At 69.7% G+C, this 57,671-nt stretch carries 42 protein-coding genes; 17 read left to right on the forward strand and 25 right to left on the reverse strand.

The annotated features are described in order from the left end of the window. The coding region (locus tag TSO352_RS33670; protein ID WP_199231735.1) for a hypothetical protein at positions 1-286 on the forward strand (286 nt) is incomplete at its 5' end. 41 nt (positions 287-327) lie between these two features. On the opposite strand, the gene TSO352_RS27505 is transcribed toward TSO352_RS33670, so the two are convergent. Beyond that, on the reverse strand, positions 328-1,347 hold the full coding sequence (locus TSO352_RS27505; protein ID WP_247872462.1) for a chemotaxis protein CheB: 1,020 nt from the start codon (positions 1,345-1,347) through the stop codon (positions 328-330). Between the two features lie 174 nt (positions 1,348-1,521). Between TSO352_RS27505 and TSO352_RS27510 the strand changes: the two genes are divergently transcribed. The 3 genes from TSO352_RS27510 (at position 1,522) to TSO352_RS27520 (ending at position 6,459) form a co-directional block, all read left to right on the forward strand. After that, positions 1,522-3,786: a CheR family methyltransferase gene (locus TSO352_RS27510; RefSeq protein ID WP_109110249.1), complete on the forward strand. Its 2,265-nt coding sequence runs from the start codon at positions 1,522-1,524 to the stop codon at positions 3,784-3,786. Positions 3,787-4,030: 244 nt separating this feature from the next. After that, positions 4,031-5,491 carry a HAMP domain-containing sensor histidine kinase gene (locus tag TSO352_RS27515; RefSeq protein ID WP_109110250.1) on the forward strand — a complete coding sequence of 487 codons (1,461 nt, stop codon included), beginning with the start codon at positions 4,031-4,033 and terminating at the stop codon, positions 5,489-5,491. Between the two features lie 203 nt (positions 5,492-5,694). Further along, entirely contained in the window at positions 5,695-6,459 is a 765-nt protein-coding gene (locus tag TSO352_RS27520) for a response regulator transcription factor (RefSeq protein WP_247872463.1), read from the forward strand. Positions 6,460-6,484: 25 nt separating this feature from the next. Here the strand turns inward: TSO352_RS27520 and TSO352_RS27525 are convergent, their stop codons facing one another. The 8 genes from TSO352_RS27525 to TSO352_RS27565 all read right to left on the reverse strand — a co-directional run bounded on the left by TSO352_RS27525 (position 6,485) and on the right by TSO352_RS27565 (position 17,929). Then, entirely contained in the window at positions 6,485-7,516 is a 1,032-nt protein-coding gene (locus TSO352_RS27525) for an agmatine deiminase family protein (protein WP_109110251.1), read from the reverse strand. A 534-nt stretch (positions 7,517-8,050) separates the two neighbouring features. Beyond that, on the reverse strand, positions 8,051-8,884 hold the full coding sequence (locus tag TSO352_RS27535; protein ID WP_109110253.1) for an ABC transporter permease subunit: 834 nt from the start codon (positions 8,882-8,884) through the stop codon (positions 8,051-8,053). Continuing rightward, on the reverse strand, positions 8,881-9,813 hold the full coding sequence (locus TSO352_RS27540; RefSeq protein WP_109110254.1) for an ABC transporter permease subunit: 933 nt from the start codon (positions 9,811-9,813) through the stop codon (positions 8,881-8,883). The genes TSO352_RS27535 and TSO352_RS27540 overlap by 4 nt, the downstream gene beginning before the upstream one ends. Continuing rightward, positions 9,810-10,961 carry a polyamine ABC transporter ATP-binding protein gene (gene potA, locus TSO352_RS27545; protein ID WP_109110255.1) on the reverse strand — a complete coding sequence of 384 codons (1,152 nt, stop codon included), beginning with the start codon at positions 10,959-10,961 and terminating at the stop codon, positions 9,810-9,812. Before potA ends, TSO352_RS27540 begins: the two co-directional genes overlap by 4 nt. Before the next feature lie 117 nt (positions 10,962-11,078). After that, positions 11,079-12,176, reverse strand: a complete 1,098-nt coding sequence (locus TSO352_RS27550; RefSeq protein ID WP_109110256.1) for an extracellular solute-binding protein — start codon at positions 12,174-12,176, stop codon at positions 11,079-11,081. Between the two features lie 545 nt (positions 12,177-12,721). Then, positions 12,722-13,096 carry an EamA family transporter gene (locus tag TSO352_RS27555; protein ID WP_109110257.1) on the reverse strand — a complete coding sequence of 125 codons (375 nt, stop codon included), beginning with the start codon at positions 13,094-13,096 and terminating at the stop codon, positions 12,722-12,724. A gap of 41 nt (positions 13,097-13,137) precedes the next feature. Then, positions 13,138-16,008 (reverse strand): UbiA family prenyltransferase, encoded by a 2,871-nt coding sequence (locus tag TSO352_RS27560; RefSeq protein WP_109110258.1) that lies wholly within the window; start codon positions 16,006-16,008, stop codon positions 13,138-13,140. Positions 16,009-16,585: 577 nt separating this feature from the next. Beyond that, a complete protein-coding gene (locus TSO352_RS27565) occupies positions 16,586-17,929 on the reverse strand; it encodes a glutamine synthetase family protein (RefSeq protein WP_109110259.1) in 1,344 nt (447 codons plus the stop codon). Positions 17,930-18,638: 709 nt separating this feature from the next. Here TSO352_RS27565 and TSO352_RS27570 point away from each other — a divergent pair. Next, positions 18,639-19,919: an FAD-binding oxidoreductase gene (locus TSO352_RS27570; RefSeq protein WP_109110260.1), complete on the forward strand. Its 1,281-nt coding sequence runs from the start codon at positions 18,639-18,641 to the stop codon at positions 19,917-19,919. Positions 19,920-19,972: 53 nt separating this feature from the next. Further along, a complete protein-coding gene (locus TSO352_RS27575; RefSeq protein ID WP_109110261.1) occupies positions 19,973-21,022 on the forward strand; it encodes a hypothetical protein in 1,050 nt (349 codons plus the stop codon). Between the two features lie 248 nt (positions 21,023-21,270). Here the strand turns inward: TSO352_RS27575 and smc are convergent, their stop codons facing one another. The 3 genes from smc to TSO352_RS27590 all read right to left on the reverse strand — a co-directional run bounded on the left by smc (position 21,271) and on the right by TSO352_RS27590 (position 26,179). Further along, the gene (gene smc / locus TSO352_RS27580) at positions 21,271-24,732 is read right to left on the reverse strand and encodes a chromosome segregation protein SMC (RefSeq protein WP_109110262.1); all 3,462 of its coding nucleotides are present in this window, start codon (positions 24,730-24,732) and stop codon (positions 21,271-21,273) included. A gap of 226 nt (positions 24,733-24,958) precedes the next feature. After that, positions 24,959-25,606, reverse strand: a complete 648-nt coding sequence (locus TSO352_RS27585) for a DsbA family protein (RefSeq protein WP_247872464.1) — start codon at positions 25,604-25,606, stop codon at positions 24,959-24,961. A gap of 90 nt (positions 25,607-25,696) precedes the next feature. Then, positions 25,697-26,179 carry a DciA family protein gene (locus tag TSO352_RS27590; protein WP_109110264.1) on the reverse strand — a complete coding sequence of 161 codons (483 nt, stop codon included), beginning with the start codon at positions 26,177-26,179 and terminating at the stop codon, positions 25,697-25,699. Positions 26,180-26,341: 162 nt separating this feature from the next. Here TSO352_RS27590 and mutY point away from each other — a divergent pair, with 162 nt between their 5' ends. From mutY to TSO352_RS27620, 6 genes are all read left to right on the forward strand, one after another. Next, positions 26,342-27,421, forward strand: a complete 1,080-nt coding sequence (mutY, locus tag TSO352_RS27595; protein ID WP_109110265.1) for an A/G-specific adenine glycosylase — start codon at positions 26,342-26,344, stop codon at positions 27,419-27,421. Positions 27,422-27,455: 34 nt separating this feature from the next. Next, positions 27,456-28,205: a DUF1194 domain-containing protein gene (locus TSO352_RS27600; RefSeq protein ID WP_109110266.1), complete on the forward strand. Its 750-nt coding sequence runs from the start codon at positions 27,456-27,458 to the stop codon at positions 28,203-28,205. A 29-nt stretch (positions 28,206-28,234) separates the two neighbouring features. Beyond that, a complete protein-coding gene (locus TSO352_RS27605) occupies positions 28,235-29,398 on the forward strand; it encodes an FAD-binding oxidoreductase (RefSeq protein ID WP_109110267.1) in 1,164 nt (387 codons plus the stop codon). Further along, on the forward strand, positions 29,395-29,916 hold the full coding sequence (locus TSO352_RS27610; protein WP_247872465.1) for a hypothetical protein: 522 nt from the start codon (positions 29,395-29,397) through the stop codon (positions 29,914-29,916). The genes TSO352_RS27605 and TSO352_RS27610 overlap by 4 nt, the downstream gene beginning before the upstream one ends. A gap of 156 nt (positions 29,917-30,072) precedes the next feature. Next, the gene (locus TSO352_RS27615; RefSeq protein WP_199231736.1) at positions 30,073-30,771 is read left to right on the forward strand and encodes an OmpW family outer membrane protein; all 699 of its coding nucleotides are present in this window, start codon (positions 30,073-30,075) and stop codon (positions 30,769-30,771) included. 175 nt (positions 30,772-30,946) lie between these two features. Beyond that, positions 30,947-31,381 (forward strand): CBS domain-containing protein, encoded by a 435-nt coding sequence (locus TSO352_RS27620; protein ID WP_109110268.1) that lies wholly within the window; start codon positions 30,947-30,949, stop codon positions 31,379-31,381. Positions 31,382-31,463: 82 nt separating this feature from the next. Here TSO352_RS27620 and TSO352_RS27625 read toward each other — a convergent pair whose 3' ends face one another. The 5 genes from TSO352_RS27625 to TSO352_RS27645 form a co-directional block, all read right to left on the reverse strand. After that, positions 31,464-32,117 carry a response regulator transcription factor gene (locus TSO352_RS27625; protein ID WP_109110269.1) on the reverse strand — a complete coding sequence of 218 codons (654 nt, stop codon included), beginning with the start codon at positions 32,115-32,117 and terminating at the stop codon, positions 31,464-31,466. A 427-nt stretch (positions 32,118-32,544) separates the two neighbouring features. Beyond that, positions 32,545-34,335 (reverse strand): acyl-CoA dehydrogenase C-terminal domain-containing protein, encoded by a 1,791-nt coding sequence (locus TSO352_RS27630; RefSeq protein WP_109110270.1) that lies wholly within the window; start codon positions 34,333-34,335, stop codon positions 32,545-32,547. 16 nt (positions 34,336-34,351) lie between these two features. Beyond that, positions 34,352-36,685, reverse strand: a complete 2,334-nt coding sequence (locus tag TSO352_RS27635; protein ID WP_109110271.1) for a 3-hydroxyacyl-CoA dehydrogenase/enoyl-CoA hydratase family protein — start codon at positions 36,683-36,685, stop codon at positions 34,352-34,354. Positions 36,686-36,711: 26 nt separating this feature from the next. Then, positions 36,712-37,848 carry a thiolase family protein gene (locus TSO352_RS27640; protein ID WP_109110272.1) on the reverse strand — a complete coding sequence of 379 codons (1,137 nt, stop codon included), beginning with the start codon at positions 37,846-37,848 and terminating at the stop codon, positions 36,712-36,714. Continuing rightward, on the reverse strand, positions 37,845-38,288 hold the full coding sequence (locus tag TSO352_RS27645) for a MerR family DNA-binding transcriptional regulator (protein ID WP_109110908.1): 444 nt from the start codon (positions 38,286-38,288) through the stop codon (positions 37,845-37,847). The genes TSO352_RS27640 and TSO352_RS27645 overlap by 4 nt, the downstream gene beginning before the upstream one ends. A 363-nt stretch (positions 38,289-38,651) precedes the next feature. On the opposite strand from TSO352_RS27645, the gene TSO352_RS27650 reads away from it, so the two are divergent. Then, the gene (locus TSO352_RS27650; protein WP_109110273.1) at positions 38,652-38,837 is read left to right on the forward strand and encodes a hypothetical protein; all 186 of its coding nucleotides are present in this window, start codon (positions 38,652-38,654) and stop codon (positions 38,835-38,837) included. Between the two features lie 6 nt (positions 38,838-38,843). On the opposite strand, the gene TSO352_RS27655 is transcribed toward TSO352_RS27650, so the two are convergent. From TSO352_RS27655 to TSO352_RS27685, 7 genes are all read right to left on the reverse strand, one after another. After that, on the reverse strand, positions 38,844-43,610 hold the full coding sequence (locus TSO352_RS27655; RefSeq protein ID WP_109110274.1) for an alpha-2-macroglobulin: 4,767 nt from the start codon (positions 43,608-43,610) through the stop codon (positions 38,844-38,846). 222 nt (positions 43,611-43,832) lie between these two features. After that, positions 43,833-45,461 carry an ATP-binding protein gene (locus tag TSO352_RS27660; RefSeq protein ID WP_109110275.1) on the reverse strand — a complete coding sequence of 543 codons (1,629 nt, stop codon included), beginning with the start codon at positions 45,459-45,461 and terminating at the stop codon, positions 43,833-43,835. A gap of 148 nt (positions 45,462-45,609) precedes the next feature. Then, entirely contained in the window at positions 45,610-46,788 is a 1,179-nt protein-coding gene (locus tag TSO352_RS27665; protein ID WP_109110276.1) for an aminotransferase, read from the reverse strand. A gap of 179 nt (positions 46,789-46,967) precedes the next feature. Further along, positions 46,968-47,276, reverse strand: a complete 309-nt coding sequence (locus TSO352_RS27670) for a hypothetical protein (RefSeq protein ID WP_247872466.1) — start codon at positions 47,274-47,276, stop codon at positions 46,968-46,970. 104 nt (positions 47,277-47,380) lie between these two features. After that, positions 47,381-47,848: a hypothetical protein gene (locus tag TSO352_RS27675; protein ID WP_109110277.1), complete on the reverse strand. Its 468-nt coding sequence runs from the start codon at positions 47,846-47,848 to the stop codon at positions 47,381-47,383. 151 nt (positions 47,849-47,999) lie between these two features. Next, entirely contained in the window at positions 48,000-49,775 is a 1,776-nt protein-coding gene (locus TSO352_RS27680; protein ID WP_109110278.1) for an SLC13 family permease, read from the reverse strand. Between the two features lie 85 nt (positions 49,776-49,860). Further along, a complete protein-coding gene (locus TSO352_RS27685; RefSeq protein WP_109110279.1) occupies positions 49,861-51,873 on the reverse strand; it encodes an AsmA family protein in 2,013 nt (670 codons plus the stop codon). A 314-nt stretch (positions 51,874-52,187) separates the two neighbouring features. Between TSO352_RS27685 and TSO352_RS27690 the strand changes: the two genes are divergently transcribed. The 3 genes from TSO352_RS27690 to TSO352_RS27700 are packed head-to-tail and all read left to right on the forward strand — an operon-like array spanning position 52,188 to position 55,037. Further along, positions 52,188-53,291: a hypothetical protein gene (locus TSO352_RS27690; protein ID WP_109110280.1), complete on the forward strand. Its 1,104-nt coding sequence runs from the start codon at positions 52,188-52,190 to the stop codon at positions 53,289-53,291. Between the two features lie 2 nt (positions 53,292-53,293). Further along, positions 53,294-54,625 carry a hypothetical protein gene (locus tag TSO352_RS27695; protein ID WP_109110281.1) on the forward strand — a complete coding sequence of 444 codons (1,332 nt, stop codon included), beginning with the start codon at positions 53,294-53,296 and terminating at the stop codon, positions 54,623-54,625. Between the two features lie 40 nt (positions 54,626-54,665). Continuing rightward, entirely contained in the window at positions 54,666-55,037 is a 372-nt protein-coding gene (locus tag TSO352_RS27700) for a hypothetical protein (protein ID WP_109110282.1), read from the forward strand. Here the strand turns inward: TSO352_RS27700 and TSO352_RS27705 are convergent. Next, a complete protein-coding gene (locus tag TSO352_RS27705) occupies positions 55,034-57,028 on the reverse strand; it encodes a SpoIIE family protein phosphatase (protein ID WP_109110283.1) in 1,995 nt (664 codons plus the stop codon). The two genes, TSO352_RS27700 and TSO352_RS27705, sit on opposite strands and share 4 nt — an antisense overlap. A gap of 249 nt (positions 57,029-57,277) precedes the next feature. On the opposite strand from TSO352_RS27705, the gene TSO352_RS27710 reads away from it, so the two are divergent. Next, positions 57,278-57,652, forward strand: a complete 375-nt coding sequence (locus TSO352_RS27710) for a hypothetical protein (RefSeq protein WP_109110284.1) — start codon at positions 57,278-57,280, stop codon at positions 57,650-57,652. The last annotated feature ends 19 nt before the right edge of the window (positions 57,653-57,671 follow it).

Raw genomic sequence — 57,671 nt, forward strand, 5'->3', positions numbered from 1 at the left:
CGACGTCGCTCAGGAACTCCGCGACGCGCTGAAGCCCCGGTATGGCCGCCTTGCGGTCACGGCCTACCGGCTGCCCGCCGAAGCCGCTTGGCCGGACATCGCCGCCCATTATCGGGGCGCTCTGTCAGGCTGGGAGGCCGAACCCGCTCTTCCGCAGCGGATTCGCGCGGGCCAGGCGCGGGCGTGGAAGCGCCACGGCGCGGTGGTCGCCATCGCCCTCATCGCTACCCCCGTCGCGGGCCAGCGCAGCGACTACGCCGTGCTGGTCGTCGCGACGACGTCCTGATGGCCGGCCGATGCGGCAACCCGTCCTTCCCCGCCGATGGTCTACGGCTCATTGGCCCGCTTCAGGTCCGGATTGGACAGCACCTGGCGCAGGAGGTCGGCGTGGTTGCGCGCCTCCGCCATCTGTCGGTCCCAATTGGCGGCCAAGCGGTCGTGGCCGCGGCCGCGGGCGTGGTCGGCCATGCGCCGGAACAGCTCCACCCGGTCCTCGTGGGTGCGCAGGGCCACCCACAGGGCTTTCTCCATGGCTTCGGCCTGGGCCTCGTTCATCGCGTCGAGGCTGTAGGCGTGGCCGACCTTGCAGCGGAAGCGCAGCGTCGGGCCGTCGCGGATCTCCGACAGGCCGCCACCGCATTCGGGACAGGATAGGGTGGTCGGCACACCGACCGTTTGGGTATCGTCGGACACGGTGGTCAGCTCCTGCTCGGCAATGCGGGCTTCCACCGCAATATCAAAGGGGACGGGCGGGCGGGCCGGTGCCGGCTCGCTCACCAGGCGGGCCAGCAGGGTCGCCATGCGATCGAGCGGCACGACATGGTCGATCGGGTTGCGCGCGATGGCGCTGGCCGGCATGCCGGGCCATTGGGCGTCGTCCGGGTCCTGGACGACGCTGGTCCCCCCGCAGCGATGAACGGCCCGCAGGCCGGACGCACCGTCGTCCAGCGTGCCGGACAGCACGACGCCGACCACCCGGCTGCCGAAGGCCACCCCGGCGGAGCGGAACAGCGGGTCGACCGCCGGACGGGTCCGGTTCTCCCGCGGGCCGCGGCGGATCAGCACGCGGTCGCGAAGAACCAGCAGATGGTGGTCGGGCGGCGCGACATGGATGTGCCCCGGCCGGATCGGCTCGCCGTCCGTGGGGTGGAAGGCCGGCAGCCAGCCCACCCGTTGCAACAACCGGGGCAGCAGGCTCCGCGCCGTCGGCGTGATGTGCATGACGACGAACACCGTCGGCGCGCAGTCCTGCGGCATCGCGGAGAACAGCCGGGTGAGAGCGGACACCCCGCCGGCCGACGTCCCGATCACGACGATGTCGCGCTTTTCCGGGAGGCGCGGCTCCAAACCCGACTGGTCCATACCATGGCAACAGGCGGTCGCGCCCATCGTTTCGCCGCCCCGGCGTCCATCGCCCCGTTCGCTTGCGCAATGCGGCGTCCAGGCATAGGACGTCTCAATGCTTGAGTGCAACGCTCGCCGACGGTTATGCTCAACTCAACACTGTGATACCGCAAGACGATGACAAAAAAAGCTGATACCCCCGATTCTGATTTTTCAAATCTGATCCATCATATCCAGGAAAGCCGCGGAATAGACTTTCGCGGCTACAAGAGGACGAGCCTCGAACGACGGATCCGTCGGCGCATGGAAGAAGTCGGTTGCGATGATTTCACGTCCTACCATGCGTTTCTCGAGGCCCACCCGCAGGAATTCATCAATCTGTTGAACACGGTTTTGATCAACGTCACCTCGTTCTTTCGCGACAAGGACGCGTGGGAGGTGCTGCGCACCGACGTCGTGCCGCGCATCCTCGAACGCAAGGGCAGCACCGGCCACATCCGGATCTGGAGCGTCGGCTGCGCATCGGGCGAGGAGCCCTATTCCCTGGCGATGCTGTTCGCCGAGGCGCTCGGCACGCCCGAATTCTGCCGCCGCGTCAAGATTTACGCCACCGACCTGGACGAAGAGGCGCTGAACACCGCCCGCCACGCCACCTACGCCGCCCGCGACGTCGATTCCGTGCCGGAGCCCCTGCTGGAACGCTATTTCGAGCGGACCGGCAACCACTACGTGTTCCAGCGCGAGCTGCGCAAATGCGTCATCTTCGGCCGCCACAACGTGGTCAGCGACGCGCCGATCTCGCGCATCGACCTGCTGATCTGCCGCAACCTGCTGATCTACCTGGAGGCGGACACCCAGAACGTCGTCCTGCCGCGCCTGCACTACGCGCTGGTCAACGACGGCTTCCTGTTCCTGGGCAAGGCGGAAACGCAGCTCGCCCGATCCCGCATGTTCGAGCCGATCGACCTGAAAAGCCGGATCTTCACCAAGGTGCCGCGGGAATGGCGCCGCTCGCAGGGGGGCGGCCTGGCGCTGGCGGCCGATGCCCACGGCGGGCGGGCGAACCAACAGAACCGGCTGCTGGAGAGCATCGTCGACAACAGCGCCGCCGCCTATCTGGCGGTGAACATCGACGGGCAACTGATCTTCGCCAACGCCCCGGCGCGGCGGCTGTTCGACGTCGAGGAAAACGACATCGGCCGTCCGTTCCAGGACCTGACCATCTCCTATCGGCCGGCCGAACTGCGCAGCCGGATCGAGGAGGTGCGGACCAGCGGCCGCACCGTCCGCATCGAACACCAGCCCTTCTCCCGCCCGGGCATCGAGCCGACCCACCTGACCATCGAGGTGTCGCTGCTCTACGGCCGCGATGGCAAGCCCTTCGCCACACTGATGAGCTTCGTCAACACCAGCCGCCTGTTCCTGCTGCAACAGGAGGTCGATGCCGCCCAGGAAAGCCTGGAGACGACGATCGAGGAACTCCAGTCTTCCAACGAGGAGCTGGAAACCACCAATGAGGAGTTGCAGTCGACCAACGAGGAGTTGGAGACGACCAACGAAGAACTCCAGTCCACCAATGAGGAGCTGGAGACCATGAACGAGGAACTGCGATCGACCAACGAAGAGTTGGAAGTCGCCAACGAGGAGATGCGACGGCAAGGCGAGGAAGCCAGCGAATACAAGCAGTATTCGGAATCGATCCTGCGCAGCATCGACGCCGGCATCATCGTCCTGGACGACAACATGATCGTCCGCTCCTGGAACCGCTGGAGCGAAAATGTCTGGGGGCTGCGCACCGAGGAGGTCGTGGGCGAATCCTTCCTCGACCTCGACATCGGGCTGCCGGTGCTGCACCTGCGGCGGGCGCTGCACGACACCCTGACCAACCGGGTGGCCGCCGAGCCGCTGGAGTTGGAGGCGATGGACCGGCGGGGCCGCCGGATCGACTGCCGCATCCGCCTGTCGCCCCTGCTGCACCACAAGGACACCTACGGTGCGGTCCTGATCATCGAGGACGTGACCGAACGCACGCGGGCCGACGCCTTCGCCCGTTACCTTGGCCGCATCATCGGCCGATCGCTGAACGAGGTGTATGTCCTCGATCCGGCGACCTTCCATTTCCAACTGGTCAACCGCGGGGGCGAGGCCAAGCTGGGCCATTCGCTGGACGCGCTGCGACAGATCGCGCTGCACGAGCTGATGCCCGACATCGACGCCGTCACCTTCGGGGAGCTGGTGGCGCCGCTGTTGTCGGGCGAGAAGGACGAAATCGTCTTCGAGACACGGATCGAAAGCGGTCACCAGCCAGCCCGCCCGGTCGAAATGTGCATGCAGTATTTCGCGCAGGAACAGCCGCCGGTCCTGGTCGCCATCGCCCACGACACCGCGAAGCGGCAGAGCATCGGCTCCTTCGACGGCCGGCGGGAGGCGGCTTCCGACTGACCGGCCGCCGCGCCACCCCCAATTCGGGCCGGGGCGGACCGCCGATCGGGTTTGCCGTCGCCGCTCACGGTGCCCGGATACCGACGCCGTGGCACGCGTCTGATCTTTGACCAACAAATGGGAACAGAACGACGTACACAAAGGTTCCCAGTGTACCGGCGGCGCGCCCGTTCCAGGATGTCCCGCCGCCCAGTCGCCAACGATCGCCAAGGCCAAAGATCGCCGAAGGAGGAGGGACCGCCGCATGTCGGACACTCATGGACTGGACACCAAGGGGAACTGCAAGCCGGGAGCTTTGGTCATCCAGCCCATCTGGGATCGCCTTGACGACGCCGTCATCGTCACCGACTGCGATCTCGATCCGCCGGGGCCGACGATCCGCTACGTCAACCGCGCCTTCACCAAGCTGACCGGCTACCGCCCGGACGAGGTGATCGGCCGGTCGCCCCGGCTGCTGCAATCCCGGCGGACCGACCGGAAGGTGACGGCCACCATCAAGCGCGACCTGCGGGAGCGCGACTTCGCCCGCGTCACGCTGGTCAACCGGCACAAGAGCGGGGCCGAGTATCTGTGCACCCTGGTCGTCACGCCGCTGCTGGGGCCGGGCGGTCGGACCGAGCATTTCATCGGCGTGGCCTGCGACCTGAAAAGCGAAGCGGCCGCCGCCGACCTGCGGCACCTGTCCGCCGAGTTGGAACAGGCCTTGACCCTGGTCGAGGACCTGGAGCAGCGGCAGGCCGAGGCCGAGGCGCTGATCGACCGCCAGCAGCGCGAGATCGCCCTTCTCGCCACGCGCCACCAGGCCGCCCTGTCGCAGGTGAACGAGATGATGGAGCGGCTGGCGCTGCGCGAGCGCGCGCTGGACCGCCAGAGCGAGGAGCTTGTCCGCGCCAACGCCGAGCTGTCGGTCTCGCTGGAGGAGCTGCGCACGACGGAAGAAGAGCTGCGCGTGTCCCTGGACCAGATCGAGCAGGCGAACGTGGAACTCGAACGCTCGAACGAGGAGTTGCAGCGCCTGCAGGGCGCCGACGCCGACAAGCTGCGCCTGCTTGCCTCCGCCAGCCACGACCTGCGCCAGCCGGTGATGTCGATGGGGCTGTTCCTGGACGTGCTGCGGACCCGGCTGGGCGACGCGGAGCGGCCGGTCATGGGCGGGCTGATGGCCGCCCACCTGTCGATCCGCACGCTGCTGGATGGCATGCTCGACTCCGCCCGCCTGGACGCCGGGGTGCTGGACCCGCTGATCGAGCCGGTGGCGATGAGCAGCATCCTCGAGGGAATCCACGGCGAATTCGAACCCCAGGCGGAGATGCGCGGGCTGCGGTTCCGGGTCGTGCCCTGCACCGCCGTGGTGCTGAGCGACGCGCAACTGCTGGAACGGATCCTGCGGAACCTGATCGCGAACGCGCTGAAATACACGGTGTCCGGCGGCATTCTGCTCGGCTGCCGCGCCTGCTGGGACGGCCTGCGGGTCGAGGTGTGGGACACCGGCCCGGGCGTGCCGGAAGCCGCCCGCCGCGGCATCTTCGAAGAGTTCCACCAGTTGGACAACCCCGGGCGCGACCAGCGGCGGGGGGTCGGGCTGGGGCTGGCGATCGTCGCCCGGCTCGCCCGGCAGCTCAACCACGAGATCGGGCTGCGCTCCTGGGTCGGCCGCGGATCGGTCTTTTCGGTGACGGTGCCGCTGGCGCCGGAGCAGGGCTGACGCCCGAAAGGAGCAGGGCGCCGGCGACGCCGTCCGCTTTCGTGGTCGTCCCACGGTGTGGGTACCACCCGCTTATCCGTATGCGCGTTGCGGACATCCGAATGGGGTGGTTCAACGCTTCATCGTCCTCGCACAAAGTTTGATCAACCGTCCCGTCAAAATCCGCGGCGGGCAACGCATTCGATGGATGAAGAGGTTCGAACGTGGATCATCATGCCCAGCACGCCATCGATCCGATCGTCCCGGAGCCGGTTCATCACCACGGTGACCATCCGGGTGACATCCCGACCTTCCTGATCGTGGACGACCACGCCCTGGTCCGCTACGGCCTGTCGCTGGCGCTGCGCCAGCGCTATCCCGATGCCATGATCGTCGAGGCCGGGTCGCTGGCCGAGGCCCTGCGCAAGCGTCCGGCCATTCCGGCTCTGACGGCGATCCTCTACGACCTGCAGATGGGCGACAGCGATGGCGCGGCCGGGCTTCAGGTGATGCTGGAGGCGGCGGGCGAGGTGCCGCTGGTCGTGGTGTCGGGGGTCGACGACGCCAACGTCATCGCCGGCTGCATCCGCGCCGGCGCGCGCGGTTTCGTGCCCAAGGGCTGCGAGGGGATGGTTCTCGACCAGGCCCTGCCGATCGTGCTGGCCGGCGGCATCTTCGCGCCCGCCCCGCCGGCCGCGCATGGTGGCCGGCCGATCCGCATCCCGCTGGCCACCACCACCCCGGCGCCCTCGGCGGCCTCCGCGGCGCAGTCCGGCGGCAGCGCGATCACCGATCTGACCGACCGCCAGCGCGAGGTGCTGCGGCTGCTGCTGAAGGGCTGCTCGAACAAGGAGATCGCCCGCTCGCTCGGCGTGCTGGAGGGCACCATCAAGGTGCATCTGCGCACGGTGATGCAGCGGCTGGGCGTGCGCAACCGCACCCAGTTGGCGCTGGCCGCCGTCCGGGCCGGCGTGACGATCGCCAACTGAGCCCGGTCACCGGGCCAGAGGATGGTCAGACGGCGGGCTGCTGCTGGGTGATGCAGTGGATGCCGCCGCCGCCGCGCACGATGTCCATCGCGGCGATCTGCACCACCTCGCGGTCGGGGAAGGCCTTGCGCACGACGCGGTAGGCCTCGTCGTCGGCCGGATCCTCGAAGGCCGGCATGACGATGCCGCCGTTGGCGATGTAGAGGTTGGTGTAGGACAGCGTCAGCCGCACCCCGTTCATGTCGCGCCGCGCCGGCTGGCGGACCGGGATGACCTCCAGCGGCCGGCCCCGGGCGTCGCGGGCGCGCGTCAGCCGGTCGAGATTGTCCTGGAACGCCTTGAAGTTCGGGTCGCCGGGGTCGTCGGTGGTGATCGCCATCACCACGCCCGGCCGCACGAACAGCGCGATCTCGTCGATGTGGCCGTCGGTCTCGTCGTCCTGGTAGCCCTGGCCGAGCCAGATCACCGTGCTGACGCCGAGATGGTCCATCAACTGCCGCTCGATCTCGTCGCGGGTCAGGCCGGGGTTGCGGTTGGGGTTCAGCAGGCACTGCTCGGTGGTCAGCAGCGTCCCCTCCCCGTCGACATGGAAGGACCCGCCCTCCATCACCAGCGGCGCGGTGAAGCAGGGGAGCTTCAGATGGTCGAGGATCAGGCGGCCGACCTGCCGGTCCTTCTCGCAGCCGTCGTAGTTGCCGCCCCAGGCGTTGAAGCCCCAATGGACGCCGGCCAGACCGCCCTGCCCGTCCGCCACGAAGCTCGGCCCGGTGTCGCGAATCCACGAATCGCTGATCGGCAGCGGCAGGATCTGGATGCCGGCGCCGCAGGCCAGCGAGGCGTCGGCCACGTCCGCCGGATCGCAGACCATCGTCACCGACTCGAACCGGGCAATGGCCTGCGCGACCTCGGCGTAGGCGTCGCAGGCGGCATCGAAGGCACCCTCAGGCCAGGTTTCCGGCCGGCACGGCCACGCCATCCAGCATCCGCTGTGGCGCGCCCATTCACCGGGCATGTGGAAGCCTAGACCCGTCGGCGTCCGGGCGTTCGGTGTCGTCATGCGTCGATCCCTCTACCCTCGTGGTGTTTCCTGACCGGTGCTGTTCCTGACCGGCGCGGTCCCGGCCGTCACGGTTGGCCTGGAAGCGCTGGTGGAGACGTTTGCCGTCCCGGTTCAGCCTAACCACGAGTCCGGGAGTTTGGCAATCACGCCCACGGGAGCCGGCACTCGGCCTGATGGGAGAGGAACGTAGTCGGAAAGGACGCATGGAAACTGCGTCGGCCGGCGAGAAGGACGCCGGAAGCGCCGGTCAACAGCCAGTCAGCGGCCGGACGGCGGGCGCAGGGCGCGGCGGGCGGTAACGGTGCGGGTGGCGGAATAAGCGGTCGACACCGGACTGAAAAAACCAAGCCTCAACAAGGGGAACCACAGGAGCGCGCGCATGGCACGGCCTCTTTCGCTGTTGACGATGACATCAACATAGCAAAAGAAACAGGCAATTGCCATCCGCGGCGGCAGCGGTCTGCCGCGCGCGGACGGACAGGTCTTGCGGACCGGGCGCCGGATCGCGTCCGGCGGGCCCTCCGTTCTGGCTCAGCCGTTCTGGATCGCCATCTGCTCGTCGCGTTTGCGCTGGCGCTCCTGCCGGGCCATGACCAGGCTGGCGACGAAGATGCCGCTGGCGACGACCAGCACCATCAGCGTGGCCAGCGCGTTGATCTGCGGGCTGATGCCGAATTTCACGCTGGAGAAGATCACCATCGGCAGCGTCGTCGATCCCGGGCCGGAGACGAAGCTCGCCACCACCACGTCGTCCAGCGACAGGGTGAAGGCCAGCAGCCAGCCGGCGACCAGCGCCGGGGCGATCAGCGGCAGGGTGATGACGAAGAACACCTTGGCCGGGCGGGCGCCCAGGTCCATCGCCGCCTCCTCCAGGCTGCCGTCCATGCCGGCCAGCCGCGACTGGATGACCACCGCGACGTAGGACATGGTGAAGGTGGTGTGGGCGATGGTGATGGTGGTGACGCCGCGGCCGTCGGGCCAGCCGACCCACTGCTCCAGGGCGACGAACAGCAGCAGCAGCGACAGGCCGGTGATGACCTCCGGCATGACCAGCGGCGCGGTGATCATGCCGCCGAACAGCGTCCGCCCGCGGAAGCGGCCGAAGCGCGACAGCGCCAGCCCGGCGCAGGTGCCCAGCATCACCGACAGCGTCGCCGACACCGCCGCCACCTGGAAGGACAGGCCGGCGGCGGACAGCAGCGCGTCGTTGTTGATCAGCTCGCCGTACCATTTGGTCGAAAAGCCGCTCCACACCGTCACCAGCCGCGATTCGTTGAAGCTGAAGACGACCAGCAGCGCGATCGGCACATAGAGGAAGGCATAGCCGAACCACAGCGCCCAGGACAGGAACCCGATCTTTCTCACCGCCCGGCCTCCGCCTGTTTGCCCTGGACATGCTGGAAGATCATGATCGGCACCACCAGCACCAGCAGCAGCGCGATGGCCACCGCCGACGCCACCGGCCAGTCGCGGTTGGCGAAGAACTCGTTCCACAGCACCCGGCCGATCATCAGCGTGTCGGGGCCGCCCAGCAGCTCCGGCGTCACGAACTCGCCCACCGCCGGGATGAAGACCAGCAGCGAGCCGGCGATGATGCCCGGCAGCGACAGCGGCAGCGTGATCGACAGGAACGCCTTGAACGGCCGCGAGCCGAGATCGGCCGCCGCCTCCAGCAGGGTCGGGTCCATCTTCTCCAGCGTGGAATAGAGCGGCAGCACCATGAAGGGCAGGTAGCAGTAGGTCATGCCGATGTAGACCGCCCAGTCCGAATAGAGGATCTCCACCGGGCCGCTGGTGAGGCCGGTCCATTCCAGCAGGTTGCTGATGACGCCGTTGCCCTTGAGGATGCCGATCCAGGCGTAGATGCGGATCAGGAACGAGGTCCAGAAGGGCAGGATCACCAGCATCATCAGCGGCCCGCGCCGCGCCGGATCGGCCTTGGCGATGGCGTAGGCCATCGGGTAGCCGATCAGCAGGCAGAACAGCGTGGTGACCGCGGCGATCTTCAGCGAGTTCAGGTAGGCCAGGATGTAGAGGTCGTCGCCGCCCAGCCGGAAATAATTGCTGATGTTCAGCAGGATCTGCAGCTTGGAGGTGCCGGCGTCCTCGTCCCGCAGCCAGTCGACCAGCGACGAATAGGGCGGCTGGGCGATGATCGATTCGGCGAAGCTGATGCCGAAGACGATCAGGAACGGCACCAGGAAGAACAGCAGCAGCCACAGGTAGGGGATGGCGACCACCACGCCGCGCCCCCACAGGCCGACGCGGCTGAGGATGGCGACGACCGCGCTCATTGCGTCAGCACCACGCCGGCGAAGGGCCGCCAGCTCAAGGTCACCTCGTCCTCCCAGGTGATCGGCATCTCGGTGCGGCGGGTGACGTTGGGGGCGGTCACCCGCACCGTCTTGCCGTTCGGCAACTGCACCAGATAGATCGACACGTCGCCGAGATAGGCGATCTCGCGCACGATGCCGGTGGTGCGGTTGCGGCCGTCGCCGTCCGGCAGCGGCTCCTTCGACAGGGCGATCTTCTCCGGCCGGATGGCGACCGAGACGGGGGAGCCGACCGGGGCCGGGGTGGCGTGGGCGATCAGCAGGTCGCAGCCCGCCTCCTCCGACGCGACCAGCACCTGGTCGCCGTCGGTTTCCACCACGCGGCCGTCGAACATGTTGATCGAGCCGATGAACTCGGCGACGAAGCGGTTGTGCGGGTATTCGTAGATCTCGGTCGGCGTGCCGACCTGCGCGATGACGCCGTGGTTCATCACGGCGATGCGCGAGGACATCGTCATCGCCTCCTCCTGGTCGTGGGTGACGACGATGAAGGTGACGCCCAGTTTTTCCTGGATGTTGACCAGCTCGAACTGCGTGCGCTCGCGCAGCTTCTTGTCGAGCGCCCCCAGCGGTTCGTCGAGCAGCAGCAGCTTCGGCCGCTTGACCAGCGAACGGGCGAGCGCCACGCGCTGGCGCTGGCCGCCCGAGAGCTGGTGCGGCCGCCGCTTGCCGAAGGCCGACAGCTGCACCATCCCCAGCATCTCCGCCACGCGGTCGCGGATCTCCGCCTTCGGCACATTGTCCTGCTTCAGGCCGAAGGCGACGTTCTGCTCCACCGTCATGTGCGGGAACAGGGCGTAGGACTGGAACATCATGTTGACCGGCCGCTCGTAGGGCGGGATGCCGGCCATGTCGACGCCGTCGATGTAGATCTTGCCCTCGGTCGGCTGTTCGAAGCCCGCCAGCATGCGCAGCAGCGTCGTCTTGCCCGAGCCCGAGCCGCCGAGCAGCGCGAAGAACTCGTTGCGGTAGATCGACAGGCTGACCTCGTCCACCGCGACGAAATCGCCGAACGTCTTCGTCACCTTGTCGATGCGGACATAGGGCGTCTGGCCGGCGTCCTGCCAGGGTTCCAGGCGGGTGGGTTTGCGAATCGGCTGACCGGCCATCCGGTATCCTCTTTCACGAAAACGCCATGATGGGCGCCACCCCTCAAGACAACGCCCCGGCCGTTCCCCATCGTCAGGGGATCGGCCGGGGCGGGTCGGCGCCTCACGCGGTGCGGCTTACTTGCCGGTCTTGACCTTGGTCCACACCCGGGTGCGGGCGCGGTCGGTGGCCTGCTTGATCTGCTTCAGCGAGAACAGCTTCAGCGTGCTGTCGGCCGGCAGGAAGATGCCGGGGTTCGACTTGATGTCGTCGGCCACCATCGGCAGCGAGGCCGGCACGGCGTTGGCGTAGCTGACCTTGTTGGAGATGTTGGCGATGTTGGCCGGGTCGAGCACGAAGTTGATGTACTCGTAGGCGCCAGCCTTGTTGGGCGCGTCGGCCGGCACCGCCAGCGTGTCCCACCACACCTGCACGCCTTCCTTCGGCGTCACGTATTCGACCTTGGCGCTCTTGGCCTCGGCGGCGCGGGCGGCACCCTGGATGGCGTCGCCGTTGTAGGCCATGACGACGCAGGCGTCGCCGCCGGCCAGGATGTTGATGTTCTCGCCGGTGACGAAGCGCTTGATGTACGGACGCACCGCCATCAGCGTCTTCTCGACCTTGTCCAGATCCTCCTTCTTCTCGGAGTTCGGGTCGAGGCCGAGGTAGTTCAGCACCGACGGGATGACGTCGATCGCCGAGTCCATCACGGTGATGCCGCAGGCCGCGACCTTCTTCGCCACTTCCGGCTTGAAGATCAGGTCCCAGCTGTCGAGCGCCACGTCGGGCGCGACGGCCTTGATCTTCTCCGGGATGATGGCGATGCCGACGGTGCCGCCGAGGTAGGGCACGGCGTACTTGTTGCCGGGGTCGGAGTTCTCCAGCAGCTTCAGGACCTTCGGGTCCAGGTTCTTGATGTTGGGGATCTTCGACTTGTCGAGCGGGCCGACGACCTTGGCCTGGATCAGGCGCGACAGGGTCGGTTCGGCGGTCGGCACGATCACGTCGTAGCCCGACTTGCCGACCAGCACCTTCTGCTCCAGCAGTTCCAGGCTGTCGTACAGGTCGACCTTCGTCTCAGCGCCCGTGGCCTTGGTGAAGTCCGCGAGAGTCGTCTCACCCAGATAGTCGTTCCAGATGTAGATGTTGACCGGCTTCTTGGCCTGGGCCAGCGCCGGCCCGGCGATGGCGATCGCCGCGACCGCGCCGATGAGGCTGAGAGCGAATTTTTTCATGGTTTGCCCCGACCTGTTCGTTTCTGTTGCGGGTGCCGTTTCGTCCCCACGGCGAACCCTGAGCGCGGGCGCTATTGCACCCACGCCCGGGTGCGTTGTCAACGGTTTGGCTCGGGCAGGGAGCAGGTTTGGAGCGGGTCTGGAGGCGTGCCGGGCGCGGGGTCGCCGGAACGGTCCGGCCTGGGGACCACCGCAAAGGCGGCCGGCCGCACCCGCACAAATGTGTGGTTGCGGCCGGCGAGGAAATAACGTCCCGCAAACCCCGGCCTTTCGACCGGGGGTCGCGTCGCCCTTCATCAAAAGCACGTCGCTTAAATTGTGTGCCTCTGAATGTCTTCCCTTGAGAATAGGGGTATTTATACCAGCGCAATCTCTTGGATCAACCCTCCAGTGGAGAGTCGCCGATTTCGATTCTGAAAGGGAGCCTGACTCATTCCGTCACCATATCATCGCATTCGCGGCACCGGCGTGCCCCACCCCACCGCAACGGAACGGCGCCGCGACCGTCGTCGCGGCGCTTCCGGTGTTCGGGACGGGCGGCCCGGTCAGCTTTGCGCGGTCAGCACCACGCCCAGCACCACCAGCGCCGTGCCGATCAGTCGGGCCGGGCTCAAGCTTTCGCCCAGCAGCAGGGCGCCCAGCGCCAGCGTGACCAGGAAGCCCAGCCCGACGAAGGGATAGGCCATGGTGACGTCGACCTTGGCCAGCACCGCCAGCCACACCACCATCCCCAGCCCATAGCAGGCCAGCCCGGTCAGGATGTGCGGGGTGGCGACGACCGACAGGGCGATCCGCCCCGCCTCGCCCTGGGCCAGGGCGCTCGCCACCGCCGGGCTGGACATGCCGATCTTCAGCGAGATCTGCGCCACGGCGGACAGGGTGACGCTCAGCAGGATCAATCCGACGACGGCGATGGACATTTGGACTCCGCGGTGATGATGAAGGGTCAGCATGGCCGGCCTCACGCCCGGCCGAAGGCGAGCGCCACGCCGCAGACCAGCCCGATGGCGATGCTCCACTTGTCGCGGGCGGCGAAGACCACCGGGTCATCGTGCATCAGGCCGCGGTGGGTCTGAAGCCACACCCGGCCGATCCAGAACAGCAGCAGCGGGCAGACGATCCACAGCGCCTGCGGCCGGTCATAGACCATGCCGACCTCCGGGCTGTTGATGTACAGCGCCATCACCAGCACCGACAGGAAGCCGCTGGACACGCCGATCGACTGCAGCACCGGCATGTCGGCGGTCAGGTAGCCGCGGCCCTGCGCCTGGTCGAGCCCCAGCTTCTGCATGCTGTCCATCTCGGAGTAGCGCTTCACCATCGCGAGGCTGAGGAACAGGAACATCGAGAAGGCCAGCAGCCAGAAGGACGGGACGATCGTCGTGGCGGTCGCGCCGGCCAGGACGCGCAGCGAATAGAGCCCGGCCAGCAGCATCACGTCCCAGATCACCCGGTTCTTGGCGAACAGGTTGTAGAACAGCGACGACGCGGCGTAGGCCCCCAGCGCCGCCAGGAACAGCGGCGGCAGGAACAGCAGCGCCACCGTCAGGCTGGCCGCCAGCAGCGCCGGGATCAGCGACAGCCCGAGGTCGAGCGGCAGGTCGCCCGACGCGAAGGGCCGCCGGCGCTTGCGCGGGTGGCGCCGGTCGGCCGGCAGGTCGAGCAGGTCGTTCAGCACATAGATGCTCGACGCGCACAGCCCGAAGGCGACGAAGGCCCCCATCGCCTGCAGGGTCGGCCCCGTCTCGCCCAACTTCTGGCCGGCGACCAGCGGCACGAAGATCAGCAGGTTCTTCAGCCACTGGTGCGGGCGCAGGGCGCGCAGGATCAGCAGCGGGCGCGGCCGGCGCGGGGTGGCGATGGTCTCCAGCGGGCAGAGCGTGCCGGCGTGGCGGACCACGCCGGGCGCCGCGTCGACCGCGATGCCGCGCCGCGCCGCCCGCCAGATGGCGAAGTCGGCGGCGTCGTTGCCCATGTAGTCGAACACCCCCGAGGGCACCTGGGCGCGGATCGCCGCGCATTTGCGCTCGCTCTTCAAATTGACGCCGTCGTTGCTGGCCAGCACCTGGTCGAACAGCCCGAGATGCGCGGCGATGGCGTCGGCGTAGCGGTGGTGCGCGGCGGTCGCCAGCACCAGCCGGCGGCCGCGGCGGCGCTCCGCCTCCAGCCGCTCCAGCACAGCCGGGTTGTAGACCAGCGCCGCCGGGTCGATCGTCACCCGCCGGGCCAGTTCCGCCTTCAGCCGGGCCTTGCCGCCGGCCAGCCAGACCGGCACCAGCAGCGCCGTCCAGGGCCGGTCCTTGATCAGGCCGAACAGCGACTCATAGAGCAGGTCGGTCTTCAGCAGCGTGCCGTCGAGGTCGACGAACAGCGGCGGCTCCCCGGCGGTTTCGAGCGCCGCTGCCGCGTTCCGCGGCTGCGCCAGGGTGGTCGCGGTCAGGACGTCCGGCTCGGCCCCGGCCGCAAGGCCGCCCCAGACCGGCGCCGCAAGACCGACCCGGTCGCGCCGGGCGGTCTGGACGTACAGCAGCGCCATCAACATCAGGGTGGCGAAGAACAGGTAGGATTGCAGGACGTTGAACGGCGTGTCGGCCAGCGCGTTCACCGGCCAGAACAGCACGTTGCCGGCCAGGACATACGCGACCGCCAGCACCGCGACCGCCGCCGCCGACCGCCGCACCCCCGGCTCCATCAGGCCGAGGAAGGCCAGGCCGAAGGCCGGCAGCAGGATGCCGTAGTGATGGACCCAGGCGACCGGCGAGCCGATGGTGAAGCAGACCCCGGCGATGGCGAAGGCGCGGATGCGCTCCGCCCCGCGGTCGTGCCGGCGCCACAGCAGGCCGAAGGCGACGAAGGCGAGGCCGGAGATCTGCGTCGCGGCGTGGACCAGCGGGTTGTAGGGGGCGAAGGCGTCCGCCGACCAGTCGAGGTTGTTGCCGTTGTGCAGCAGCCGGTTGACCAGCCCGTTGACGGTCTGGTTGACGTGATAGCTCTCGCCGTGCCGGCCGATGAACAGCAGCACGTCGAGATAGTCGATCATCGGCGCGAAGCCGTAGAGCAGGGTCGCCAGCGCCACCCCCGGCACCACCACCGCGGCCCAGCCCATCGCCATCCGCCAGTCGCCGCGCACCACCGCCCAGACCAGGAACAGCGACATCTGCGGCTTCATCAGGGTGGAGGCACCGAGCAGCGCGCCGCACAGCGCCCGCCGGTCGCGCAGCAGGCAGACGCAGGCGAAGACGAAGGCGGCGTTCAGCCAGACCTGGACCTGCCCCAGCGAGAAGGCTTTCAGCACCGGGTAGAAGCACAGGGTGACGGCGAAGCCGAAGCCGCCCAGCAGGATCTGCGTCAGCCGGTCGTCGCGCGCGCCGGGCACCCGCAGCCGGGCCGCCAGCTCCAGCATCAGGATCGCCATGCCGACCGCGGTCGCCACCACCAGGGTCAGGTTGATGCGGGTGAACACCGACAGGTCCAGCACGCCCAGCGCCCGCATCGCCTCCAGCGGCAGCAGCGAGGTCACCGGATACTGGAACTTGATGCGCTGCTTGAAGAACACCCCGTCATAGACGTTCTCGCCGGGATGCTCGTGCAGCCAGTTCAGCCCGGCGATCATCGGATCCCAGGAATCGACCGGGATCAGGTTCTGGTTCTCCAGCACGAACAGGTTCTGGATGTCGGTCAGGTTGCTGCCCTGCCCGGCGCGGTGCAGGACCAGCCCGAGCGCCCCGGTGGTCAGCACGACGAACAGCAGAGCGACGACGATGCTGCGCTGGACCCACCCGACGCTTTGCAGGCGCGTTCGAAGGGACAGGATCGCGGGTTGCATGCTCATGCTGGGCCATCCTCGGTGATCGGCGGTTGGGCGGCGTCTTGGAAATGCTTCTTCCAAGCCTTGACTGTTTTCGAAGGAGACAACAAATGAACGCCCAGAACGCGGCGCAACCCAGAGCCGGAGTTTATTGGCATGGGGGTGGCGTCATCCGCGTCTGTGCTTGAAAGCTACACTGCGGTTTCCGGCACCTGATCTTCGATTTCGGGAAGACCGGCACCATAATTGGGTGAGTTCCCGCCTTGCCTTTGGTCACGCGCCGTTCGCGGACGGGCGGCGCGATCGGGGCAGGCGGCCGGGAGCGTCGATCGACGGTGGTGGACCGGCCGACCGGCCGAAGTAGGGCCGCCGGCGCCGCCGGCCGAAAAGCCCGGCCCGGGCTCCGATCGTTCGGAGAAAACGCCGGTGGGCGTGCTCAATGGGGGTGCGGCCCGGCGCGAAGCGCTGAGTCGCCGCCAATGGACACCGCCCGCCGGAAGCGGGAGCGTTGGACGTAGCGCCCTTCACGCCGACGGCAAAAAAGAAGGGCGGCCCGCAGCGCTCGTGCCGCGGGCCGCCCTTTTCCGGTAATCCCGTCCGTTCAGACGTTCAGCAGCAGGTTCTCGCGTTCCCAGGAGCTGATGACCCGGTTGTAGGCCTCGTACTCCGCCTCCTTCACGCAGGTGACGGCGTCGATGAAGCGTTCGCCCAGGATTTCCTTCAGCGGCTTGCAGGCGTTGAACTTGGTCAGCGCCTCCGCCTGATGGCGGGCCAGGGTGAAGGCGAGGCGGTAGGCGGAGCCCTTGATCGGGTCGTTCGGCTCCAGCCCCTGGGTCATGCCGATGAAGCCGCAGGCCAGCGACGCGGCGATGGCCAGATAGGGGTTGGCGTCGGCGCCGGCCACCCGGTTCTCCACTCGGCGGGCGTCCGGCTGCGACACCGGCACGCGCAGGCCGGTGGTGCGGTTGTCGCGGCCCCAATGCACGTTGATCGGCGCGTCGGAGTTCGGGATCAGCCGGCGGTAGCTGTTGACGTTCGGCGCCAGCAGCGGCATCGCGTAGGGCAGGTATTTCTGCAGGCCGGCGATGTGCGACAGGAACAGGGCGCTGTCGGTGCCGTCGGGGTTGGCGAACAGGTTGCGGCCGCTGTCGGCGTCGACCACCGACTGGTGGATGTGCATGGCGCTGCCCGGCTCGCCCTGCATCGGCTTGGCCATGAAGGTGGCGTAGATCTGGTGGCGGATCGCCGCCTCGCGCGCGGTGCGCTTGAACAGGAAGGCCTGGTCGGCCAGTTCCAGCGCGTCGCCGTGGTTGAAGTTGATCTCGATCTGCGCCGCCCCGGCCTCGTGCGTCAGGGTGTCGATGTCGATGTCCTGCTTTTCGCAGAAATCATAGACCGCCTCGAAGATCGGGTCGAACTCGTTGACCGCGTCGATGCCGAAGGCCTGCCGGCCGCTCTCCATCCGGCCGTTGCGGCCGACCGGCGGCACCAGCGGGTAGTCGGGGTCCTTGTTGACCTGGACCAGGAAGAACTCCAGTTCCGGCGCCACCAGCGGCTTCCAGCCGCGCTCCTCGTACAGCGCCAGCACGCGCTTCAGCACATGGCGGGGCGAGACGTCGACCGGGCGGCCGTCGGCGTAGACGCAGTCGGTGATGACCTGCGCCGTCGGCTCGTTGTACCAGGGGACGAAGCGGATCGTGCGTTCGTCCGGGATCATGTAGATGTCGGAATTCTCGTCGGCGGTGATGTCCTCGTCCTCGGGGAACTCACCGGTCACGGTCTGGACGAAGATCGCCTCGGGCAGGCGCAGGCCACGGTCGCGCAGGATGCGGAGGAATTTTTCGGCGGGGACGATCTTGCCCCGCGCGATGCCCGACATGTCGGGCACCAGACATTCGACTTCGGTAATGCGGTTCTTCTTGATGAAGTCTTCCATAAAACCCATGGGTGTGGCGGACCGCTCCGGGCGATGGGCAGCCCCCTCCGTGCTGTGGACGACAGCGACACTATGACGCCGTTCGCGGGGGGCGCGCCAGAGGGACCTGTCGGGGGAATGCCATGATTTTTTTACGCCTTGGCCGCCACATGATGTAAATTGCATAAATTCAGAATTACTCTCCCAAAAAACTTCAAAGGTGTGGCGATGCATTATTTCATACTTATAGCTGCAGTTTTTGCCCTCTTTGGATGCGTCACTGTCAGGGATGGGACCACTCGTCCCGCCACGGCAGACACAGCGGCAGCGCCACAGGCCGGGAAGCAGCAACCCAAGAAGGAATGCGCAATTTCGACGGAGTACGTCGCGCGTTACGGCATGGATAAAGCTCGAAAGAAGTTGGCGGAGTGCGAAAAGCAAAACACTGCAGCGGAAGGCAGAGCCAACGCAAATGCAAGAGCGGCATCTGCGCAGAAACCTGCGAAACCACAGAAGCCTGCTGCAGCAAAACCCCAAAAAGAATGTGCAGTCTCAACCGAATATGTCGCTCGGGTTGGCTTCGAAAGGGCTAGAAAAGAACTTGAGGCCTGCGAAGGCAATTAAAAACATGGCATGGTTCAGCCCCTCGCCGTGATGTGAAAGCTGTTCCCTCGGTCGAATGGTCTTTCGCGTATTTGCGATTGACCACGACCAGCGGGAGAGCCTTAAACTGCGCCGCATGCCGAAAGCCTCATACCTGAACAGCTGGTACGCCGCCTCCGCCGCCCCCCGGCCCGACCATCCCATCCTGGAGGGCGAGCTGGCGTGCGACGTCTGCGTCGTCGGCGGCGGCTACACCGGCCTGACCGCGGCGCTGGAACTGGCGGAGCGCGGCCTCGACGTCATCCTCTTGGAGGCGGAGCGCTGCGGCTGGGGCGCGTCGGGCCGCAACGGCGGCCAGATCATCACCGGCTACAACAAGCCGATGGCGACGATCGAAAGCTGGGTCGGCAAGGACGACGCCCGCCACCTGTGGGATTTCGGCGAGGAGGCCAAGGCCCAGCTCGCCGAACGGGTGGAGCGCCACGCCATCGCCTGCGACCTGACCTGGGGCTTCGCCTACGCCGCGCTGAAGCCGCGCCACATGCAGGACGTGACGGCGCTGGAGCGCGAGATGCGCGACGACTACGGCTATGACAAGGTACGGCGGCTCGACCGCGCCGGCATCCGCGACCATGTCCGCAGCGACGCCTACATCGGCGGCCTGCTGGACGAGGGCAGCGGCCATCTCCATCCGCTGAACTACGCGCTGGGGCTGGCCCGCGCCGCCGACGCCGCCGGGGTCCGCGTCTTCGAGAACAGCCGCGTCATCGCGCTCGACAGCGGCAGCGCGCCCTGGGTCAGCACCGGGCGCGGCCGGGTCCGTGCCAGGCACCTGATCCTCGCCGGCAACGCCTATCTGGGCGGGCTGGCGCCGGGGCTGGCCCGCACCATCATGCCGGTCGCCACCTACCTGATCGCCACCGAACCGCTGGGGGAGGCGCGCGCCAAGGCGCTGCTGCCGACCAACATCGCGGTGTCGGACATGAACTTCGCGCTGAACTATTTCCGCCGGTCGGCCGACCACCGGCTGCTGTTCGGCGGCGGCGTCAGCTATTCCGGGCTCGACGCGCCGGGGCTGAAGCAGGCGATGCGGCTGAAGATGCTGGGGGTCTATCCGGAGCTGCGCGACGCCCGCGTCGACTACTTCTGGGGCGGGCAGGTCGCCATCACCATGAACCGCATGCCGCATCTGGGGCGGCTGTCGCCGACCACCCTGTTCGCCCACGGCTATTCCGGGCATGGCGTGGCGCTGGCCGGCATGGCCGGCCGCGTGATGGCCGAGGCGGTGCGCGGAACGGCGGAGCGGTTCGACGTGTTCGCCCGCGTCCCCCACATGCATTTTCCCGGCGGCCGGCGGTTCCGCACACCGGCGTTGGTCCTCGCAATGCTCTGGTTCCGTTTGCGCGATCTGCTGTAGGGTGCTCCGGCATTCCATTGCCCGCAGCCCATTGTCCATTGCGTCCGGAACCGATGACCGACACCCCCAGCAGCGACGAGCCCACCACCGGCGGCGCCCCCGCCCCCGCCGATTCCGCTGTGGACAAGGAGGTGGCGGACAAGGCGGCGCAGGAGAATGTGCTCGCCCAGCCGATGCGGGACACCCATTTCGATTTCCAGCACAAGGTGTTCAGCCTGCCCGGCGCCTTCTTCTGCCAGGAGCCGAACAGCAAGGACGCCGTCCTCAACATCCTGCTCGGCGACCTGAAGGTGGCGCTGGCCTTCCCCACCCTGATGGAGTCCTTCCAGATCGAGGAGGGCAGCCACGACGCCCGCCTGCTGGAGATCATCGAGCAGGGGCTAGCCTTCGTGAAGCAGATCCGCCCCGGCGAGGAAATCCCCGGCGAGCTGCTGGACGGCCGGGCGTCCTGGTCGGTGGACGACAAGCACCGCGCCCTCGCCAAGGGCCGCCTGATCGTGCAGCTGGTGTCCTTCGTCGGCGGCGGCGAGATGATCGTGTCGGACGCCGACGAGCTGGAACAGCTGGTGGAGGATCCGCAGACCCAGGGCAAGGTGAAGATCGCCTTCGCCCGGATCGCCGAGCGGCTGAAGCTGACCACCAACCCCGAACAGTATCTGAACGACCGCATCGACGATCTGGCGCAGGAGCTGTCCTACATCGAGGCGCTGCGCGACCGCTTCAAGCACATCCGCAAGATCGACTCCTGCCTGGGCAAGCTGGCCACGGTCTACCGCACCGACCGCACCTTCTGCAGCGAGTTGAACCGGATGCAGGGGCTGATCCGCAAGCCGCTGTCCGAATACGACCTGATCTTCGACCAGGCCGACGCGCAGACCGGCGACATCGTCGGCGCCCTGCGCAACTTCCACCCCACCGTGCAGTTCATCCGCAAGATCCGCGACGACCTCCGCGCCAAGCTGCTGGAATGGGAGGATCTGCTCCGCGGCTGGGACGAGGTGTCGCTGGAACGCTCCCCCAAGATCGAGCAATTGCAGAAGCAGACCTACCGCTTCCTGGCCAGCCGCTACATCGAGACGACGGTGTGGAAGCGCGGCGGGTGAGGATGTGGGAGTGTCGGCTTCGAATGCCCCCACCCTAACCCTCCCCCGCTATCGCGGGAGAGGGAACTCCGCCGCTTCGGCATTCACGTTACGCCGACAAGCGTCTTACCCCCTCTCCCGCGGAGCTCTCGCACAAACCTCCGGTTTGTGCTGACGCGACAGGCGGACCACAGGTCCGCTGAGAGCGGGGGAGGGATGGGGAGGGGGCAATTGAGGTGGGGGGCATCGTCAGCCGAAGCCCCACCGCCTCACGCCACCCCGCGCAACTCCGCCGCCCGGCTCAGATCCACGCTGACCAGTTGCGACACGCCGCGTTCGACCATCGTCACGCCGAACAGGCGGTCGACCCGCGCCATGGTCAGGCGGTGGTGGGTGATGATCAGGAAGCGGGTGTCGCCCTGGCGGGCGATGTCCTCGACCAGATCGCAGAAGCGGCCGACATTCGCCTCGTCCAGCGGGGCGTCGACCTCGTCCAGCACGCAGATCGGCGCCGGGTTGGAGCGGAACACCGCGAACAGCAGCGACAGCGCCGTCAGCGCCTGCTCGCCGCCCGACAGCAGCGACAGCACCTGCAGCTTCTTGCCGGGCGGGCTGGCGTAGATCTCCAGGCCGGCGTTCAGCGGGTCCTCGGCGTTCACCAGTTCCAGATAGGCCTTGCCGCCGCCGAACAGCCGGGTGAACAGCTCCTGGAAGTCGCGGTTGACCACGTCGAAGCTGGCGATCAGCCGTTCGCGCGCCTCGCGGTTCAGGCTGGCGATTCCCTGACGCAGCCGGGCGATGGCGGCGGTCAGGTCGTCGCGCTCGCCATGCAGGCCGGCGATCTGGGCGTCCAGCTCACTCGCCTCCAGCTCGGCGCGCAGATTGACCGGCCCCATGCCGTCGCGCTCGCGCGTCAGCTTGTCGAGCCGCGCCTCCACCGCGCCGGCATCGGGCAGCGGTTCATCCGGGGCAAGCTCGGCGGCGGCGCGGGTGTCGTCCGGCCGGCAGTCCAGCCGCTCGGCGATCCGCTCGGTCAGGGTGCGTTCCTGCTGGAGCGCCGCCGACACCGCCGCCTCGGCGCGGGCGCGGGCTTCACGGCCGTCGGCCAGCGCGGCCTCGGCGTCGTGCAGCGCCTGTTCGGTCTCGGCCAGCCGGGCTTCGGCCCCGGCCAGCGCGTCGGCGGCGCGCTTGCGGTCGCGCTCCGCCGCGGCGATGCGGTCCTGCAACTCCTGGCGCTCCGCCGCGATCGCCGCCGGCCGGCCGGACAGTTGGGCGATCTCACCCTCCGCCGCCTCGGCCCGGCTGCGCAGTTCGGCGACCCGCCCGCCGGCCCCGGCGGAGCGGGTGTCCCACGAGGCGGTTTCGGCCTGGATCGCCGCCAGCCGTTGCGCCCGCGCCTGCGCCTCGCGCGTCAGCCGGTCGAGCGCGTTCTGCCGCTCGGCCAGGACGGCGCGGTGTTCGGCCAGCGCCGCCCGCTGCTCGTTGACCCGTTCCCGCCCCTCCCGCGCGTCCGGCAAGGCGTCGAGCAGCTCCACCGCCTCGTCGCGGCGGCTGGCGGCCTCGCGTTCGTCGGCGGCCAGCCGCTCCACCGCCTCGACCAGCGCGGCGAGGCGGGAGGACGCCGCGTCGGCCTCACGCGCCAGCTTGGCGTGGCGGTCGCGGGCGGTGTTGAGCGCGCCGAAGCCCTCGCGCACCGCATCGCGGGCGCGGCGGTCGGCCTGGGCGGCGGCCTCCACCGCCAGCTTGGCCGCCTCCAGCGCCTCGCGCGCCTCCTCCACCCGCTCGTCGGCGAGATCGAGGTCGCCGCGCAGCTCGGCCAGCCGGTTGCGCTGCTTCAGCCGCACCGCCGCGGCGGTCGGCGCCCCGGCCTGGACGGTCAGCCCGTCCCAGCGCCACGCCCCGCCGTCGCGACTGACCAGGACCTGCCCCGGCGCCAGCGCCCCCACCAGCGCCACACCGCTTGCGGCGTCATCGACCACCCCGACATGGGCCAGCGCCCGGCCGGCGGCCGGCGGCCCCTGCACCCGGTCGGCCAGCGGCTCGGCCCCCGGCGGCAGCGGCGCCACGGCGTCGTAGCCGGGCAGCGTGCGCCAATGCACCGGCGCCGCCTCGTCCAGCGGCGCCGTCAGCGCGTCGCCCAGCGCGGCGGCCAGTGCGCCCTCATAGCCCGGTGCCACCGTGACGGCGTCGACCAGTGGCGGGAACAGCCCGCCGGCCCCGGCCTCCAGCAGTTCGGCCAGCGCCCGCTCCTCGGCGCGCAGCTTGGCGCGGGCGGACTCGGCGACGGACAGCGCCTCCCGCGCGCGGGACTGGGCCGGTTCGGCGTCCGCCTTGGCGTGCTCGGCGGCCTCGGCGGCGTCGCGCGCCTGCTCCAGCCGCTGCTCGGCCAGTTCCACCGCCAGTTCGGCCTCCGACAGGTCGGCGCGGCCGGCGATTTCCGCCTCCAGCGCGGCGCGCTGGGCCTTCTGTTCGGCCAGCCGGGTGGCCAGCCCCAGGGCGCGGGCCTGCAACTCGGCGACCTGACGCTGGGTGGCGGCGCGGCGGGCCTCGTCGGCGGCGACCGCCTCGGTCAGACGGGTCAGCTCGCGGTCGAGCGTGTCGACGCGGTCGCGCGCCTCGGCCAGCGCCTCGCCGGCGGCCTCCTCCAGCATCTCCTCGTCGGACTGGGCGGCCAGCAGCCGGTCACGCTCGGCCTCCAACCGGGCCAGCGCCTCGCCGGCGTCGGCGGCCAGCGCCTCCTCGCGGCCAAGGTCGCCGGCGATCTGGCGCAGCCGGGCCTCCAGGGCGCGCTGCTGCTCGGCAACGCGCTTGTCCTCGGCATCGAGCTGCTCGCGGGCGATGACCAGCCGTTGCAGCGCCGCGGCGGCGCGCGCCTCGCTCTGCCGGGTGTCGGGCAGGCCGGCGGCGGCCTCGGTCCGGCGGGCGGCGAGCTGGTTGACCGCCAGCATGCGGTCGCGCACCGCGGCCTCGGCGGCGGCGAAGGCGGCGTGGGCGCGCTGGCGGTCGTCCTGCGCCGCCATCCAGCGCAGGTGCCACAGCACCGCCTCCGCCTTGCGGATCTGGTCGGACAGGTTGCGGTAGCGGGCGGCCTGCCGCGCCTGCTTCTTCAGGCTCTGCAGTTGGGTGTCCATCGCCCCGATGACGTCGTCGAGGCGGGTCAGGTTGGTTTCCGCCGCCTTCAGCCGCAACTCGGCCTCGTGGCGGCGGGAATGCAGGCCGGTGATGCCGGCGGCTTCCTCCAGCAGGGCGCGGCGGTCCTGCGGCTTGGCCGAGATGATCTGCGCCACCTTGCCCTGGCTGACCAGCGCCGGGGAGCCGGCGCCCGACGCGTTGTCGGCGAACAGCAGCTGCACGTCGCGCGCCCGCACCAGCTTGCCGTTGACCCGGTAGTCGGAGCCCGACCCGCGCTCGATCCGCCGGGTGATCTCCAGCTCGTCATGCTCGTTGAGGCTGGCGGGCGCGGTGCGCGCGCGGTTATCGACCGCCAGCGTCACCTCGCCCAGATTGCGGGCCGGACGGCTGGAGGTGCCGCCGAAGATGACGTCGTCCATGTCGTCGCCGCGCATCCGCTTGGCCGACGTCTCGCCCATCACCCAGCGCAGCGCCTCCACCAGATTGGACTTGCCGCAGCCGTTGGGACCGACGATGCCGGTCATCCCGGGTTCGATGACCAGCTCCGTGGCATCGACGAACGACTTGAAGCCCGACAGGCGGAGACGCGTGAACTGCACTGGGGAACAACCTTTGGTGTACTGAAGGCTATTGTAGGTGTCTGCACGGGAAGACTAATGCCCCCACCCCGCCCTCCCCCGCTGGCGCGGGAGAGGGTGCCTTATGCATAGGCGGCGGCAGTCCCCTCTCCCGCGATCGGACCGGCCTTCGGCCGGCCGAGGGCGGGGGAGGGTTAGGGAGGGGGCATCACGCAGCGCCCAAACGACACAGCGAACAGTCAGCCCATCACTTCAGCAGCTTGTCGATCACCTTGGCGAACTCCTCGAAGGACTGGGCGCCTTCGACGCGTTCCTTGCCGTCGTTCAGGATGAAGGTCGGGGTCGCCTCGATCTTGTACTGGTTCTGGCCGGTCAGGCGGCTGTTCAGGATGGCGTCGGCCAGTTCCTTGCTGGCGAAGCAGGCGTCGATGGTGTCCTGCGTCATGCCGGCGAGCTTGCCGTACTGGGCCAGCGCCTTGTTCGGATCGCTGGAGCGGCTCCAGGTCGACTGGCTCTTGAACAGCACGTCGGTCAGCGGGTAGTAGCGCTCGGTGGGCGCGCAATGGGCCAGCATGCTGGCCTGCAGCGCCGCCTGGTCAAAGGGGAAGTCGCGGAAGATCAGCTTCACCTTGCCGGTGTCGATGTAGGTTTCCTTGATCTTCGGCAGCACGTCGGCGTGGAAATGGGCGCAGTGCGGGCAGGTCATCGACGAATAGTCGAGGATCGTCACCGGCGCCTTCGGATCGCCCAGCACGCGGTCGGCCATCAGCTCCGACACCGGCGGCAGCGTCGCGGCGGCGAGCGCGGTGGTGGGCGCGGCGGTCATGGCCGTGCCGAACGCAGCGGTGACGCCAACGGCGAGAAGCCCGGCGAGGCCCAAAATTTTGCGGTTCACTTTGCCCTCATCCCTACCAGATGTTGATGTATAGCCAATGACGTCCCGGCCCGTCCAGCGCGGCGCCGGGGATTCCTCCGCCCCGCCCCCTCACCGGGGGGTGGTGGGCGCCCGTTTCGGCCGGGCCAGCAGCGAGCGGCCGAAGCGCTCCAGGGTGGCGCGCAGCTCCTCGTCCTCGACGGTGGCGGTGGTGGCGGTGATGCCGATCTCCTCGTCCATCGTCAGCGGGCGCGGGCGCACCACCGGGGACGGGGTCGACGGCAAGGCGGCGTGGATCAGCCGGATCTTCACCACCGCGCGGTAGCCGAAGAAGCTGTTGATCCGTTCGATGATCTGCGGTTCCAGATGCTGCAGTTCCAGCGCGATGGCGCCCATGGCGCGGATGTGCAGCGTCGCCTCCTCCCGCTTGCCGCGGGGGAAGCTCAGCTTGTCGGGGGCGGTGCGCAGCGAGAGCTGCTGGCCAACGATCGACGGCCAGTCGGTGATCAGCGCGCCGAAGGCAAGCCCGCGCTTGCCCAGCACCTTGCCGGCGACCTCCGGAACGGATTGGCCGATGCGACGCGGTCCGCTCATGCTCTGCGATCACTCCTGTGCGGCGCCCGCTTCTGGTCATGCGACCGGGGCGCCCGGTTCCGGTCATGTGGGGTGACGGCACCCTAGCGCAAGCGTGGGCTGATGCCCAGCACCGCGCCCGTCCCTTCCCCAGACGCTCCGGACCCTCTATTTCTTCCCTCCATGATTCCAGATTCGCTGATCCCCGATTCGATTCCGGCCGACGCCGCGGCGCGGCTGCTGTCCTGGTACGACCGTCACCGCCGCGACCTGCCCTGGCGCGCCAGGCCGGGCGAGACCGCGGATCCCTACCGGGTCTGGCTGTCGGAGATCATGCTGCAGCAGACCACCGTCCCGGCCGCCGCCCCCTATTTCCGCAACTTCACCGAACGCTGGCCGACGGTGCGGGCGCTGGCCGATACGCCGCTGGACGACCTGCTGGTCGCCTGGGCCGGGCTCGGCTACTACGCGCGCGCCCGCAACCTGCACAAATGCGCCCGCGTGGTGGCGGACCGGCCGGATGGGCGTTTCCCGGACAACGAGGCGGACTTGCTGGAGCTGCCGGGCATCGGCGCCTACACCGCCGCCGCCATCACCGCCATCGCCTTCGGCCGCAAGGCGACGGTGGTCGACGGCAACGTCGAGCGGGTGATCGCCCGCATCTTCGCGGTGGAAGAGCCGCTGCCGAACGCCAAGCCGACCCTGCGCCGGCTCGCCGCCACCCTGACGCCGGACCAACGGCCGGGCGACTACGCCCAGGCGATGATGGACCTCGGCGCCACCGTCTGCACCCCGCGCAAGCCGAAATGCATGCTGTGCCCGTGGGCCGAGTTCTGCCGCGCCCGCGCGCTCGGCGTCGCCGACGGCCTGCCGCGCAAGGTGGCGAAGGCCGACAAGCCGACCCGGCGCGGCGTCGCCTATTGGCTGCTGAACCCCGACGGCGCCGTCCTGCTGCGCCGCCGGGCGGAGGAGGGTTTGCTGGGCGGCATGACCGAGGTGCCCTCCACCCACTGGGCGGCCGACGCGCCGGCCGAGGCCGCGGTGGCGGCGCAGCAGCCGCTGCCGGTGCGCTGGCGCCGGCTGCCCGGCATGGTCCGCCACACTTTCAGCCATTTCCACCTGGAACTTGAGGTGGTCGCCGGATCGGCCGGCGACGGCTGGCAGCGGGCGGACGGGCTGTGGGTGCCGGTCGACCGGCTGGGCGACCAGGCGCTGCCGTCGGTGATGGTCAAGGTGGTCCGCCACGCGCTGGCCCACGCCTGACCGCCGCGCCTGAAGATTGGGAGTGCCGATCGGAATGCCCCGCGCCTTGCTGTCCGCCCTCCTGCCCGCCCTGGTGGCGCTGCTGGCCCTGACCGTCCTGGCAAGGGCCGAACCGCCGCCGAAGGCGGACGCCGGGAAGGGCGCCGGGGTGGCGCTGGTGCTGGCGCTCGACGGATCGGCCTCGATCACCACCGGCGACCTCGAATTCCAGCTCCAGGGCCATGCCGCGGCCTTCCGCGACGCCGCGGTGGCCGAGGCGCTGGCGGCGGCCGGCGCGCGGGTGACGCTGACCGCCTATTCCGGGCCGAACAGCCTGCGGGTGCTGATCCCCTGGACGCCGCTGACGACGCCGGAGGACGCGGCGCGCTTCGCCGACCGTATCGACGCCCTGCCCCGCGGCTTCCAGGGCGACTCGACGGCGCTGGGCAGCGCCATCGAGACGGCGGCCAAGCTGTTCGACCAGAAGGACGCGGGCCGGGGCGGACAGGCGTCGCGCCGGGTGATCGACCTGGTGTCGAACGGCTTTTCCAACGGCGGCCTCGACCCGGCGGTGGCCCGCGACCGCGCCACCCGGAACGGCATCGTCATCAACGGGCTGGCGATCCTCGACGAATTCCCCTGGCTGGAGGAGTATTTCGAGGAAAACGTGATCGGCGGCCCCGGCAGCTTCGTGAAGAGCGCGATGGACAAGGACAGCTTCGTCGCGGCCCTGCGGCAGAAACTCATCCTTGAAATGGTCGCCCTGCCCGATCACATGCCGAGCCAAGGCATCGCCGTACCATAGCCGTGGACAGGGATTGAGGAGCGTCGATCGTGGAGCGGGTGGATGTCCTGGTGATCGGGGCCGGCATGGCCGGCGCCTCGGCGGCCTACGAGCTGTCGGCGCAGCGAACGGTCGTGGTGCTGGAGCGCGAATCGCAGCCCGGCTACCATTCGACCGGCCGGTCGGCGGCGCTCTACACCCAGACCTACGGCCCGGCGGCGATCCGCGCCCTGACGGTGGCGAGCTGGGATTTCTACACCAACCCGCCCGCCGGCTTCACCGACCACACCCTGCTGACCCCGCGCGGCGTGCTGATCATCGGCCGCGAGCATGAAACCGCCCGTCTGGACGCCGAGTTCGACGGCGGCCGCCGCCTGACCCCGTCGGTCGAACGCTTCGACCGCGCGCAGGTGCTGGCCCGCGCCCCCTTCCTGCGCCCGGACTACGTCGGCGGCGGCGTGTGGGAGCCCGACGCCCGCGACATCGACGTCCACGCCCTGCACCAGGGCTGCCTGCGCGGCCTGAAGGCGCGCGGCGGCCGGGTGGTGACCGACGCCGACGTCCGCGGGCTGGCCCGCCGCGGCGGGCTGTGGGTCGCCGACACCGCCGCCGGCACCTTCGCCGCGCCGGTGCTGGTGAACGCCGCCGGCGCCTGGGCCGACGCGATGGCCCGGCTGGCCGGCGTCGCCACCGTCGGGCTGGTGCCGAAGCGGCGCACCGCCATCACCTTCGACCCGGTGTTCGCCGATCCGGCCGACAAGGCGGGGCTGGACGGCTGGCCGATGGTGTCGGACATCGCCGAGACCTTCTACGTCAAGCCGGACGCCGGCCGGCTGCTCGCCTCCCCCGCCGACCAGACGCCGGTCGAGCCCTGCGACGTGCAGCCGGAGGACATCGACGTCGCCGAAACGGTGGACCGGCTGGAACAAGCGTCGCGTTTCACCGTTCGACGGTTGGCGCACCGCTGGGCGGGCCTGCGCAGCTTCGTCGCCGACAAGGTGCCGGTCGTCGGCTTCGCCCCCGACGCGGAGGGCTTCTTCTGGCTGGCCGGCCAGGGCGGCTACGGCATCCAGACCGCGCCCGCGCTGGGCCGCGTCGCCGCGGCGCTCGCCACCGGCGGCGACCTGCCGGAGGATGTCCGTGCGCTGGGCGTGGCCGCGTCCGACCTGTCGCCGGGCCGCCCCGCGCTGATCGGGAAGGGAGGGATGTCATGACCATGGGTCGCACGTCCGGCAAGACCATCCGGCGGACCGCATTCCGGCGGACCACCCTCGCCGCGCTGGCGTGTGCGCTGGCCGCGGCGCTGAACGGCTGCGCCAACCCGGCGGCCGACCAGGCGCTGGTCGCGCAGACCGCGCTGATCGGCATGCCGAAGGAAACGCTGCTGTCCTGCGCCGGCGTGCCCGACCGTCAGGCCAGCGTCGACAACCGCGAGTATTTCACCTACCGCAGCGCCCGCATCGTCTCATACCCAAGCCCCGCCTTCGGCATGTATGGCGGCGGCTGGGGACCGCGCCGCTACGGTTACGGCTATGGCCTGGACTGGCCGGCCTACGGCACCGAGATCTCCAGCTTCGACTGCGATGCAACCTTCAGTTTGCGGAATGGTGTCGTCGAACGCGTTGTGTATGGTGGTGCTTCCGGCGGAGCCGCGCGACTTGGACAATGCTACGCCATCGTCCAGAACTGCTTGGCGCTGATTCCACAACCGACGATCAAACCAAGCCCTTGATTTCGCTGTCCATGCGACAACTCGTCACTGTTGCAGAGCTGCTGCATCGGGACGCGTTCGGTTGTGCCCCTCTAGTACCCATAGCCCGGGTCTGGTAATAGCTCCATTGGCTGATGCCACAGAACAGCAACAACGCATTGCCTGGAGCAGACCCCCATGAAGATTCTGTCGCGCGCCGCCGCCGCCCTGCTGGCGACCTCGGCCCTTGTCGCCATTGCCTCCCCGTCGCTCGCTCAGGATTTCAAGGGCAAGTCGGCCGGCGACATCCTCGTCCGTGCGCGCGGCCTGGCCGTGCTGCCCCAGGAAAAGGGCACGCTGAACAACACCGCTCTGGGTGACATCGGGTCGGCCAAGGTCGGCAACGACTTCATCCCCGAGGTCGATTTCAGCTACTTCTTCACCGACAACATCGCGGCCGAGCTGATCGCCGGCACCAGCCGCCACAAGGTCAGCGGCAACCTGCGCTCGGCGCTGGGCAGCGGCATCGAGATCGGCAAGGTCTCCCTGCTGCCGCCGACCCTGACCCTGCAGTACCACTTCATGCCGAAGGAGCGCATCAGCCCCTACGTCGGCGCCGGCATCAACTACACGCTGTTCTACCGTGAGGACGCGGCCAACAACCCGAACCCGGCCGGCCTGCGCATCACCGACGTCGAGTACAAGAACCGCTTCGGCTGGGCCCTCCAGGCCGGTGTCGACGTTGCCCTGACCGGCAACTGGTCGCTGAACCTCGACGTCAAGAAGATCTTCCTGAAGACCGACGTCAGCGCCACCGTCAACGGCGCGCTGCCGGTCACCTCGAAGGTCACGCTGGACCCGTGGCTGGTCGGCGTCGGCGTCGGCTACCGCTTCTAAGCGGACCAATCCCGACGGTTCCGGCGCCCTTCGCGGTGCCGGAACGCGGCGAGATCGGGGGCGACCCTCTCCTTTTGGAGGGGGCCGCCCTTTCTTTTTGGCGGGTTGCCTTGTGGAGCGTTCCACCCGGACCATGATTCAATCATTGGCTCATCGGAAGGGAGGCCGTACCGCCATGCACGTCGCAGCCGTATTGAAGCGCAAGGGCAGCCGCATCGTGTCCGCCGCACCGGGCGACACGGTCGCCGCGGTCACCCGCCTGCTGACCGAACACCGGATCGGCGCGGTCCTGGTGATGAACGAGGACGGGTTGCCGGTCGGCATCCTGTCGGAACGCGACATCGTGCGGGCCGTCGCCCGCGACGGGGCGGCGGCGCTCGACCGTCCGGCCGCCGACCTGATGACGCGCGAGCTGATCACCGCCGCCCCCAACGACACCGTCGCCGACATGATGGCGGTGATGACCGAACGCCGCATCCGCCATGTGCCGATCGTCGAGGATGGCCGGGTGATCGGCGTCATCAGCATCGGCGACGTCGTGAAGGCGCGGATCGACGACGCCGAACTGGAGGTCGAGTCGCTGCGCGGCTATGTCGCCGGAATGGGGTGAGCAGCCCCCCTGCGGGAACGGACAGAGCCCCGCCGGACCGGGTCCGGCGGGGCTCTGTCCATCGACACCGAAGCGTCTTGCGTCAGGCCGAATGCGACTGCGGGAAGGCCATCGCCGCCTGGGTGCGGTTGCGCACGCCCAGCGACTTGAAGATCGCCGTCATGTGGATCTTCACCGTGCCTTCGGACAGGCCCAGTTCATGGGCGATCTGCTTGTTCGACTTGCCCTCGCGCAGGCGGTCGAGCACCTCGCGCTGGCGCTGGGTCAGCAGCTGTTCCAACTGCGGGTCGGACGGCGGCATGACCGAACCGCCACCGCCGCGCATGTCGGCCTCCGCGCCCTCGCGCAGCACCGTCGCCGGGACATAGACGCCGCCGGAGAAGATCAGGTCGAGCGCGCTCAGCATGATCTTCACGCTGGACGATTTCGGAATGTAGCCGGCGGCACCGTTTTCCAGCGCCTCCCGCACGTCGGAGTGCGCCTCCGAGGCGGAAATCACCACCACCTTGGCCCCCGGCTGCCGGTCGCGCAGCATGCCGATCCCGGAAAAGCCCGGCCAACCGGGCATCCGCAGGTCGGTCAGGACGAGGTCGTAACTCTCGCCGGACGCCGCCATGTCCAGAAGCTCATCGAAATTGCTGGCCTCCGCGAAAGTTGCACTCTCGCGGAGTTGCTCAAGCAGACGGCGAAGACCTTCCCGAAACAGGACGTGATCATCACCGATCAGGATTTTCATCGCTCAAACTCCCGAACCATGCCTGCCCTCCGAAAGTCGCCCCATGGACTTGAGAAAAGGAGGGGGCTGTCGCCACCCGCATATTCCCTAAAATCCAAAGGATATAGCAGGTACCGGCCGAACGTAATCTCTATTGAGATGTAACACGCAGGGGCGAGAGTGGACAACCGGAAATTAACTTTTGTCACGGCTCTGGCCACCAATCGGCGGAGTGGACCCAGCCCGTCGGCGATATCTCCAAGGACATATAACAATTCCAAGACATTTTGCAAACGCACAGTACGGCCACAAAAAAAGGCCGGGCCGGCACCCGAACGGTGCCGAACCGGCCTCAGATCCTCGGTGTCCGCAGGAGCGTCGGACACCGATCCCCACATCAACGGTCCCGGGCGGCGAACCGCCCATGGCCCGGCGTCCGCACGACGACTCAGAACGCCGCGTCTTCCAGTTCCATCAGCGGCTTGGCGCCGGCCGTGATGGTGATGAACAGGCTGTTCACCTGGGGCAGCAGCTTGGCCATGTAGAAGCGCGCGGTCGTGATCTTCGCCTCGTAGAAGGCGGCGTTGCCGTCGCCGGCCGCCAGCTTCGCCTTGGCCGCCTTGACCATGGTCAGCCAGCTCCAGCCCAGCGCCACCAGCCCGAACAGGCGCAGGTAGTCGGACGCCGCAGCCCCCGCCTCCTCCGGATCCTTCAGGCCCTTCTGGGCGATCAGGGCGGTCGCCTGCTGCAGCTTGGCGAAGGCCTTGGCCAGCGGCATCACGAACTCGCCCAGCTCGTCGTCCTCCATGCCGGCCTCGATGTCGCGGCCGACCGGGTGGAAGAAGTGGCGCAGCAGGCGGCCCATGTCCTGCGGCAGCTTGCGGCCGACGAGGTCGAGCGCCTGGATGCCGTTGGTGCCTTCGTAGATCTGGCAGATGCGGGCGTCGCGGACATACTGCTCGACGCCGGTTTCCCAGATGAAGCCGTGGCCGCCATGGACCTGCACGGCGATGTTGGCCGACTCGAAGCCGATGTCGGTGAACAGCGCCTTGACGATCGGCGTCATCAGCTGGACGAACTCGTCGCTGTCGCGCTTGGTGCGCGGGTCGGCGTGCCGCTCCGCCACGTCGAGGTGATAGGCGACCAGCGCGCCGAGCGCGCGGGCGCCCTCGGTGTAGGCGCGGGCGGTCATCAGGTTCTTGCGCACGTCGGGATGGACGATGATCGGGTCGGCCGGCTTGTCCGGCGCCTTCACCCCCGACAGCGAGCGGCCCTGGAGCCGTTCGCGGGCGTAGTTGACGGCGTTCTGATAGCTGACCTCGGACAGCCCCAGCCCCTGGATGCCCACGGCCAGGCGGGCCGCGTTCATCATCACGAACATGGCGCGCATGCCCTTGTGCGGTTCGCCGACCAGCCAGCCGGTGGCGTCCTCGAAGTTCATGACGCAGGTCGACGACGCCTTGATCCCCATCTTGTGCTCGATGGAGCCGCAGGCGACGCCGTTGAGCGCGCCGGGGGTGCCGTCTTCCTTGGCCAAGAACTTCGGCACCAGGAACAGGCTGATGCCGCGGGTCCCGGCCGGGGCGTCGGGCAGGCGGGCCAGCACCAGATGCAGGATGTTCTCGGTCAGGTCATGCTCGCCGGCCGAGATGAAGATCTTGGTGCCGGTGATCGTGTAGCCGCCCTGCTCGTCCGGCACCGCCTTGGTGCGGATGATGCCGAGGTCGGTGCCGCAATGCGGCTCGGTCAGGCACATGGTGCCGGACCAGGTGCCGTCGACCAGCTTGGGCAGGAAGCGCTGCTTCAGCTCGTCCGAGCCGTACATCGACAGCGCGTTGTAGGCGCCGAGCGACAGGCCGGGATACATGCCGAAACTGAGGTTGGCGGAGCAGATGAACTCCTCCAGCATGATGTTGACCAGCTTCGGCAGACCCTGCCCGCCATAGGCCGGGTCGCAGGCCAGACCCTGCCAGCCGGCCTCGATGTAGGTGGCGTAGGCTTCCTTGAAGCCCTTCGGCGTGCGGACCACGCCGTTCTCGAAATGGCAGCCCTCGCCGTCGCCGGACTGGTTCAGCGGGAACAGCACCTCCTCGCACAGCTTGGCGCCTTCCTCCAGCACTTGGCCAACGAGTTCCGGCGTCGCCTCCTCATAGCCCGGCAGGGCCGACAGCTTGTCCAGCCCGACGATCTCGTCGAGGACGAAGCGCACATCCTCCAGCGGAGCCTTGTAGATCGGCATCTCTCGTTCCTCCCCCTCAGTTCCGCAGCGGCTTGCCGGTGAGCAGCATGTGCTCGATCCGGTCGATGGTGCCGGTGGTGTGCACCAGGCCCATGAAGGCCTCGCGCTCCAGCCGCAGGACGTGATCCTCGCCGACCGGCTTGGAGACGTCGGAGTCGCCGCCGCTCAGCACGTCGGCCAGGGCGGCGCAGACCACCTTGTCGTGCGGCGTCACCTTGCCCTGCAGGGCGAAGCCCTCCACCGCCAGCTCCATCGCCGCCTTGGCGCTGGGGCCGGGCAGGACGTAGGCCGTGGTCTTCTCCGGCGGGGTGTAGTTTTCCGCCAGCTCCAGCGCCTTGGCCTTGGCGTCGGCCAGCAGGCGGTCGCGGTTCATGGTGATGCCGTCGGTGGCGCGGAAATACAGCAGCTCCTTGGCCTCGGCCGCCGACTTGGCGACGGTGGCGGTGCTGATGATCTCGAACGCCTTGGCGATGCCGGGCATCGGCCCGCGCGGCGCCTTCGGGTTGGCCTGATGGCGGGCCAGCATCTCGGTGCAGCCGCCCCAGGCCGGGATCAGGCCGACGCCGACCTCGACCAGCCCGACATAGGTCTCGGCGTGGGCCTGGACATGGTCGGAGTGCAGCAGGATCTCGCAGCCGCCGCCCAACGCCATGCCGCTGGGCGCCGCCACCACCGGGAAGGGCGCGTATTTCAGCGCGCGGTAGGTGCGCTGGCCGCCCTCCACCATCTCCTCGATCTGCGGCCACAGGCCGATGTTCAGCGCGAACAGGGCGAGGCCCAGGTTGGCGCCGACCGAGAAATTGTCGGCCTCGTTGTGGATGACCAGGGCCTTCCACACACCCTTGCCGTCGCCGACCAGCCCCATGGCCTTACCGTAGGCGGCCATGATGTCGGCGTCGACCGCGTTCATCTTGCTGGTGAACTCGACGCACAGCACGCCGTCGCCGATGTCCCACAGGCTGGCCGAGCCGTTCTTCCACACCGGCTTGCCGGCGGCCCGCTTGACGTCGGACAGCAGCAGCACGCCGTCGGGGCGGACCACGGTGTCATAGACGCCGCCGGTGGTCAGGTGCTGGAGCTTGCCGTCCTCCACCCGGTAGAACGGGCGGCCGGCGGCGGTCTCGATCAGCGCCGGGACGGGGATGCCCTCCGACCGGCACAGCTCGGCGAACCAGACGGAGCCCAGGCGGTCGATCAGCTCGAACGGCCCCTGCTTCCAGTTGTAGCCGAGCCGCATGCCCTCATCGACGGCGACGATGCTGTCGGCGATCTCCGGCACCAGGCTGGCGGCGTAGGCCAGGGTCTGCGCCAGCACGCGGCGGGCGAAGCGGCCGCCCTTGTCGGGATGCTCGCACAGCTTGCGCAGGTCGCGGCCGGCGGACGAGACGCTGTCCAGCCGGGCCTTCTCCGACGGGGCGTAGGCGCCGGTCTTCAGGTCGACCGACTCCTTCACCTTGCCGCCGCCGGCCTTGTTGATGCGGTAGAAGCCGCCCTTGCCCTTGCGGCCGATGTAGCCGTCGGCGATCATCCTGGTGATGACCGCGTGCTCGCGCACCTGCTCGCGGTAGGCGTCGCCGGCCGGCAGGGTCGCCAGCATCGACTTGGCGATGTGCGGCATCAGGTCGAGCCCGACGAGGTCCATCAGGCCGAACACGCCGGTCTTGGGGATGCCCATCGGCCGGCCGCCGACGGCGTCCGCCTCCTCGACCGTCAGGCCCAGATCGACCGCGGCGTTGACTGCCGCCTGGATCCAGAAGACGCCGATGCGGTTGGCGATGAAGCCGGGCGTGTCCTTGCAGTGCACCACGCCCTTGCCCAGGCGGCGGTCGCAGACGTCGGCGATGGCCGCCAGCGCGTCGGTGCGGGTCGCCGGGCCGCCGACGATCTCCAGCAGCCGCATGTAGCGCGGCGGGTTGAAGAAGTGGGTGATCAGGAAGTCCTGGGCGAAGCGCTCGCTCTGCCCCCCCGTCAGCACCGCCAGCGGGATGGTCGAGGTGTTGGACGACACCACCGAGCCCGCCTTGCGCACCGGGTCGATGCGCGTGTAGAGGTCGGCCTTGATCGCCGGATTCTCGACGATGGCCTCGACGATCCAGTCGACGTCGGCCAGCAGGTTCAGGTCATCCTCGAGATTGCCGGGCGTGATCAGCCGGGCGTTCTTGGGGTGCATGAAGGGGGCCGGGTCGGTCTTCAGCATCTTGGCCACGGCGCCCTTGGCGATGGCGCTGCGGTCACCCTCCTTGGCCGGAATGTCCAGGAGGACGCAGGGGATGCCGGCGTTGGCGAAATGGGCGGCGATGCCGGCGCCCATCACGCCCGCACCGATCACGGCGGCGCGTTCGATCTTCATTGAGTGGTTCCTCCCCTCGTCCGCCGTCAGACCGCTTCCAGGATGGTGGCGATGCCCTGGCCGCCGCCGATGCACTGGGTCGCCAGCGCGAACTGCTTGCCTTCGCGCTTCAGCAGCGACGCCGCCTTGCCGGTGATGCGGGCGCCGGTGGCGCCCAGCGGGTGGCCGAGCGCCAGCGCGCCGCCGTCCAGGTTGATCTTGCCCGGATCGATGTCGAGGTCGCGCAGGCAGGCGAGCGACTGGGACGAGAAGGCCTCGTTGATCTCGACGATGTCGATGTCGTTGATCGACAGGCCGGCGCGGGCCAGCGCCTTGCGGGTCGCCGGGATCGGGCCGAGCCCCATCAGGTCGGGGGCGCAGCCGGCGACGGCGACCGAGCGGATCTTCGCCAGGATCGGCAGGCCGTTGGCCCGGGCGTACTCCTCCGTCGTCACCAGCACGACCGACGCGCCGTCGGTCAGCGGCGAGGAGGTGCCGGCGGTGACCGACCCGTCGGCGATGAAGGCCGGCTTCAGGCCCGACAGCCCCTCGACGGTGGTGCCGGGGCGGATGCAGCCGTCCTTGTCGACCAGACCGGCCGGCGTCTCGATGCCGACGATCTCGTCCGACAGGCGGCCGGCGGCCTGGGCCTCGGCGGCCTTGGCGTGCGAGGAGACGGCCAGCGCCTCCTGGTCGGCGCGGGCGATGCCGTACTGGCGGGCGACATTCTCGGCGGTGATGCCCATCGAGCAGTAGGCTTCCGGATAGGCTGCCTTCAGCGCCGGGTTCGGCATCGGGTTGAAGCCCATGATCGGCACGCGGGTCATCGACTCGACGCCGCCGCAGACGAAGACCTCGCCGGCGCCCATCTGGATGGCGCCCGCCGCCTGGTGGATCGCCTGCATCGACGAGCCGCAATAGCGGTTGACCGTGGTGGCCGCCGCGGTCTGCGGCAGCTTGGCCAGGAAGGAGATGGTGCGGGCGACGTTCAGCCCCTGCTCGCCCTCCGGGAAGGAGCAGCCGACGATCACATCCTCGATGTCGTCGGTCTTCAGGCCGGTGCGCTCGACCAGCGCCGCGATGACGCGGGCCAGCAGATCGTCGGGGCGGACCTTGGTCAGTTCGCCCTTGTGGGCGAAGGCGAAGGGCGAACGGGCGTAACCGGCGATGACGACCGACTTCATGAGTGCTTCTCCTCCATTCCATGCGTCTCCGTGATGCCGTTGCGGCGAAGATGCTCGGAGATCTGGGTGTCGATGGTGCGCAGCTCCGACAGCGTCTGCTGGACGTCGCGGAGCTGCTGTTCAAGCGCGAGGATCCGGCCGCGGGCGAGGGAGCGCATGTAGCGCATCTGCTCGATCTGGGCGTCGTCCGTGTCGTAGAGGTTCAGGAAATCCTTGATTTCGGCCAGGCTGAAGCCCAGCCGCTTGCCCCGGCAGATCAGCGCCAGCCGGGCGCGGTCGCGATGGCCGTAGACCCGGGCGGTGCCGGCGCGTTCCGGCGTCAGCAGCCCTTCGTCCTCGTAATGGCGGATGGTGCGGTGGGTCAGCCCGAACTCCCCGGCCAGTTCGCCGATGGCGAGCCGGATGGCCGGACCGTTCAGGTCCGCCCCCTCCCCCATCATGCCGGTGCCGCTCGCCGACCAGTCCACGCCGTGCCCCCTCCGCATCGTTCCCTGACGTTTACGTAAAGGTAAGGTCACTGCCGCACGCTGTCAACAGACTTGTTGACCCCACAAACCACTTTGCCCGGACGGCCGACGGCGCCCGGTCCGTCCGCTCCACCAACGGGTGCGGCGCGCCCGCGCAGTGACAGGATGCCACGCTCCGGCGCCGGCACCGGCTATGGCAGGCTCCGCCCTTGGGAGAGCATGCCCGACCCCGGTTCCATCATATGGGGACCGGACAGAGCCGATGCACAGACGGCCGGAAAGGCCGCGGAACGCATCGGATTCGGGCGGATCAGGACAGGGGAGAGGAGACGACCCATGTCGGCGCGCGTCATCGTATCGCTGGGTGTCTGGATACTGGTCACGGTGCTGCTCGGCACGCTGACCATCGGTCTGGCGCTGGCCTTCTATGTGCTGCTGACCGTGTGCTTTGCGGTGCTCGTGCTGGCGCTGACGCTGCTCGCCCGCCGGCGCGACGACCGGCGGGACCACAGTTACCTGTAGAGACTTTTACTCCGGCAGCACCCGCAGGCGCGACACGGCGGTGCGGGCCGACAGGTGCGGACGCTGCTGGTCCTCGACCGTCGCGCCGGGGGCGGCGAAGTCGCCGGCGGTGACGGCGCGGACCAGATAGACCAGCCGGAAGCGCGGCGCCGCCTTGGTCAGGTCGACCGCGGCGACGAAGCGGTCGTCGCGGAACTCGACGTTGCGGGTGGCCGACAGCTCGCCCAGCCAGGACAGCTTGCCGAGCTGGCCGCTGTTGGCGAGCCGGACATTCTCGATCTCCAGGCCGGCCGGCAGCGGATCGCTGACCAGCACCGCGTGGTCGAGCGGGTCGGCCACCTCGCCCTCCAGCGTCACCACCAGCAGGTCGTTGCGGCGCACCCCGGCCGGGTCGACCGGCCGGCCGGCCATGTCGAACAGGCGGCGGCGGATGGTCATCCCCTGCTCTTCCGCCGCGGCCGGCTGGTCGGGGACGCCGACCACCGACACGGTCTGGCGCACCTCGCCGCCCAGGTTGCGGATCGCCGGCGGCGCCGCCGGGTCGACGCGCAGCACCTGCGGCTTGGCATTCTCCACCGTCTGCTCGCCGATCGCCAGCTTCATCGGCGGGGCGCGGTCGGCCAGCGCCTTGGCCGCCAGCAGCAGCCACGCCTGCTCCTGCGGGCTGGTGACGCGGACGGCGGCGAAGGTCTTGGCGACGCGCTCGGCGGCCTGGAGGATGCGGTCGCGCTCCACCGCCCCGCTCTCCGCCATCAGCGCCACCACCCCGGCCTCGTCGCGCAGGGAGGAGCCGTGGTCGCGCAGGCTGGCGGTCACCATGCGGGCGCCGGTCAGCTTGGCGAAGGCCTCGGCCGCCCCACCCTGGTCGCCGAGCAGCGCGGTGGCGGCGGCGATCTGCGCCCGGCCGAAGTCGGTCTGCAGGCGGTCCCAATAGACCTCGCGGAAATAGCGCACCGCGCCGGCGTCGGTCATCTTGGCGCGCGCCAGCACGTGGAGCGCGTAGGCGCGGCCCGGCAGGTCGGCGGTTTCGACCCAGGCGTTGTCGATGGCCTGCTTCAGCCAGTCCAGCCCCTTGCGGTAGGGCTGGTCGGGGATGCGGTAGCCGGCGGCCTTGGCCCGGCCCAGCGTGTCGACGGCGTAGGCGGTCAGCCAGGGGTCGAGGTCGCCCTTCGGCGACCAGGCGGCGAAGGCGCCGTCCAGCCGCTGGAAGGTCAGCAGCCGGTCGATGCCGCGCTGCACCCGGGCCTTGATCCGGTCCTCCGGCGCGATGCCCAGGCCGGCGGCGACGTCGCTCATCGACAGCAGCGGCAGCAGCCGGCTGGCCGTCTGCTCCGCCCCGCCGACGGCGGACCGGTCGAGCGCGAACAGCAGGCCCGGCACGTCCAGGTCGGGCAGCGGCGACACAGCCGCCCCCATCGCCACCGTCTCCGGCCGCAGCCCGACGGCGAGGTCGGGCGGGATGGTCAGGCTCTTGTCGGTCGGCAGGGCGGCGACGGAGCGGCGCGACACCGGCGGCGAGGCCGGGCGCACCGTCACGTCCCAGCGGCGGGTGACGCGCACCCCGGCCGGCCCGGTGACGTCGAGCGTGACGTGGCCGGCGCCCACCGCGGTGGCGGTCAGCACCCGGCCGGCGGTCGCCCGCTTGCCGCGCGCGAGGTTCGGCGCCGTCAGCGCGCCGCCGTCGACCGACACCGCGCCATCGGCGCTGAGCGTCATCGTGTAGTCGCCGGCCGGGCCGTTCAGGTTGTCGAGCGACAGCAGCGCCTGCGCCTGGTCGCCGGGGGCGAGGAAGCGCGGCAGCACCGCGTCGGCGACGACCGGGTCGCGGACCAGCACATGGCTTTCGGCGTGGCCGATGCGGCCGCCGCTCCAGGCCACCGCCATCAGCCGCAGCCGGCCCTGGAAATCGGGCAGGTCGAAGGGCACCGACAGCTTGCCGTCGGCCCCGACCGTCAGGATGCCGGAATAGAGCGAGACCACCCGTTCCGACTTGGGCGGCACCAGCCCGGCGATCTGGCGCAGGCGCGGCGCCGGCACCACCGGGGTGCGGGCGTTCTCCAGCCCGGCCGGGTCGATCAACCGGCCGTAGGAATCGCGCAGCTCGACGTTCAGCGGCCGTTTGCCCAGGTAATGGCGGGCCGGGTCGGGCGTCGGCTGGTCGGTCAGCTGCATCACCGATTCGTCGACCGCGGCCAGCGTGACGTAGGCCGGCTGGCCCTCCGGCACGCCCTGCACCGTGACCTCGGCGGTCATGGCCCGGCGCGGTTCCACCTCGGCCGGGGCCGACAGGCGCAGGTCCAGCGTGCGCGGCTCCTTGTCCATCGCCAGCCAGGACAGGCCGACGGCGCGGCGCGGCGGCTTCTTCGACTGCGGGTCGGCGGTGGCAAAGGCGGTCGCCAGCACATAGGCGCCGCCGGTCCAGCCGGCACCGACCGGGACCTCCAGGAAGGCGCCCTGCGGCCCGATGGCGCGGGTGACGGCGTAGGTGACGCCGCGGTCGGCCACCGCGACCAGCACTTGGCTGTCATAGGGCGGCTTGACGAACACCCAGGCGCTGTCGCCGCTGCGGTAGGACGGCATCATCACCGTGACGTCGACCCCGTCGGGCCGCTCGCCGGCGGTCGGCGTCATCCACCAGCCGGCGGCGAAGCGCAGGCTGCTGGCGACCCCGGTCTTGGAATCGAACACCTCCAGCCGGTAGCGGCCGGCGGCGACCGGCGCCTCGACCGCCGTCGGGGTGCCGGCGGCGACCGACAGGGTGCCGCCGGTCACGCGCTGGTCCTTGACGGTGACCTTGTAGTCCCAGCGGCCGTTCGCCTCGTACCAGGCGTAGTCGTACTCCTCCTCGAACAGTTCGTAGGAGAGGTCGGCGCGGTCGGTCGGCTTGCCGTCCGGCCCGACGGCGATGACGTCGAAGCCGGCGGTCGCCCCCTCCGGCACGCCGTCGCCCTCGAAGCGCGGCTTGATGCCGATGGCGAAGGGCTGGTGGCGCACCGGCAGGACGAAGTCGCGGCCGACCGGGCGGCCGCCGATGTCGAACAGGGTGGCGCGCACCACCGCTTCCAGCGGGCGGGTGCTTTCCGGCGGCCGCGGCAGCTTCACCGTCAGCTTGGCGGTGCCGGCGGCGTCGGTGATGAAGCCCGGCAGGTCGGCGCGCGTCGCCTTCACCTCCTCCTGCGCCAGACCGAAGCGGTAGCCCGGCAGGTCGGGGTAGGGGTTGGCGGCGGCGCGCAGCGACACCGTCAGCTCGCCCGGCAGGCCGGCGGCCGGCGCGCCGTAGAGATAGTGGCTGTCCAGCGTGATCGACGCCTCGCCGTCGGCCGCCAGCTCGGTGGTCGGCGAGGCGAGCGCGAGGTCGAGCCGCGGCGGGACGAAATCCTCCAGCAGGAACTCGGCCCGGCCGATCGCCGGCCCGTCCGGTTCGGCGTGGGCGGTGACGGTCCAGGTGCCGGGATAGGCGTTCATCGGCAGATCGATGCGGGTGGCGTAGCCGCCGGCCCCGGCCTCGGTCAGGCCGCGGCGCTCCACCTCGAAGCCGTCGGGGCGCAGGATGCGCAGGGTCAGCGCCTTGCCGGCCGGCGGCGGGTTGAGGTCGGCCTCGCGCAGCAGGGCGGTCAGCTGCACCGTCTCGCCCGGCCGGTAGATGCCGCGTTCGGTGTAGAGATAGGCGTCCAGCCCGCCGGCCGCCGGACGGACCGGAGCGGCCTTGTCCGGCTGTTCGGCTGGCGGCGGACCGCCGGCGGTCAGGTCGAGCACGCCGAAATCGCCGTCGCCGCGCGCGGCGAACAGCGCCTGCACCGGCTCCGCCCCGCCCTTGCGCAGGGCGGCGAGGTCGAAGCGGCCCAGCCCGTCGTCGCCGGTCTGCACCCGGCCCAGCTCGGCGCCGTTGCGGGCGACCAGACGCAGCTCGACCCCGGCGGCCGGGGCGGCGGTCTGGACGGAGCGGGCGAAGACCACCAGCGAATCCTCGCCCAGGATGGTGTTCAGCCCGAGGTCGGAGACGACGAACCACTGGGTCGCCTTGCGGTCCCAGCCGCCCGGCTTGATCTCGTCGGCGCCGGCCACCGCGACGTAGACGCCCGGCTCCAGCTTGCCCAGCACGGCGTCGATCGGAAAGGCGGTGGTGACGGTCTTGTTCGGCTGGTTGCCGATGCCCATCTCGCCGCGCCAGACCTCCTGCCCCGACTTGTCGAGGATCTCGCCGATGTCGTAGTCGGTCATCTGCTGGGTGATGCGGCCGAAATAGATCTTCTCGACCAGCGCGCGGTCGGTGATGCGCAGGACCTGCAGCTTCGCCCGGTCCAGGTTGATGGAGCGCAGCGGCAGCCCGTCCGCCCCGACGCGCGGCAGGATGTAGCCGGCGCCGCGGAAGGCCAGCGACGGCTTGCGGTTGGGCACCTGCACCTCGCGGGTGTCGGCGGCCGGCAGCCGCTTGCCGTCGGCGCCGGGCAGCCCGTCCTTCAGCGTGATGCGGTAGGTCTCGCCATGGCGCAGCCCCTCCACGCACAGGGTGCGGTCGCGGGCGATGGCGGCGCCGTCGATCTCCGGCTGCGCCTCGACATAGTCGCGGTAATTGACCGCGCGCGAGCGCTCCAGCCGGTCGGTGAAGGTGAAGCAGGCCTGGGGCGTGTCGCGCTCCGCCACCACCTCGACGCCGGACACGCCGAAGGGCACCGGCTCGACCGGCGGATCGGCGGCCAGCAAGGGGGACGCGACCAGCGTGCCGGAGCACGCGACGAGAACGGCACAGACACGCGCCAGCGCACGCAACATTCGAGACGAACCCCAATTCCCGGGATGGACCCGCCGCTGCGCAGCCGAGGATAGTCCTGGCGGCGGCTCGGACCCTGGACGAAAACCGCGCGGAGTATGCCCAAGCGGCCGGCGATTCGCCATGGCTTTGCGGCGGCGCCGCGCAAATCGCCCGCGGCAGCACCAAGCTCATGGGGAAAAACGGGAATCCCGGCCGTTCAGGCCGCGAATTCCACCGGTCGCTCAGGCCGCAAACTCCAGCGTCACCTGGCTGCCCTGGCCGGGCCGGCTGTCGATGCGCAGATGGCCGCCGTGGGCCTCGATCAGCGACTTGACGATCGGTAGGCCCAGCCCGGTGCCGCGCCCGGGATGGGTGGTCAGCGCCGAGGCTTGGCCAAAGGGGACCACCGCCTGCCGCAACTCCTCCGCCGTCATGCCGACGCCGTTGTCGGTGACGCGCAGGACGCAGCGGCCGTGGACGCCGCGCCCGACGGTGATCAGCACCCGTCCGCCCTCCGGGGTGAACTTCAACGCGTTGCCCAGCAGGTTCAACAGCATCTGCTTCAGCGCCCGCTCGTCGGCGCGGACCGGCGTCGGGGCGGCCGGCCGGTTGATCTCCAGCCGGATGCCCTTCTGCTCGGCCTGCGGAGCGACGATGCGGATCGCCCATTCGGCGGCGACCACCGGGTCGACCGCCTCCAGGTGCAGGGCGAACTTGCCGGCCTGCAGGCGCGACAGGTCGAGGATGTCGTCGATCAGCGTCAGCAGATGCTGGCCCGACGCGTGGATGTCCTGGGCGTAGTCGGCGTAGCGCGGGCCGGCCTGCGGCCCGAACATCTGGTCCTTGATGATCTCGGAAAAGCCCAGGATGGCGTTCAGCGGCGTGCGCAGCTCGTGGCTGACCCGGGCGAGGAAGTCGCGGTTGACCGACAGCGCCGCCGCCAGCCGCTCGGCGTTGCGGTGCTGGACCAGCAGGAAGCCGGCGACCAGCACGATCGAAACGCTGAGCAGCGCGGCGATGATCATCATCTGCCCGCGGAAGCCGGCGACCGCGGCGTCGATGTCGACCGCGGCGATGCCGACGACCAGGATCAGCGGGTAGCCTTCGACCGGCCGGTAGGCGTAGGCGCGGCGCATGCCGTCGGCCAGGCTGACCTGCCAGTAGACACCGGTCAGCGACCGCTGCATCACCGTCCACAACGCCGACTCGGCGATCGACAGGCCGACGGCGTCGCGCCCGTCCTTGGTCCCGCGGGCGCGGACGATCCGGTCCAGGCCGACCAGGGTGACCACGCCGTTCCGGCCGACATCCGCCTGCCGGTAGAAGCTGGACAGCCGGTCGGGATCGACGTTGGCGACCACCACCCCGGCGAAATCGCCGGCCGCATCCTCCAGCCGGCGGGAAAAGCGCAGGAGCGGCCGCCCGGTCGCCGACCCGGCGAAGGGAAGCCCGACATTCATCAGCGCTCCGCCCTCGTCGCGGTGCAGGGCAAGGATGCCGGTGCCGTCGAGCGACTCCGGCGGGCCGACGCCCTCGCTGCGGAACAGCGGCGTGCCATTCGGGTCGAAGACGCTGAAATGATGGATCAGGGCGGCGTCGTACAGCCCGTCGTCGATCAGCCGGCGGGCCCGGACCAGCCCGCCCTCCGCGTACTTGTCGGCGAAGGAGCGCAAGGTCACGTCGACGTCGCGCAAGGTCCGGCTGGTGCTGCTTTCATAGGCGCGGGCGGTGGTTTCGGCGTTGGCGATGGTGTCGTGGGTCTGCCCGTCCAGCATCGCCGACGACATCACCGCATAGCCGACCCACACCAGGACCAGCGCCAGGGCGGTGGCCGAGAGGATGACGGTCCGGAAGGACGGAAAACGTGGCATGCCCGGCACTCCACCGCCCCGCGCTGTCCCCGCCGCGCCACCGCAGTCGATGGCGTCCGGCCGGGGACCTTCCCGATGATTCCATCCCCTGGTTAAGGATTGTCAAATATATTGACGTTCAGTACCGCAAACGATGTCTTCCGCTGCTCTATTGGTTGGTGACGAAACGTTTCCGCAGGCGGTCGATCGCGGTGTCGATCACTTCGTCCTTCTTGGAGAAGCAGAAGCGGACGCACGTCTTCGGCGCGTTCTCGACGAAGAAGGCGCTGACCGGGATGGCGGCGACCTTCGCCTCGGCCACCAGCCAGCGGCAGAAGGCCTGGTCGTCGCCGTCGAAGCCGACGCCGGCCGCCACCCCCGCGATGTCGGCGACGACGAAATAGGTCCCCGAGCCCGGCAGCACGTCGAACCCGGCGGAGCGCAGGCCGGCCGACAGCCGGTCGCGCTTGGCCTGGAGCCCGGCGGCCAGCGCGGTGAAATACCCCGCGTCCTTGCCCAGCCCATAGGCGACGGCGGCCTGGAGGTTGGGCGGGGTGGTGAAGGTCAGGAACTGGTGGGCCTTGGCCACCGGCTGCAGCAGGTGCGGCGCGGCGGTGACGTAGCCGACCTTCCAGCCGGTCAGCGAGAAGGTCTTGCCGGCCGAGCCGATCTTCAGGCAGCGGTCGCGCATGCCCGGCAGGGTCATCAGCGGGATGTGGCGGCGGCCGTCGAAGACCAGATGCTCGTACACCTCGTCGCAGACGGCCAGGGCGTCATGGCGCTGGACGAACTCGGCGATCAGCTCCAGCTCGGCGCGGTCGAAGACCTTGGCGGCCGGGTTCAGCGGGTCGTTGATCAGCACCAGCTTGGTGCGCGGCGAGAAGGCGGCCTCCAGATCCGCGCGGCTGAAGCTCCAGTCCGGCGCCTTCAGCGAGACGAAGCGCGGCACGCCGCCGGCCAGCCGGACGATCGGCAGGTAGCTGTCGTACATCGGCTGGAACAGCACCACCTCGTCGCCCGGGTTGATCAGGCCGAGCAGGCAGGCGGTCAGCGCCTCGGTGGCGCCGGAGGTGACCATCGTCTCGGTCTTCCAGTCGACGTCCAGCCCGTAGAAACGCTGGGCGTGCGCCGCCAGCGCCTGGCGCAGGTCGGGCGTGCCCATCATCGACGGGTACTGGTTCCACCCGTTCAGCAGGGCGTCGGCCGCGGCGTCCAGAACGTCGGCCGGACCGCGTTCATCGGGAAAGCCCTGGCCAAGGTTGATCGCGCCATGCTCCTCCGACAGGCGGGACATGACCTCGAAGATGGTGGTGCCATAGCTCGACAGAATAGCGTTGCCCGACTTCACCGGTGCCTCCAAGCCTCAAGCGGACGCACAAGATGGAGGCGGTCGCGGGGAATTGTCCAGCGCTGTCACACCGGGTTCGGGATGCCTTGACTCCAGGACCCGGTATCCGGCCGCGGCCGGACAGGGCCGAAGCCTGCGTGGCGTATGAACGCAGCGGTCAGGATTTTCCGGACCGCGTATCAGAGCGCGTTGCGGCGCTGGCGGCGCATCCGCATCTTCACGCGAAAGCGGTCGACGGGTCCGATCATGCGCGGGTAGCGGCGTTTCATCCGCACGAACAGGCGCCGGGCGTCGGCGGAGTTGCGCAGAATCAGCACCCCGCCCAGCACCATCACCGGCAAACCGCCCGGTCCCGGCAGCGGCGCGATCAGCAGGCCCAGCGCCATGATCGTGCAGCCGGTCCCGATCAACGCCAACTGGCGCATCCGGGCCAGCGGCATGCGGGCAAGGAACGGGGACGAGGACGTGTCGGGGTCGCTGCGACGCATCACGGGTTCGAACGCTCCAAATGGCCGGTAAACGCCATATGGGGAGCATCCGTCCCGGTAAAAGAGCCCTACCCCGTCCGCCGCGGCCCCAGCCGTGATCCCGGTCAGTGCAGGGTGCGCGCGCCGGCCGGTGCCGCCGGCTCCAGCCGTGTCGGGTCGAGCCGGCTCAGCACCGCGTTCAGTTCGGCGGGCTTCGGATCCCAGCCGAACTCCCGCACCAGCTGGTCGCGCGCCACGCCGGCCCGGCGGATCAACCGGTCGCAATCGGGATGTTCGGCGGCGGCGCACCGGCGGTCGGCGCAGCTTTCCAGCATCAGGCGGATCATCCGTTCGCGCTTGGCGGCGTCCACGAAGCCGGACTGGTCGAAATAGAGCTTGGTGAACTCCATTTCCGCGACCCGGGCCGGGCGTCCACGATCCCCCACCAGAACGGCGGCCACTACCTCGACGCAACGCCCGGCGTAGGCGGGCAAGGGAGCCGTGCCGTCGTCGGCGCGGTCGAGAAGCCGGCTCGGCAGATCGACGAGCCGTCCCGAGAGATCCTTCACCAGATACCGGCGCCACACCGACATGTCCGCCTCCCGTCCGGCCGAGCCGGTCCATGGGCCTTGCGATCGGAGAATCCTACACCAGACGGACAAGCGACGGAACATCGCAAAGCGGGGTGGCGCAGCGTCGCCCCGGGGCGTCGGATCCGATGGCAGGGGGTGGCTATCGCGGGCGCTACCGGGGAACCAGCGGCCAGAACAGCGCGATGGCCGCGGTGCCCAGCACCACCACCATGATCGACAGCGGCAGCCCCAGCCGCCAATAGTCGCCGAAGCGGTAGCCGCCCGGCCCCATCACCAGCGTGTTGCACTGGTGGCCGATCGGGGTGAGGAAATCGCAGCCCGCCCCCACCGCCACCGCCATCAGGAAGGCGTCGGGCCGCAGCCCGAGGTGGGTGGCGAGGCTGGCGCCGATCGGCGCCATCACCAGCACCGTCGCCGCGTTGTTGAGGAACGGCGTCACCGCCATCGCCGCCACCAGGATCAGCGCCAGCGCCCCCACCGGCGGCAGCCCCTGCGCCGCCTGCGACAGGAAGCCGGCGATCAGCTCGGTCCCGCCGGTGGTGCGCAGCGTCTCGCTGACCGGGATCAGCGAGCCGAGCAGCACCAGGATCGGCCATTCCACCGCGTCGTAGGCCTCGCGCAGGCTGACCACCCGCAGCGCGGTCATCGCCACCGCCGCGCCGAAGAAGGCGATGGCGACCGGCACCGTCCCGGTGGCGACCAGCGCCACGGTGATGCCCAGCACGGCGACCGCCGCCGCCCGCTTCGGCGTGCGGCCGATGGCGAGGTCGCGCCCCGCCAGCGGCAGGCAGCCCAGCGCCGCCAGCGTGTCCGCCACCCCGGCCTGCCGGCATTGCAGGACCACCAGGTCGCCGAACTGCAGGCGCACCCGCCGCAGCCGCTGGCGGATCGGCCGCCCGCGCCGGCTGAGCGCCAGCAGGTTGACGCCATAGCGCTCGCGCAGGCCCACCTCCTCGATGCTGTGGCCGATCAGGCGGGAACGCTGCTCCACCACCGCCTCGACCACGGCGATGTCGTCCTCGTTCTCCACCCCGTCCAGGTCCTGGTCGTGCATCATGCGCATGCCGGCCCGCTTGACCAGATTGGACAGCGCCTGGGTGTCGGCCTCCAGCACCAGGATGTCGTCGGCGAACAGCACCCAGTGGCCGGAGGGCACGTAGCGGCGGTAATGCTCGCGCACGATGGCGGCGACGGTCACCTCGCCCTCGGCGAAGGTCTCCAGCTCGGCGACGGTGCGGCCGACGAAGGGGGTGCCGGCGGGCAGCAGCGCCTCCGCCGTGTAGTCGTCGATGGAGAAGGCCGGGCCGGAGGCGGCGGCCCGGCCCTTCGGCAGCAGCCGGTAGCCCACCGACAGGACGGCGACGCCGGCGACGGCGATCACCAGCCCGACCGGGGTGAAGTCGAACATGCGGAACGGCTCGCCGGTCATCTCCGCCCGCAGCCGCGACACGATGATGTTGGGCGAGGTGCCGATCAGCGTCATCAGCCCGCCCAGCAGCGACCCGAAGGCCATCGGCATCAGCAGCATCGACACCGGCGTGCCGGTGCGCCGGGCGATCTGCAGGGCGATCGGCATGAAGATGGCCAGCGCCCCGATGTTCTTGACCACCGCCGACAGCAGGGTCACCGCCCCGGCCAGCACCAGCACCTGCGACCACACCGTGGTCATGCGCGAGGCCAGCGGCCGCATCGCCGCCTCCACCACGCCGGACCGGCCGACCGCGGCGCTGACCACCAGCGCCGAGCCGACGATGACGACGATGTCGTCGGAGAAGCCCTGGAACGCCTCCCTGGCGGGGACGATCCCCGCCGCGACCGCCGCCAGCAGCGCCAGCATCCCGACGAGGTCGTAGCGCAGCCGGTCCCAGATCAGCAGCGCGATCACCGCGCCGATGATGCCGAGCGAGAACATCTGGTCGATGGACATGGAGCGGGGCTGAGTCCTTCGTGGCCGTCATGTGCGGGCGGATGGCGGGTCGACGAAACCGGGAGCCGGCCCGCGGCCGGGGCGGTCAGCGCGCCGAACCGGACGCCTTCCGCTCGCCGCGGCCGTTCCCCGATTTGCCGGACGCCGCGCCGCTCTTGTCGGGCGAACGGGCGTCATGCACCAGCCGGCCACACTGTGGCTGCTCATCGCTGCCCGGGTCAAGGAAGGGCAGCACGCTGGCCAGCGGAGTCAGCAGCACCCCCAGCGCCACCGCCGCCGCGCCGCGGGCCGCCGACTCGGTCGGATCCACCCCGATGTCGGGGTTGCCCAGCGTGCCGCCGACCAGCACCGGGACGTGGGTGGCGAAGACCTGCGCCGATTTCGAATCCCCAACGATCCTGAGATCCAGCGCCTCGTTGCGCAGGCTGATGGCGCCCTTGCCGGTGACCAGCGTCTCGGGCGTGTCGAGCACCAGCGCCTCCACCACGGCGACGCCCTTCTCCACCGACAGGTTGCCGACCAGACAGTTGAAGGGCATCGGCTTCGACCCCGACAGGACGACGCCCAGCGTCTCCAGGATGTTGGTCTTCAGGCCCTTGACCGCGAGGCTGGTGACCTTGCCGCCGTCCACCGCGACTCCGATCTTGCCGTCGGACGACGCCAGCAGGTCGGCCACCGTCTTGCCGCTGCCGGTCAACTGGACGCGGCCGGCCACCGTGCCGGCGATCTGGCCGGACATCGCGGTGTCGCGGAAGAAGGTCGCCAGCTTCATTCTGCGGATGTCCAGGTTGGTGCGCAGCCCCGGAACCTTGCGGCTGCCGTCGACCTCCACCGTGCCGGCGATCGTGCCGCCGCCGATGCCGAGCGACAGCGGATCGACGCGCAGGTCGCCGGCCTTCACCATGACATGCATGTCGAGGCCGTCGAGCGGGGCGAAGGGCGCCTCCACCCGCTTGCCGCGCAACCGCACGTCCATGTCGGTGTTGCGCAGCTTCTCCACCGGGATCGGCGTCGCCGGGATGATGCGGTCCTTGCCGCGCGTCGGGTAATCGTCGCTGCCGCGGGGGGAGGCGCCGACCAGCCCGGCCAGATCCTGGGCGGCCAGCCGGTCGGACACCAGATCGGCGGTCACCATCGGCCGCTCGCCGCCGGTGACCACCGCCACGTCGCCCGCAAGGTCGCTTTCGCCGACCTTGCCGTTCAGCCCCTTGAACGACCAGCGCCCGCCCTCGCGCGACAGGTGGCCGCCGATCGAGTAGGGCCGCGTCTTCGGCGTCGGGATGCCGACGATGGGGAAGATCTCCGCCAGATCCTCGCCGCGCAGGGCGACCGACAGGTCCAGCCCCTCCATCTTCACCGGCTCGGCCACCGACCCTTCGATCTTGCCCTTGGTGTTGCCCACCGCCGCCTCGATCTTGATCGGGTAGGGCTTGGGGTCGTCGCGCAGGTACAGCAGCGACCCGCCCTCCACCGCCAGGGTGAAGGGCTTGCCGGCGAAGCTGCCCTTGCCCTGCAGGTTCACCGTGTCGGTGTCGTTGTCGCCGGTCGCGGTGTTGATGGTGTTCTTGATGTCGATCTGGCTGGTCGGGTCGCGGTAGCGGATGGCGCCGTCGGCGATCGCCAGCCGCTCGATCACCGGGATGTCGCCGCGCTTGTCGGGGGTCGCCGCCTCCTTGGCGACCTCCTTTTCGGCGTTGGGCGGGCCGAAATTCCAGTTGGGTTCGCCCTTGTCGTTCTTCTCCAGCACCATCTTTGGTTCCTGGAACTCAAGCTTCGGCAATTCCCAGTTGCCGCGCAGCAGCGGCCAGGGGCGCAGCGTGGCGTCGATCGCCTTGATCGCCAGCATGTCCTTGTCCTCCGCCCACTCGGCGTTGGCGACGCGCAGCCCCTCGATGTGGATGCGGATCGGGTTGCCGAGATGGACGCGCAGGTCGCCGTCGATCGCCACCTCGCGGTTCAGGGCGGCGCTGGCGTGGCGGGCGACGAAGCCGCGCGCGTCGTTCCAGTCGAACAGCAGCAGGACGGCCGCCACCCCCACGACCGCAAGGCCGACGATCCCCAGCAGCCCGTAACCGATCCACTTGAACACCGCCTTCATGCCGCCGGCCCTCCGCGCACCTGCCCTCGCTCGTGAAACGTCAACGGCCGGCGGGACGGAACAGCAAGCCCCCCGGCGGCGGGGTACTTCAAGAGAGCCGGACCCTCACCCGGAGGGGGCGGATTTCGGCTGGTATCTATATTGGATTTAACGCAAAATTTAGTCTCGCGGCCCCGTAATCGGAATCCGAAACTGGCCGTCGGTACCGGCGGTCGCAACGGGGTGCGGCGATCGGGCGCGGCGAACGGGCCGGGCGTCCGTCCGGTGTCCTCACGACCTCTCTTCAGGCAATTTTCCAGGCAGAGCCGCCCTCCATGCGTTCCCTCACCAACTTTGCTCCCTCCACCTTCGAGGAGCGTGGCGCGGCGGTCGCCTTCACCACGCCGGTCCTGTCCCAGACCCGGGTGCGCAAGGACAGCCGCGACCAGCTGGAGGTGCTGATCCCCAACCTGTCGGAAGGGCGCGGCATCTACGTCGTGCCGTGGAAGTCGCTGCCGCTCGCCTTCCCGATGACGGTGCACGACCGCATGCTGCACGACCTGATCGCCAAGAGCGAGGGCTGCTCGCCCGACGACATCCGCAAGGCGGTGCTGGAGGCGGCGCGCTGCGGCCTCGCCGGCGCGTCGGCGGTGGAGGCGGCGGAGGCGGCGCTGCGCGACGACGACGAGCAGCGGCTTCTGATCAACTACCAGTTGATCGTGGAGGCGCTGAAGGCGGTCGGGCTGGAATCGACGGAGATCCTGCGCGTCGGCCTGACCTCGTCCGACGGGCAGACGCTGACCCGCGACCTGATGATGAAGGCGGCGCACCGTCTGGCGCTGGAGCCGACCGAACTCTACGGCCGCATCGCCGAGCTGGCGGTGTTCATGGAGCCGATCGGGCTGGTCAGCTCGCCCAAGCCGGCGCGGCTGCGGCGGCTGATGCGCGACCTCCAGGGCTTCCGCGACAGCATGACCGACTGGGCGACCGACAACGTGTCGGAGGCGGCGCCGATCGGCGGCTTCTGCGCCGAGGTGGCGGAGCACACCGTCAACCACGCCCGCAACGTCATCGGCCAGCTCGACCAGGCGATGGGCTCGTTCGAAACGCTGCTGCGCCAGTGGGACACCAAGCGCCTGGTGATCCGCAAATCGGCCAGCCGGCTGTCCTGGCTGCTCGACGGCTGGGAATACCTGATCCTGCTGTGGGCCGACGCCCTGACCCAGGATCGCCACACCCGCGACATGACGGTGCACGACATCTTCCGCGTCATCCCCCTGCTGCCCAAGGACGAGGCGCGCGCCGACCAGGCGCTGGCGGCCGACGGGCTGATCGCCAGCCACAAGCGGTCGGTCCGCGCCTATGTCGACTGGCGCAGCGGCCAGCTCGACGTCGACCTCGTCATGCGGATCGAGACGATCAAGGGGAAGGCGGCCTGACCATGGAGATGAAGGATCTGATCGCGCTGGGCGACCGGCTTCTCGACATCGACGAGGCCAAGTTCCGTCAGGTCGTCGAGCTGCTGGAGCAGATGGGCGACCATCCCGACATCCAGCGGACCATCGCCGTCATCCGCCCGCGGCTGGTGGAGTTGCGGCTGAACCGGCGGCCGACGCTGAAGCGCCTGTTCTGCGACCCGTTCGAGGACCTGTTCGAGGCGCTGGGCAAGGCCGACCCGATGCCGCTGAGCGTGATCGAGCGGTCGCTGATGAACAGCCTGTGGCCGCTGGTCGAGGGGCAGATCGGCAAGGACCGGCTGCGCGCCTTCCGCCCGGCGCTGCAGGGCGGTCCCGAAAGCCGCGACCTGACGGTGGCCTTCTGGGCCGAGTGCGCCGCCGCGGTGACCGGCATCGCCGCCGCCACCGAGGCCGGGCGGTTCAACGACGCGCTGGAGATCCGGTTGAACCCGGCGCGGGTGCGGGCGATCGCCGACATCGCCGTCATCCTGTCGATCGCCCCGGAGATCGCCGAGCTGAAGGCGGCGCTGTCGCCCAAGCCGGTGGCGAGGCTGCACGCCGACCACACCGAGGCGATCCAGGCCATCGGCCGCCGCATCGCCCGCTCCAACCCGGACGCGCTGCGGATCTTCATCCTGCTCGGCGCCTCGCGGCTGTCCGACCCGTCGAAGCTGCTGAGCGGGCTGTGGGACATGGATTTGGGGCTGAAGCCGGCCGACCGCGCCCAGCTGTTCATGGCGCTGACCGGCACGGTGGTCGCCCAGATGGAGGACCGCTCGCGCGCCTTCCAGAACGCCCCCGGCGCCGCGTCCGACCGCATGGCGGTCGCCGACCTGGCGCTCGATCTCGTCGCCAGCCTGGACGCCACGCGCAGCGCGATGGAGCACAGCCGCAACCGGGAGTTCGACCAGCGGCTGAAGGACGTGCGCAACTCGGTCCACGACATGGTGCGGACCCAGGTGCTGCAGGACGCCGACAGCGGCATCGTCGCCGCCCTCGGCGCGCTCGACGGCAAGGCGGGGGACCGCGCCCATCTGGCCAACGCCGAGAATCAGGCGCGGGCGCTGCGCAAATGCTCGACCATCGCCGACCAGCTCGGCCTGCGCGGCGAGCTGCGCGCGGTGACGCAGAAGACCACGGCGACCCTGACCGAGAAGGCCCAGCAGGCGCTGGCTGGCGGGGCAAGCGGCGGGGCGGGCGGCGGGGCGGGCGACACGCGCGCCGGCTACACCGCCATCCGCATGATCGAGCTGATTGCCGGTCCGGCCGAGGCGAACAAGATCATGGACTCGATTCTGAACGGCGGACGGCGTTAAGTGCACGCCGTCGCAGGGACGTGGTCGGGAGGAGCGGAGCATGGGTTCGGGATACACGGGTTGGGCACTGCCGATCGAGGAGCGCGACCGTCTGCTGGCCCTTGTCCCGCCGCGGTACGAACGGCTGGTCGCCGATCATGTGACGCAGACCTTCGGCGCCGGCGCGCATGACCCGCTGCCCACCGCCACCCAGGCCGAGGTGATCGGCGTCGTCGACGACGACGAGGGCGTCCAGGCGCTGGTCGTCGCCATCGACGGCACCAGCGAGCGCCCCGACGGCTCGACCTACCACATCACCTGGTCGCTGCAGGGCGACCGCAAGCCCGTCGACTCCAACGACGTCATCCGCAACTACGGCTGGCATCCGGTGGAACCGGTGACGATCCGGCTGGTTCCCCGCTTCTTCGGTTAGGACACCGCCTCGGCGGCCTCCGCCACCGGCAACAGGCGGCGCATCACCAGACAGACCAGGTCGCCGGCCAGCACGCCGTCGGTGCCGGCGTGGGCCTGGACCGAGCGCAGGACCAGGTCGGCGCGGTCGCGGGCCGACATGCCGCGGCTGAGCTGCAGGGCCGAGGCGAGGCGCGCCTCGCCGAACGGCTCGCGCTGGGCGTCGGCCGAGCGCAGCACGCCGTCGGTGCACAGGAACAGCGTCTCGTCCTGGTTGAGGACCACCGTCGCCTCGGCGTAGGGCGCGCCGCGGCGGACGCCCAGCGCCGGGCCGCCGGCTTCCGACAGGAACTCGACGCCGCCATCGACCAGCACGCGGCAGGCGCCGCGATGGCCGGCGGCGGCGTGCAGCAGCGTGCCGGCGACGCGGTCGTAGACGGCGATGAAGGCGGTGGCGAAGCCGTTGAACGGGCTTTCGCCGCACAGCCGGTCGTTCGCCGCCGTCAGGATCGCCGCGGGGGAGGCGCCGGGACGCGCCACCTCGCGGATCGCCCCGCGCACCATCAGCATCAGGAAGGCCGCCGGCACGCCGCCGCCCGACACGCCGGCGGTGACCAGCAGGGTGTGGCGCTCGTCCAGCTCGATCACGTCGTAGAAGTCGCCGCTGACCGTGTGGGCGGGCACCAGCGCGCCGTAGAACTGGCTGTCGCGCCCGGCCGGCAACTGGCGCGGCAGCAGGCCGGCCTGGACGTCGCGGGCGGCGCGCTGCTCCTCCTCGATCAGCTGTTCGGCGGCGGCCAGCTTCTCGCTCTGGTTTTCCAGCTCCGCCCCGCGCATGACCAGCTGGGCGTCCAGCGTCTCCTCGCGCGCCGAGGCCTCCATCGCCATGCGGCGGAAGACGCGGGACAGCCGGCCGAACTCGTCGTCGCGGTCGGCCGCCTCGTTCAGCGTGAAGGGGTTGAAGCGCCCGGCCTCCACCGCCTTGACCGCCTCGCTCAGCCGCTCCACCGGCGCCATCTGGTCGCGGGCGAAGCGGAGCGCGGCGTAGATGCCCAGCGCCAGCACCACCACGCCCAGCAGCCCGCCGATCTTGATCTGGCGCCGCACCATCGCCGCCGGTTCGTCGTAGGGCACCCGCACCACCGCCACCGCCGGCACGCCGCCGGCGTTCGACGCCGACGCGGGCGCGGCGGCGAGCTTGACCGGCGCCAGCGCCAGCAGGCTGTCGCCCTCCACCCGAAGCTGGATGTCGCCGCCGGTCAGCGCCTTGGCGGCGGCGGTCCCGGTGTCCGACAGCGGTCCGCCGCCGCTCCCGCCGACCACGGCGCCGCGGGCCAGCACCCGGCCGTCGCGGTCGAGCAGCCACGCCGCCTCCACCGCGCGACTGCCGATCAGCCCGTCGATGACGCCGTCGGTGCCGCCCTTGCGCACGATGTCGCCCAGCCGCCGCACGTCGGCGCCGACCTGGACGATGCGCGGCTTGTCCACCCCGGCAACCCCGGCGAACTTCATCAGCTTGCCGTTCTCCACCGCCGGTTCCGACACCACCGAGGCCGGCGAACGGGTCAGCAGCCCGGCATAGGCGGCCTGGCGCGGCTGGCCCTTGGCATCCTGGCCGAAGGTGACGTCGGGGCCGGGCACATTGTGCAGATAGGCACGGCCGCGGTTGTCGGTGATCCACATCTCGTCCGGGCCGCCGGCCTCGGCGATCTGCTTCAGCCGGTCGCTGAGCGCGCGGGGCGCCATCTTCGCCGCCTCCGCCAGCGCCACCAGATGGGCGGTCAGCGTCGCCTCCGACAACAGCCGGTCGGCCAGCAGCGCGTCGACCTCCTGCGGGATGTCGCGCGCCTGGGCGGCGCCGCGGGCGAGCAGGCCGGCGGCCAGCCGCGCCTGACCCTCGATCCGGTCGGTCAGCGCGCTGCGCATCGTCCAGGACATCGTCGTGGTGATCGCCACCACCGCCAGCAACACCAGACCGGTGACCAGCAGGATCAAACGCTGTTGGAACGTCATGGGATTGCGCCCGCCCCTTCAAAGTGGCTGTGCCGTGCGGCACCACCCACCGCTTCTACCGGGCCGGGGCGCGCAAGTCCAGGCGCGGTGGGACGCACCCCGCCGTGGTCACGACGACCCCAGGTGGTGGCCGGGCCGGAAGCACACCGATGCGCAACAATGCGAACGCGCGCGCGACATTATCCTTTTCGTAACCAGAGGCTCCGTAAGACGGAGGATGTCCCGCTCCCCTGCTGTCGGTGCACGCCCATGCCGATGAATGTCCTGGAGGTCGCCGTCTACGCGATGGTCCTCACCGCAAGCCAGCCGCACCCGTTCGAATGCGTGGCGGTCAAGCCGGCCGGGGTGAACTGCACCAATGGCCTGAGCGCGAAGGAGGACGGGCCGAACCTGCTGTTCAACACCGGCGTCCAGGTGCGCAAGGACCGGCAGGGCCGCGTCAGCCTGAGCAACGGCCTGCAAACCCGCTTCGACAGCTCCGCCTGGGTCGAATTCCAGGACGCCGGCCAGACGCCGGTGGTCAGCGTCCGCAAGACCGGGCCGATGCGCTTCAAATTCTCCAACGGCCTGCAGTGCGAGGCGATGGGCAACCCGGAAGACATGGCGCGCTGCTACCGGCCCTGAACCTCATATGGGCCGGCAA

The organism is Azospirillum sp. TSO35-2 (assembly GCF_003116095.1).
Taxonomy (GTDB): Bacteria; Pseudomonadota; Alphaproteobacteria; order Azospirillales; family Azospirillaceae; genus Azospirillum.

Coding starts and splice junctions, on each gene's coding strand:
- TSO352_RS27510 (WP_109110249.1), top strand. CDS start 1,522: ATGACAAAAAAAGCTGATACCCCCGATTCTGATTTTTCAAATCTGATC.
- TSO352_RS27515 (WP_109110250.1), top strand. CDS start 4,031: ATGTCGGACACTCATGGACTGGACACCAAGGGGAACTGCAAGCCGGGA.
- TSO352_RS27525 (WP_109110251.1), bottom strand. CDS start 7,516: ATGACGACACCGAACGCCCGGACGCCGACGGGTCTAGGCTTCCACATG.
- TSO352_RS27540 (WP_109110254.1), bottom strand. CDS start 9,813: ATGAGCGCGGTCGTCGCCATCCTCAGCCGCGTCGGCCTGTGGGGGCGC.
- potA (WP_109110255.1), bottom strand. CDS start 10,961: ATGGCCGGTCAGCCGATTCGCAAACCCACCCGCCTGGAACCCTGGCAG.
- TSO352_RS27550 (WP_109110256.1), bottom strand. CDS start 12,176: ATGAAAAAATTCGCTCTCAGCCTCATCGGCGCGGTCGCGGCGATCGCC.
- TSO352_RS27555 (WP_109110257.1), bottom strand. CDS start 13,096: ATGTCCATCGCCGTCGTCGGATTGATCCTGCTGAGCGTCACCCTGTCC.
- TSO352_RS27560 (WP_109110258.1), bottom strand. CDS start 16,008: ATGAGCATGCAACCCGCGATCCTGTCCCTTCGAACGCGCCTGCAAAGC.
- TSO352_RS27565 (WP_109110259.1), bottom strand. CDS start 17,929: ATGGGTTTTATGGAAGACTTCATCAAGAAGAACCGCATTACCGAAGTC.
- TSO352_RS27570 (WP_109110260.1), top strand. CDS start 18,639: ATGCCGAAAGCCTCATACCTGAACAGCTGGTACGCCGCCTCCGCCGCC.
- TSO352_RS27575 (WP_109110261.1), top strand. CDS start 19,973: ATGACCGACACCCCCAGCAGCGACGAGCCCACCACCGGCGGCGCCCCC.
- TSO352_RS27590 (WP_109110264.1), bottom strand. CDS start 26,179: ATGAGCGGACCGCGTCGCATCGGCCAATCCGTTCCGGAGGTCGCCGGC.
- mutY (WP_109110265.1), top strand. CDS start 26,342: ATGATTCCAGATTCGCTGATCCCCGATTCGATTCCGGCCGACGCCGCG.
- TSO352_RS27600 (WP_109110266.1), top strand. CDS start 27,456: ATGCCCCGCGCCTTGCTGTCCGCCCTCCTGCCCGCCCTGGTGGCGCTG.
- TSO352_RS27610 (WP_247872465.1), top strand. CDS start 29,395: ATGACCATGGGTCGCACGTCCGGCAAGACCATCCGGCGGACCGCATTC.
- TSO352_RS27615 (WP_199231736.1), top strand. CDS start 30,073: ATGAAGATTCTGTCGCGCGCCGCCGCCGCCCTGCTGGCGACCTCGGCC.
- TSO352_RS27620 (WP_109110268.1), top strand. CDS start 30,947: ATGCACGTCGCAGCCGTATTGAAGCGCAAGGGCAGCCGCATCGTGTCC.
- TSO352_RS27625 (WP_109110269.1), bottom strand. CDS start 32,117: ATGAAAATCCTGATCGGTGATGATCACGTCCTGTTTCGGGAAGGTCTT.
- TSO352_RS27630 (WP_109110270.1), bottom strand. CDS start 34,335: ATGCCGATCTACAAGGCTCCGCTGGAGGATGTGCGCTTCGTCCTCGAC.
- TSO352_RS27635 (WP_109110271.1), bottom strand. CDS start 36,685: ATGAAGATCGAACGCGCCGCCGTGATCGGTGCGGGCGTGATGGGCGCC.
- TSO352_RS27640 (WP_109110272.1), bottom strand. CDS start 37,848: ATGAAGTCGGTCGTCATCGCCGGTTACGCCCGTTCGCCCTTCGCCTTC.
- TSO352_RS27645 (WP_109110908.1), bottom strand. CDS start 38,288: ATGATGGGGGAGGGGGCGGACCTGAACGGTCCGGCCATCCGGCTCGCC.
- TSO352_RS27650 (WP_109110273.1), top strand. CDS start 38,652: ATGTCGGCGCGCGTCATCGTATCGCTGGGTGTCTGGATACTGGTCACG.
- TSO352_RS27655 (WP_109110274.1), bottom strand. CDS start 43,610: ATGTTGCGTGCGCTGGCGCGTGTCTGTGCCGTTCTCGTCGCGTGCTCC.
- TSO352_RS27660 (WP_109110275.1), bottom strand. CDS start 45,461: ATGCCACGTTTTCCGTCCTTCCGGACCGTCATCCTCTCGGCCACCGCC.
- TSO352_RS27670 (WP_247872466.1), bottom strand. CDS start 47,276: ATGCGTCGCAGCGACCCCGACACGTCCTCGTCCCCGTTCCTTGCCCGC.
- TSO352_RS27675 (WP_109110277.1), bottom strand. CDS start 47,848: ATGTCGGTGTGGCGCCGGTATCTGGTGAAGGATCTCTCGGGACGGCTC.
- TSO352_RS27680 (WP_109110278.1), bottom strand. CDS start 49,775: ATGTCCATCGACCAGATGTTCTCGCTCGGCATCATCGGCGCGGTGATC.
- TSO352_RS27685 (WP_109110279.1), bottom strand. CDS start 51,873: ATGAAGGCGGTGTTCAAGTGGATCGGTTACGGGCTGCTGGGGATCGTC.
- TSO352_RS27690 (WP_109110280.1), top strand. CDS start 52,188: ATGCGTTCCCTCACCAACTTTGCTCCCTCCACCTTCGAGGAGCGTGGC.
- TSO352_RS27695 (WP_109110281.1), top strand. CDS start 53,294: ATGGAGATGAAGGATCTGATCGCGCTGGGCGACCGGCTTCTCGACATC.
- TSO352_RS27700 (WP_109110282.1), top strand. CDS start 54,666: ATGGGTTCGGGATACACGGGTTGGGCACTGCCGATCGAGGAGCGCGAC.
- TSO352_RS27705 (WP_109110283.1), bottom strand. CDS start 57,028: ATGACGTTCCAACAGCGTTTGATCCTGCTGGTCACCGGTCTGGTGTTG.
- TSO352_RS27710 (WP_109110284.1), top strand. CDS start 57,278: ATGCCGATGAATGTCCTGGAGGTCGCCGTCTACGCGATGGTCCTCACC.